The sequence below is a fragment of the Paucibacter soli genome (assembly GCF_037482845.1).
Taxonomy (GTDB): Bacteria; Pseudomonadota; Gammaproteobacteria; order Burkholderiales; family Burkholderiaceae_C; genus Paucibacter_B; species Paucibacter_B soli.
This window is the reverse complement of record NZ_JBBHJW010000012.1, coordinates 54647-111098: the sequence shown is the minus strand read 5'-3', so window position 1 is coordinate 111098 and position 56452 is coordinate 54647. Positions and strand designations below refer to the sequence as shown.

Sequence of the window (56452 nt, the reverse complement as noted above, 5' to 3'; positions counted from 1 at the left end):
ATCCAGGTGCGGCGTTCGGGCGTGCATGGCCGCGGCGTCTACGCGCTGGCGCATATCGAGGCCGGCGAGACCCTGATCGAATACACCGGCGAACGCATCAGCTGGGACGAGGCGATGGACCGCCACCCCCATGACCCTAGCGACCCGAACCATACCTTTTATTTCCAGCTCGATACCGGCGAGGTGATCGACGCCCTCTACGGTGGCAACAGCTCGCGCTGGATCAACCACAGCTGCGAACCCAATTGCGAGGCGGATGAGATCAACGGCCGCGTCTTCATCAAGGCGCTGCGCGACCTCTGCCCCGGCGAGGAGCTGTTCTACGACTACGGCCTGGTGATAGACGAGCGCTACACCCCCAAGCTGAAAAAAGAATACGCCTGCCGTTGCGGCTCGGTCGATTGCCGTGGCACCATGCTGGCGCCCAAACGCTAGATAGATAGACAGACAAACAAACGAGGACCGCACGCGTGCCCAACTCCGCGCTTACGCACCCGCATTGGGGGGTTGAAGCCCTCTGGCAAGACCTGGAACCGCTGCTGCCGGGCCTGTCCATCGAGGTGCTGGCGCGGGTGGACTCCACCAATACCGCCCTGCTGGAGCGCGTGCGCAGCGAGGGTCGCCATCCCGGCGAGCCCGCTGGCTATGGCCGGCGTGCCCACGACATGCACCCCTGCCTGCTGGTGGCCGAACACCAGACCCATGGCCGCGGCCGCATGGGCCGCAGCTGGCATGCCCAGCCTGGCGCCTCGCTGACCTTCTCGCTGGCCGTGCCCATGGACCTGGCGGACTGGTCGGGCCTCTCGCTGGTGGTGGGTTGCGCCATCGCCCAGGGCCTGGAGCCGCAGCCGGCCGGCGCCATACCGCGCCTGCAGCTCAAGTGGCCCAACGACATCTGGCTGGACGGGCGCAAGCTCGGCGGGATCCTGATCGAGACCGTGCCGGCCGGCAGCCAGCGCATGGCCATCATCGGTATCGGCCTCAACGTCACCCAGCAAGACCTGACCCCGCAGGCCGGCCAGTTCAGCGCCGGTTTTGCCAGCCTGGACGAATTCGAAGCCGGCCTGGATGCCCCGGCCGTGCTGGCGCGCGTGGCGCGCCCCCTGGTGCTGGCGCTGCAGCGCTTTGCCGAGGCCGGTTTCGCGCCCTGGCAGGCCGAGTACGCCCGCCGCGACCTCTTGCGCGGCCGCGCGGTGGTGGCCGGCAGCCTGGAGGGCGTGGCCCAGGGCGTGAATGCCAAGGGCGAGCTGCTGGTGCAGACGGCCGAGGGCCTGCAGCCGGTGGGTGGTGGCGAGGTCAGCGTGCGCTTGGGCGACTGATTGACAACGACGATGCTCAGAGCCCTGCTGGTCCTGCTGCTTGCCGCCAATCTGGCCTTCTACGCCTGGACCCAGGGTTGGCTGGATGGCGTCACGGGCCTGCGCGCCCAGGGCGATCGCGAGCCCGAGCGCCTGCAGCAGCAGCAACACCCAGAGCGCCTCAGCCTGGTTTCGCCGCAAAACGCCAAGGCCTTGTTGCAGCAGGCGCGTGCCTGCCTGGAGCTGGGTCCGGTGGAGGGCAGCGAGGCCCTGCGCGGCCTGCAGGCCCAGCTCGACAAGGCCGGCGTGGCCCCCGCCGAGTGGCAGGACATCGCCAGCGAGGTGGCGGGCGTCTGGGCCGTGGCCACCATCAAATTCCCCAACAAGGAATTCCAGGCGCGCAAGGAAGAGACCTACAAGCGCCTGAAGATAAGCTACGAGTACCTCAGCGGCCCGGCCGACGAGATGCCCAGCATGGTGCTCTCGCGCCATGCCAGCGAAAAGGCCGCCGCCGACCAGGTGGAAGCGCTCGCGCAACGCGCGCTCAAGGGTCTGCGCGTGCTGCCCCTGCAAGCCCCCAAGACCCTGCACCTGCTGCGCTTTGCCCAGGCCGACGGCGGCCTGCAGGCGCGGCTGGCCGCGCTCAAGAACGGCGGCAACCTCAGATCCTGCGCCCCCGAGGTGGCCGCGGCCGCGGCTGCGGCTGCAGCCAGCGCTGCCGCTGCGCAGGCGCCCGCGAGTGCTGCCTCGCGCTGACCCTTAGCGACGCGCCCGCCGCAGCAGCGGCACGCAGGCCAGCAAGGCCAATAGCCAGGCACCCTGCATGGCGCCGCCACCGCCGCTGGACACCACCGGTGCTGGCGCCACCGTGACGCCGAGCGTGCCGGCGTAGACAAAACCCAGGTCGTCGGTGAGCGTCAGCTTGACGCTGAAGCTGCCGGCCGCGCTGGGCGTGACGCTGGCGCTCATGCCGCTCTGGCTGGCAAAACCGCTGACGATGCCGCCGCCGTCGACGATGCTCCACACCGAGCTCGCCACCGTGCGCCCGCTGGCCAGGCCCAGCGCGCTGGCGCTGAGCGTGAGCGTCTGGCCGGCCACGGCGGCGGCGCCGGCGCTGATCTGCACCGAGGCGTTGTTGGCGGCCGCCACGGCCTCGACGGCGGCGCCGGCGTCCAGCATGCCAGCACCGCAGGTGGCGGTGCTGCAGTAGCACTCGAGCTGTTCGGTGCTGGTGGGTGCCGCACATTGAGGCACGGTCGCGCTGCTGGGCCTGGCCGGGAAGGGCCGGCTGGTGCTCTTGAGCACATTCACCAGTTCGGCCACGCTGAGGCTGGGCCGTGTCGACAAGAGCAGGGCCGCCGTGCCCGATACCAGCGGCGCCGAGAAGCTCGTGCCCACATTGGCATTGCTGTCCGTGTAGCTGCTGGCCAGCGGCCCCTGCGTGCCCGAGTTGCTGGTGGTGACGAGCGAGTAGAGGCAGGCGCCGGTCTCGTTGACGCAGTTGCCGCCTGGCGCGCTCAAACCCACCTCGGGCCCCATGGCCGAGAAGCCGACCTTGGTGCCGACATGGCGCAGCGCCCCCACCGCCAGCACGCCGGGGCAGTTGGCCGGGATGCCCACCGCCTGGCCGGCGTTGTTGCCGGCGGCGGCGATCACCAGCGCCCCCTTGGCGCCCACCTCGGCGATGGTCTCGCGATAGAGCTGGCCGGTGGGGTCGCTGGCGGCGCAGGAGCCATCGCTGCCCAGGCTCATGTTCAACACGCGTGCCACATGGCTGTTGACCGGCAGGCCGGGCACGGAGACGCCGGCGGCCCAACGCATGCCGGCCATGATGTCGGAGTCGTAGCCACCGCAGCGGCCCAGCACCCGCACCGGCAGGATCTTGCTGCCCCAGCTGACACCGGCGATGCCGATGCCGTTGTCGCTGGCCGCGCCGATCAGGCCGGACACCCGCGTGCCATGCCAGGAGCTGCTGCTCACATCGCTGCTGCTGCAGATGTCCTTCAGCGGGCCGTCCACATCGGCCTGGGAGACGCCATCGCCGGGGTCGCTGGCATCGCTGTCGCGCATACCGCCGTCGTTGGCAACCAGGGGCTCGCTGATCAGGTCATAGCCGGGCAGCAGCTTGGACGCCAGATCGGGGTGTTCGTAGCGCACGCCGGTGTCCAGCACCGCCACCACGGCGCTGCCGGTATTGCTGTTCCAGGCCTTCACCGCATTGATGCTGGAGATCACCGTGCTGTCCGGGGCGCGCAGATACCACTGGCCCGCCGCGATGGCACCGTTGCCCTCGGCAAACAGGGGATCGTTGGGCAGGGCGGTGGCGCGGCGGCGCCGGTCCACCGCCACCAGTTCCACCTCGGCATCGGCCGCCAGGCGCTTGGCCAGCGCGGCCGCATCGATGCCGGCCGCCACATAGACATGGGTGCGCGTGTCCAGGCTGCGGCCCACATGGGTGAGCGCGAGGCCGCTGCGCAGGCCCAGCGCCGTGCCGCGCGTCTGCGCCACCTGGATGGTCTGGCTGGGCAGCGCGTCGGCGGCCAGGATCTTGGCGCGCACGCTCTGGGCGCCGGGCTTGAAACGCACGATCACGCGGGCCTGGCTGCTTGCGCTCACGCTCGCGGCACTGGCGGCCATGCTCGCCTGCATGGGCAAGGTGCTCAGGACAGCCAGCATGGCGCCAGCGGCAAGGTTTCGGCGAACAGTCTTCACGGCGTATCTCCAGACCCATGGCGGTCGCGCCCAGTGTAGGCGTCGCGTCGATTTCGAAAGCCGTAAAGAAGCGCAAAAGTCTGCGCGGCCGACAGCCCAGCGAAGTAGCTCAGGACGGCGCGTCGGCGGTGGCGGCAGGTTCGAGCGAGAGCACGCCACAAGGGACCAGCACCACGGTCTGGCTGCCCAGCAGATCCTCGAACTGACCGGGCCTGAGCTTGAGCGTCAAGGTTTCCAGCCACGACAGGAATTCGAGCCGGTTGGGATCGGGAGCGCCGATCTCGCCCACCGCATTCGGCAGCGCAGGCCGACCCAGGCGCCAGGCCACCCGGAAGGGGCAGGCCATGGTGCCGAAATCGAAGTGAACCCGCTCCTTCTCTATCCCTTCCATGGCGGACAAAAAGCCCACCAGCGGCAGCTCGTCCTTGAACACCGAATGGCGCCGACCGACCGGTGCGAACTTGAACTGCTGCTGCATCGCCACCGGCTCGGCCGATGCCGACATGCAGGGAAGCCGGTAGCGGCTCACATAGTCCAGCACGATGTTGCGTGCGGCGCGATTTACGCTCTCGGACTCGTACACGACGCTCAGCTCGGGCGCTTGGTCCGCGGCCGTGAAACGCGCCTGCACCACCACGCTGCCGGCGTTGCGGTCGAACCAGTAGCGCGGAAACTCCGGATGCTCGGGCGGTGTGCGCAGGCATTCCAGCGCACCCGTGGCCTCGCGCCGCACATGGCGCAGGTAGGTCCATTGAATGCCCGACTGCGGTTTGAAAGAGAACTCCTGCACCACGCTCAGCGTCGCTTGACCTTCGGCCATGCAGGGCAGACGGTAGCCGTCCAGGTAGCGCTCCACCTCGTCCACCATGGCCGGTGTGGCACCGCGCGCCAGGATCTCCACCTTGGGCGGGCGCGTCGGCGAATCAAAGTCGAGTTTCACGCGTACAAAACCGGTGTGGCCACGCCGCTCGTCGTTGCGCGGCAGCCGCGGCGGCTCGGCCTTGCGCGTCAGGCATTGCAGGGTCTGCGCCACCGCCGGGTCCTGCACCACCGATTGCGCCTGGGCCGTGCCCATGGTCAAACACAGCAAGCCCAGGGCCAGCGGCGTGAATCGCCACGTTGTTCTCATCTCACTCCCTCCACATCGCCAACCTGTCGCGGCCGGTCTAGGAACGGAGTATCGCCGCCCGGCGCACGCCACAGCATGGCGTTAGCCCGTAGACGAAAAAAGGCCCCGCAAGCGGGGCCCTTCGGATGCTGTGCGATCGAATTACTTCGAGATGACGCGCACCATCTCGAGCACCTTGTTCGAGTAGCCCCACTCGTTGTCGTACCAGGACACCAGCTTGACGAAGGTACCGTCCAGCGCGATGCCGGCGTCGGCGTCGAAGATGGAGGTGCGTGCGTCACCGCGGAAGTCGGTGGCCACCACCTTGTCTTCGGTGTAACCCAGCACGCCCTTCAGGGCGCCCTGGCTCTGTGCCTTCATTTCGGCGCAGATCTCGGCATAGGTGGCGGGGCTGTTCAGTTCCACCGTCAGGTCCACCACCGACACGTCGGAGGTGGGCACGCGGAAGCTCATGCCGGTGAGCTTCTTGTTCAGCTCGGGGATCACCACGCCCACGGCCTTGGCGGCGCCGGTGCTCGAGGGGATGATGTTTTCCAGGATGCCGCGGCCGCCGCGCCAGTCCTTGTTGCTCGGGCCGTCCACGGTCTTTTGCGTCGCGGTGGCGGCGTGCACGGTGGTCATCAGGCCGCGCTTGATGCCCCACTTGTCGTTCAGCACCTTGGCCACCGGGGCCAGGCAGTTGGTGGTGCAGCTGGCGTTGGAGATGATGGCCTGGCCGGCGTAGCTCTTGTCGTTCACGCCGAACACGAACATCGGGGTGTCGTCCTTGGAGGGGGCCGACATCACCACCTTCTTGGCGCCCGCGGCCAGGTGCTTCTCGGCACCGGCCTTGTCCAGGAACAGGCCGGTGGCCTCGATCACGATGTCGGCACCGACCTCGTTCCACTTCAGGTTGGCCGGGTCGCGCTCCTGCGTCAGGCGAATCTGCTTGCCGTTCACCACCAGGGTGTTGCCCTCGACCGCGACCTCGCCGTCGAACTTGCCGTGCACGCTGTCGTACTTGAGCATATAGGCCAGGTAGTCGGGTTCCAGCAGGTCGTTGATGCCCACCACCTCGATTTCCTTGAAGTTGGCGATGGCAGCGCGGAACACCATGCGGCCGATGCGGCCGAAGCCGTTGATACCGATCTTGATCGTCACGTGAGTCTCCTTGAGAGAAAAGAAAACAACAAAAAACGTCGAACCTATGCAAAAGGGGTGCCGTTGGCACCCCCGTCAGATCACTTGCTCTTCTTCTTGCCCTTCAGCTTGGCCACGCCGAGCGCCACCTTGACGGTGTCCACCACGTTTTCCGCGGTGAAGCCGAAGTGCTTGAACAGCACCGGGGCCGGCGCCGATTCGCCGTAAGTGTCAATGCCCACCACGGCGGCGCAGCCATATTTCCACCAGCCGTCGGTGGCGCCCATTTCCACCGCGATGCGCGGCAGGCCGGCGGGCAGCACGGCCTTCTTGTAGTCGAGGTCCTGGCGGTCGAACACATTCGTCGAGGGCATCGACACCACGCGCACGCCGATGCCGTCCAGCGCCAGCATTTCCTGCGCGCGTAGCGCCAACTGCACCTCGGAGCCGGTGGCGATGATGACCGCCTTGGCCTTCTTGTTCTTGATGCCCACATCGCTGGGCTCGGCCAGCACATAGCCGCCCTTGGCGATGTCGTCCACCGCGGTCTTGGGCGCATAGGGCAGGTTCTGGCGCGACAGCGCCAGCACGCTGGGGCGCTGGGCATTGCCGATCGCCATGGTCCAGGCCACCACGGTCTCGGTGGTGTCGGCGGGGCGCCAGACGTCCAGGCCCGGGATCAGGCGCAGCGAGGCCACATGCTCGATCGACTGGTGGGTCGGGCCGTCTTCGCCCAGGCCGATGGAGTCGTGCGTGAACACATGGATGACGCGCTGCTTCATCAGCGCGGCCATGCGGATCGCATTGCGGCTGTAGTCGCTGAAGGTCAGGAAGGTGCCGCCGTAGGGGATGTAGCCGCCATGCAGGGCCACGCCATTCATGATGGCGGCCATGCCGAATTCGCGCACGCCGTAGTTGATGTGGCGGCCGCCGTTGCTGGCCCCATCGGCCTCCAGGCGGAAGGCCGGGGTGCTCTTGGTGTTGGTGAGGTTGGAGCCGGTCAGGTCGGCCGAGCCGCCCAGCAGCTCGGGCACGGCGGCGGTGAAGGCCTCCAGCGCCAGCTGGCTGGCCTTGCGGCTGGCCACGGTCTCGGCCTTGCCATGGGCGGCGATCACCGCGTCCACTGCGGTCTGCGCGAAGTTGGCGGGCAGCACGCCGGCCATGCGGCGCTGGAACTCGGCGGCCAGCTCGGGGTAGGCCGTGGCGTAGGCGTCGAAGCGCTCGTCCCAGGCGGCTTCCAGCGCGGCGCCGGCGGCCTTGGCGTCCCAGTCGGCATACACCTCTTGGGGGATCACGAAGGGCTCATGCGCCCAGCCCAGCGCCTCGCGGGTGAGCTTGATCTCGTCGCCACCCAGGGCCTCGCCATGCGCCTTGGCGGTGCCGGCGCGGTTCGGGCTGCCCTTGCCAATGGTGGTCTTGGCGATGATCAGCGTCGGCATGTCCGTGCTCATCTTGGCCATGGCGATGGCGGTGTCGACCGACTCCACATCGTGGCCGTCCACCGGGCCGATCACGTTCCAGCCATAGGCCTCGAAACGCTGGGCGGTGTTGTCGATGAACCAGGGCGCGACCTGGCCGTCGATCGAGATGCCGTTGTCGTCGTAGATCGCGATCAGCTTGTTGAGCTTCCAGGCGCCGGCCAGGGCGCAGGCCTCGTGGCTGATACCCTCCATCAGGCAGCCGTCGCCCAGGAAGGCGTAGGTGTGGTGGCCGACGATGTCGTGGCCCTCACGGTTGAATTCCTTGGCCAGCATCTTCTCGGCCAGGGCCAGGCCCACGGCATTGCTGATGCCCTGGCCCAGCGGGCCGGTGGTGGTCTCCACGCCGGGGGTGACGCCCACCTCGGGGTGGCCCGGGGTCTTGCTGTGCAGCTGGCGGAAGGCCTTGAGCTCCTCGATCGGCAGCGCGTAGCCGGTGAGGTGCAAGAGCGCATAGATCAGCATCGAGCCATGGCCGTTGGAGAGCACGAAGCGGTCGCGCTCGGCCCATTGCGGGTTGGCCGGGTTGTGGCGCAGATGACGGTTCCACAGTGCCACCGCGATCTCGGCCATGCCCATGGGGGCGCCCGGGTGGCCGGAATTGGCCTGCTGCACGGCGTCCATGGCCAATGCGCGAATGGCGTTGGCCATCAGGGTGGTGTTGCGGGCAGCGGTATCGGCCATGGTGTGCGGGATGGAGTTCTGGAAAACCCGGCATTTTACTTGCGTCCGCGGCGCCGCCAATCTTGATCCAGAGCAATGCGTCACGGCCGGCTTGGCTTCAACCTCCGGCATAGAACGGAGACAAGACCATGCAAGCCCTGACCCTCACCGTGATACGCGACGAGCACCGCGCCCTCGCCGCGATGCTGCGCTCGATCCCGCTGCTGCTGGCCGAGCACCGCCGCCACGGCAGCCTGCCCGACTTCCACGCGCTGCGCGCGATGCTGTTCTATGTGGACGAATTCCCCGAGCGCCTGCACCACCCCAAGGAAAGCGAGCTGCTGTTCCCGAAGCTGCGCGCGCGTGCGCCGGAGATTCGCGATACCTTGGACCAGCTCGAAGAGGACCATGGCCGCGGCGAGCGCGCCATCCGTGAGCTGGAGCATGCGCTCCTGGCCTTCGAGATGATGGGCGAGGCGCGCCGCGATGCCTTCGAGGCCATGGCACAGCGCTATGTGGCGGCCTATCTGAAGCATATGGAGATCGAGGAGCGCGAGATCCTGCCGCTGGCGGTGAAGATGCTCAGCCCCGCCGACTGGGCCGACCTGGACGAGGCCTTTGCAAAGAACCAGGACCCGCTCACCGGTCATGCCGCCGCCGAGGAATACCAGGCCCTGTTCCAGAAGGTGCTGGCCGCGGTGCCGGCGCCCATCGGCCTCGGGCCGGCGCTCTAGCAAGCCGCTTCTCACTACACTCCCGGCCCATGCGAGCCATCATCCTCGCGGCCGGGCGCGGCGAGCGCATGCGGCCGCTCACCGACCACCAACCCAAGCCACTGCTGCAGGTCGGCGGCAAGCCGCTGATCGTCTGGCATATCGAGGCCCTGGCGGCCGCTGGCGTGCGCGACATCGTCATCAACATCGCCTGGCTGGCCGAGCAGTTCCCGGCCCAGCTGGGCGACGGCGGCCGCTGGGGCCTGCGCCTGCATTACAGCAACGAGGCGCGCGACCATGGCGGCGCGCTGGAGACCGCTGGCGGCATTGCCAAGGCCCTGCCGCTGCTGTGCGCCGACGGCGACGATGGCTTCTGGGTCGTCTCGGCCGATGTGCACCTGCCGGACTTCCGCGCCTCGGCGGCGCGTGCCGAGGCCTTTGCCCGCAGCGACATGCTGGCGCATTTATGGCTGGTGCCGAATCGGCCGCACAAGCCCGACGGCGACTTCGGCATCGACGCCCAGGGACTGGCCACCAGCGCAGCCAGCGGCGCGAGCGGGCCGCGCTACACCTGGTCCTGCGTGGGGCTGTTCAGGCGCGCCCTGTTCGAGGGCGTGAGCGTTGGCCAGCATGCCGCGCTGCGCCCCTGCCTGGAGAAGGGCATCGCGGCGCGCCGCATCAGTGCCGAGCTCTACACCCAGGCCTGGGAGGACGTGGGCACGCCCGAGCGGCTGGCGTCGCTGAATGCGGCGACTACGGACTTGCCCGGGGCGGCAAAGCGCTGAGCCGGGTTCAGAATCGGGCGCAGCATCCAACGCTGCAGCCACCATGACGCCCACCCCCGTAGACGCAAGCGCCGGACCGGCCTGGTGGCTGGCGCTGGGCCTCATGATGGCGCTGGCCGGCGTCACCCTGGCCTGGTGGCGCGCCAGGCGCGCACGCGCGCAATGCGAGGCGCGCGCCCACAGCGCCCGGGCCGAGCGCGCCGAGCTGATCGAGGGCATAGAGGCGCTCAGCGAGGCCTACGCGATGTTCGACGCCGACGACCGTCTGCTGATACACAACCAGGCCTTCGCCCGCCTCTATCCCAGGACCGCGCCGCAATGGCGGCCCGGACTGCGCTACGAGGAGCTGCTGCGCAGCATCATCGCCGCCGGCGAGGTGGTGCCTGCGCTGGGCCAGGAGGAAGCCTGGCTGGCCCAGCGCATGCAGATGCATCGCGAACCGGGCGAGCCCTGGCTGCAGGAGCTGCCCGGCAATCGCTGGGTGCGCATCTACGAGCGCAAGACGGCGTCGGGCGGCACCATAGGCATACGTGCCGACGTCACCGAGCTGGTGCGCACCCAACAGGCCCTGCAGACCAGCCAGGCGCAGCTGCAGGCCATCATCAGCACCGCGGGAGCCGCCATCATCACCATCGACACCGAGGGTCGCATGCGCAGCGCCAATCCGGCCGCGCTGCGCCTGTTCGGCTACGAGCTCGACGAGCTGCTGGGCCAGGACGTTGCGATGCTGATGGATGAGCCCGAGCGCAGCGCGCACGGCCATTACCTGGCGCGTTATCTGCGCGGCCAGGGGGGCGCGCTGATGGGGCGCCTGCGCGAATTCAATGCCCTGCATCGCGATGGCACGCCGCTGACGGTGCAGCTCTCGGTCTCGGAGGTTGGCAGCGAGGCCGAACGCCTGTTCGTCGGCGTGATCAGCGACCTCACCGAGCGCAAGCGCTTCGAGACCGAACTCCAGCATGCCAACGAGCAGCTGCTGCGCCTGTCGACCACCGACGCGCTCACCGAGCTGGCGAACCGCCGCCTCCTGATGCAGCGCCTGGAGGACGAATGGCGGCGCGGCCTGCGCACCGGCGCGCCGCTCTCGCTGCTGCTCGTCGATGTGGACTATTTCAAGCTCTACAACGACCACTATGGCCACCAGGCCGGCGACGCGGCCCTGGTGGCGGTGGCCTCGGTGCTGCGCAACAGCGCGAACCGGCCGGCCGATCTGGTGGCGCGTTATGGCGGCGAGGAGTTCGTGCTGCTGCTGGCGCAGACCGACGCCGAGGGCGCGCAGGCGGTGGCCACGCGCTGCCGCGAGCTGCTGGCCGGTCTGGCGCTGGCGCATGAGCTCTCGCCGCTGGGCACCGGCCGCGTGACGCTTTCGATCGGCATGGTCAGCGGCGTGCCCTACCGCGGCAGCTCGGCCTCGCAATGGCTGGCCCATGCCGACCTGGCGCTCTACCAGGCCAAGTCGCAGGGGCGCGACCGCGCCGTCACGGCCCAGGTGTTCGTCGAGGGTTGATCATCAGCCGGTCGCGTGCGGACCCGAGCCGGCCGTCTGCAGCGTCCCGCTGGCCAGCCATTCGGCCAGCGGACGCTGGCGCCAGGCGCGCAGCTCATCTTCCGACGCGGCACTGGCGCTCACCACGCCCAGCCAGCCGTTGCGGCCGGCGCGCTTGACGGCATAGAGCGCCGCATCTGCCACATCGACCACGCTGGACCAGTCAAGCACGCGTGCATGCTCGGGGGCGAGTGGAAAGCAGGCAAAACCCACCGAGCAGGTCTTGTGCAGCAGGCTGCCGTCGTCCAGCACGAAGGGGTGGTCGGCCACCATGGCGCGGGCGCGCTCGGCCAGTTCGGCGGCATGGCTGCGCGCGGTGGCGCGCGCCACGATCAGGAACTCCTCGCCGCCCCAGCGCACCAGGTAGTCGGCATCGCGGAACACCCCCTGCAGGCGGCCGCGCATCTGCTGCAGCACTGCGTCGCCGGCGGAATGGCCGTGCTGGTCGTTGATCTGCTTGAAGTGGTCCAGATCGACCAGGAAGAACAACAGATCGGCGTCGTCCGGCAGCGGCGCGCCATGCTGCTGGTGGCCCTCGTGGCGACGGATCGCCAGCGCCACATCGGCCTCGATGTGCTGGGCCAGGAAACGCCGGTTGCGCAGGCCGGTGAGCGGATCGGTGAGGCTGGACTCCTGCATTGCCAGTGAGAGCTGCTCCAGCGCCAAGGTACGCTCGCGCACCTTGGCCTCCAGCGCCAACTGCTGGCGCTGCAGAAAAGCGGTGCGCCATTGCACCAGGGCCATGACCAGGCTGCCCAGCAGCAGCAGGCCCAGCACGCGTGCCCACCAGGTCTGCCACCAGGCGGGCCGTACATGCACGCGCAGGCTCAGCTCCTGCGCGCTCCAGGCGCCCACGCGATTGCTGCCGCGCACCCTGAGCAGGTAGTCGCCGGGGCTCAAATTGCCATAGCTGGCGACGCGGAAGCTGGCGTCGGTGTCGACCCAACCGTCGTCCAGGCCCTGCAGCTGGTAGCGGTAGCGGTTGCGCGCCGGGTTGCTGTAGTCCAGCGCCGCAAACTCCAGGCTGAAGCCGCGCTCGCCGGGCGCCAGGGTCAGGCCTTGCGCCAGCGTGGCCAGCGGGCGGCGTTCGCCGTCCACGCGCAAGTCGGTGGCCACCAAGGGCGGCGCATAGGCCCAGCGTTTGAAGCGCCCGGGCTCTACCACCAGCAGGCCCTTGCTGCCGCCAAAGAGCAGCCGCCCATCGGCAAGCTGGGTGTAGGCGCGGAACCAGCCGGTGCCGAAATCCGCGCCATCGGCGGGGCTGAGCTCGTAATAGCTGCCGTCGGCCGGATCGAAGACGGCGCGATGGGTCCAGATGCGGCCCTGGGCGTCGGCCAGCAGATTGGCACCGAAGGCGCGCCCGCCAAAGCCATGGCGCTCGGCCACGCGCTCGAAGCTGGCGAGCCGGCCGTCCCAGGCCTGCATGCGGTGCAGGCCCGCGGCGCTGTCGACCCAGAGCCGCTGCTGCGCGTCGAGCAGCAGGCCCAGCACCGCCCGGCTGGCCAGCCCCGCTTCGGGCCTGGCGGCGATTGGCTGCAATTCGCGTGCCCCCGCCGCCACCCGATAGAGCCCGCTTTCCATGCCCACCCAGAGGCCGGCATCGGGCATTTCCACCAGCGCGTTGACATTGCCGTTGAGCGCCAGGCCGCCGGCCAGGGTAATGCGATCGAGCCGGCGTGAACGCGGATCGAGCCGGTACAGGCCGTCTTGCGTGCCCACCCAGATCGCGCCATCACGGCCGGCACGCAAGCAGCGCACCAGGCCCTTGCCAACGCTGTACACCGCCAGCATGGCGCGGCGTGGACTGAACTCGTAGACGGTGCTATCCACACCCGCCCAGATCGTGCCGTCCGGCGCCTGTGCCAGGCCGCCCACGCGCCCGTCCTGAATATGCCCGGACAGGCCGGGCTGCGGCCGGATCGCGGCAATCACACGCAGCTGCTCATCCAGCACCGCCACGCCACGCTCGTTGCTGCCGACCCAGATCTCGCCCTCGCGGGTCTGCAGCAGGCTGCGCACATCGGCGTCGCCAAAGGCGCTCGCCGGGTCGGCATCGGCGCGCCGCACCCAGAGCCCGCTCGCCGCCGGGTTGTGGCGCTGCAAGCCGCCGCCATAGCTGCCCACCCAGATCCAGCCGGCAGCGTCGCGCAGCAGCGCGCGCACATCGTTGGCTGCCAGGCCCCAGGGGCGCGCATCGTCGTGGCGCAGCCGTTTGAGCAGGGCGCCGTCCTGTACCGCGCGCAGCTCCAGGCCGGCGGCGCTGGCGACCCAGACCTCGGCGTCGTTGACTGCCGTCAGCGCATGGATCGAACCAAACTTGGCGGGGCCCGCGGGCGCGCGCGCCAGCCAGCGGCCGGCGCCGCTGACCGGATCGACGATGACCAGATCGCCCTGCTGGGTGCCGACCCAGAGGCGACCGTCGGGCGCCTCGGCCAGCATCGAGACGACCTTGCCCGCCAGCTGCTGCGGCTGCGCCGCATCCGAGAACACCGGCTCGAAACGCGCGCCCCCCGGACGCAAGCGCGCCAGCCCGTTCCAGGTGCCGACCCAGAGCTGGCCGCGCCGGTCCAGCAGCAGGCTCTGGACGCGATCATCGGGGATGGCGCCGCTGCTGCGTCTGAAATGCTGGAACGCCGCCCGGGCGGGATCGAGGCGATCCAGTCCGCCGCCTATGGTGCCGACCCAGATGCTGCCGTCGCGGTCCTGTGCCAGCGCACGCACGGTGCCGGGGGCCAGGGAGCCGGGGTTGGCGGCATCGCTGCGGTAGAAAACCCAGCGCTCGGTCGCGGGGTCGTAGAGGCCGAGGCCGTCGCTCTCGGTGCCCACCCAAAGCCGGCCATCGTGCGCCGCCAGGATGGCGCGCACGAAGCTGGTGCCGAGGAGGCGCTCGGCGTCGCCCTGAATCGCGACGCGTTTGAACTGGTAACCGTCGTAGCGCAGCAAGCCCACGCTGGTGCCCACCCAGATAAAGCCGCTGCCATCCTGGCTGAGCGTGGACACCACACCGTCCGCAATCGCACCCGCATCGACGACCGGCTCGAAACGTGGCTCGGCCAGCTGGGCCTGCTGTGCGCAGGCCTGCGCGCAGCACAGCAGCCACCACAGGAACAACAGTCGCCCAAGCATGGGCCGATATTAGCCGCGCCGCGTGTGAAAAAACCGGTGAATCCTGCGGGGTCAGTGCTTGCCCGCGCGCGGGTCCGAACCAGCCACATGCAGGCCGCCGGTCGCCACCCAATCCGGCAGTGGCAGGGCGGCCTGTTCGCGCAGGGCCTGCGCCGAAGCCGCCTGCGCGCTCACCGCGCCCAGCCAGCCATCGCGCCCGCCGCGTTTCACCATATAGAGCGCCGCATCGGCGATCTTGACGGTGCTGTTCCAGTCCAGCGCCGCCGGCAACTCGGGCGCCAAGGGGAAGCAGGCGAAGCCGAGCGAGCAGCTCATGGTCAGCAAGGCGCCGTTGTCCAGCACAAAGGGCTGCTCGCCCACCGCGCTCCAGGCACGCCGGGCCAGCTCCGCCGCATGCTCGCGCGTCGTGCCGCGCGCCAGCACCAGAAACTCCTCGCCGCCCCAGCGCACGATGTAGTCGCTTTCGCGAAACACCTGCTGCAGGCGCGCGCGCATCTGCTGCAGCACCCGATCACCGGCATCATGCCCGTGCTGGTCGTTGACCCGCTTGAAATGATCCAGGTCGATCAGAAAGAAGACCAGGCAGGGCAGCTCGGCCTGTGCCGCCGGCGTCTGGTACTGGCGCAGCACCATGGCCAGTTCCGGCTCGATGTGCTGGGCCAGAAAACGCCGGTTGCGCAAACCGGTCAAGGGATCGGTCAGGCTGGATTCTTCGAGCTCGCGACTCAGCGCCTGCAGGCTGGCGGTGCGCTCGCTGACCTTGAGTTCCAGGCGCTGCTGGGTCAGGCGCAAACGGTGGGTGCGCCATTGCACCAGCGCCCAGATCAGCACCAGCAGCAGTACCAGGGCCAGGCCCCGAAACCACCAGCCCTGCCACCAGGCGGGTTCCACACGCAGCTCGATGGCGAGTTCGTGCGGGCTCCACACGCCGCTGCGGTTGGTGGCGCGCACCCGCAGCAAGTATTTGCCAGGGCCGAGATTGCTGTAGCTGGCGCTACGCATCTCGGCGCCGGTCTGTATCCATGCCGGATCGAAACCCTGCAGCTGGTAGGCGTAGCGCAGGCGCTCGGGCGCTTCATAGTCGAGTGCCGCGAATTCCAGGCTGAAGCTGCGCTGACCGGTGCCGAGCGTCAGCCCTTGCCGGGCCAGCGGGCCGGCATGCGTGACCTCGCCATTCACGCGCAGCTCGGTCACCCGCAAGGGCGGCGCATAGCTGGAGCTGTCAAAGCTCTCGGCCCGCACCACCTGCAGGCCCTTGCTGCCGCCAAACAGCAGCCGTCCGTCGGCGAGCTTGGCGTAGGAGAAGAACCAGCCCGTGCCCAGGGCCATGCCGTCGGCCGCGCTGAGCTCGACCAGGCGATCCTGCGCGGGGTCGTACACATGCATATGCGACCAGATGCGCCCGCGCGTGTCTTCCAGCAGATTGGCGCCAAAAGGTCTGCCGGTCGCGCCATGGCGTGCGCTGATGGGCTCGAAGCGGGCGCGCTGCCCATCCCATTGGCTCATGCGATGCAGGCCGCTGACGGCGGTGTCCACCCACAGGCGCTGCTGATGATCGAACAACAGGCCCAGCACCGTCGCGTTGCCCAGCTCGGCGCCCGGCTCGGCCGGCACCGCCGAGAGCTCGGCATGCGCATGCGGCGCGCGAAACAACCCGAACATGCTGCCCAGCCAGACCGCCCCGTCCGGGCCCTGGGCGATGGCGTGGATCTCGCCCGGCAGCGGCTGCCCCTGGGTATCGGTGACGCGCTGCAAGTCCCGGGCGGCGGGCGCCAGCCGGTAGGCGCCGTCGGTGGTGCCCGCCCACAACACCCCCTCGCGGGTGACGCTCAGGCGCCGCGTTGGGCCGCCCGCATGGGGCAGGCAGCGGCGCAGCCGGCGCGCCTCGTCCAGCTGACACAGCTCGCCCTGGCGGCCCAACCAGATCGTGCCGTCGGGCGCCTGCGCCATGGCCGTGGCGCCGCGCAGCGGCAGCACATCGACGGCGGCCCAGCGCTCGTCCAGCACCGCCACCGGCCCTGCGTGCGTGGCCGCCAGCAAGCTGCCATCGCGCAGCGGCAAAAGGCTGCGCAGATCGGCCTCGGCCAGCGGGCTGTCGGCCTCGGCATCGGCGGCGCGCAACCACAGGCTGTGATTGCCGGGCTGGTGGCGCTGCAGCCCGATCCCGAAGCCTCCCACCCACACGGCACCCGCCTGATCGAGCAGCAGGCTGGTCACTTCCTGACCGGCCAGACCCAGGGGCTTGCGCGCATCGTGCCGCAGGCGCTGCAGCATGGCGCCGTACTGCGGCTCGCGCCTGTCCACCCCGGTGCCATGCCCGACCCAGACCGTGCCATCCGGCAGCTGCACCAGACCGGAGATCGCGCCCGCCCCGGCATGGGCGAGCATGCTGCCCTGGCCGGACTCGGCGTCGACCAGGGCCAGCTCGCCCTCCTGGGTGCCGACCCAGATGCGGCCATCCCTGGCCTGCATCAGGGCCGTCACCTGCCGGCCCCGCAGACCGCCCGGCCCGCCGGCCAGCACGGGCTCGAAGGCGTCCTGCCCGGGCCGCCGGCGGCTCAAGCCCGACCAACTGCCCACCCAGAGCGTGCCCTGCCGGTCCACCAGCAGGGACGATATGCGCGGCTCGGCCAGTGCCTGCGCGATGAAGAAGCGCCCGGTCGCCGGATCGAAACGGTAGAGCCCGCCCAGGCTGCCGACCCAGAGCTCGCCGCTCGGGTCCTGCGCCAGCGCATGGATGCTGGGCAGAGCCGGCAGCTTGGCACCCGCCGGCGCGCGCCGCCCATCCATGCGATGGAGCTCAACGCGCTCCTGCTGGGGGTCCAGCTCGGCCAGGCCATCGGATTCGGTGCCCAGCCACAAGCGGCCATCGCGCGCCGGCAGCATGGCGCGAATCCAGCCCAGGTTGCGCGACGCCGGGTCCGGCCCCGCGCGCTCCTGCTTGCGAAAGCGATAGCCGTCGTAGCGAACCAGGCCGTCGCCGGTACCTATCCACAGAAAGCCGTCGCGGTCTTGCGCCATCGAGGCCACCACGCCGCGCGGTATCGCCGCGGCGCCCACTGTCTCGAAGCGCGGCTCCAGCTCGGGAGCCGGCCAGCTGCGCGCCATGGCCTGACCCGACAACTGCAGGCCCAGCAACAGCGCCGCCCACAGCAACACACTGCGTATCAAATGCATGCCGGCATGCTAGCCAGCGCCGGCCCGAGGCCGCCACATGGTATCTACTTGGCCAGCGGCTTGGTAACGGCGTCGATGCGCGCCAGCACCTCGGGCGTCAGCTTGGGCGCCAGCGCCAGCGCGCCCAGATTGTCCTGCAGCTGGGCCAGCTTGCTGGCGCCCAGGATCACGGTGGAGACATGTGGGTTGTGATTGGCCCAGGCGATCGCCAGCTGCGCCACATTGCCGCCCAGCTCGGCCGCCAGCTTCTCCAGCTCAGCCACCGCGGCGTTGCGGGCGGCGTCCTGCAGCTGCTCGCGCATCCAGGCCATGTTCTCGAGCGCGCCGCGGCTGCCCTCGGGAATGCCGGCCTTGTACTTGCCGGTCAAAAGGCCCGAGGCCAGCGGGCTCCAGGTGGTCAGGCCCAGGCCCAGGTCCTCGTAAAGGCGCGCGTACTCCTGTTCGACGCGCTGGCGGTGGAACAGGTGGTACTGCGGCTGCTCCATCACCGGCTTGTGCAGATGGTGGCGCTCGGCAATCTCCCAGGCGGCGCGGATCTCGGCGGCCGACCATTCGCTGGTGCCCCAGTAGAGCGCCTTGCCCTGGGTGATCATGTCGCTCATGGCGCGCACCGTCTCCTCGATCGGCGTGTGCGGATCGGGGCGGTGGCAGTAGACCAGGTCGATGAAGTCCAGGCCCAGGCGCGCCAGCGAGCCGTCGATCGCCTGCATCAGGTATTTGCGGTTGAGCGTGTCCTTGGCATTGACGGTATTGGCCTCGCGGCTGATGCCCCAGAAGAACTTGGTCGAGACGATGTAGGACAGGCGCGGCCATTTCAGCGCCTTGAAGGCCTCGCCCATCACCACCTCGCTCCTGCCCATGGCATAGACCTCGGCGTTGTCGAAGAAGTTCACGCCGGCATCGAAGGCGGCGGCCAGCATCTCGGTGGCAGCCTTGGTATCGACCTGGTTGTGGTAGGTGACCCAGGAGCCCAGCGAGAGCTCGGAGACTTTCAGGCCGCTGCGGCCCAGGCGACGGTATTGCATGTGATGGACTCCTATCGGGAAGGGCCCGAGCGTAGCGGACTCCGGCCGCTATAGTGAGCGGCGCACGGCAAAGCCCGCCGCCGTACCCAGCATTCATACGCTATGCGCACCATGCCCACCCCCAGCAGCACCACGCCCACCCGCATCAGCATTGCCGTGGTGGGCGCCGGGCCGGCCGGCCTTGCCCTGGCCCTGCTGGCGGCCCAGCTGCTGCCCGAGGCGGCCATCAGCCTGTTCGACGCCAGGCCGCTGGAGCGCGACATCTCGGGCGACCCGCGCACCCTGGCGCTCTCGCTGGGCAGCCTGCAGCTGCTGCAGCGCCTGGGCTGTTGGCAGGCAGGGCAGGCGTCCCACGCCCAGCCCATCCTGCAGGTGCAGGTGAGCCAGGCCCCGCCCACGCTCAGCCACCCCTGGCTGTTCGGCGCCGGCGGCCAGCCCGAGGTCAGGATCAGCGCGCGCGAGCAGGGCGTGGAACAGCTCGGCGCGGTGCTCGGCTATGGCCAACTGGTGGCACCGCTGCAAACGGCCTGGTTGCGCGCCTGCGAGCACGCACCGCAGCGCCTGTTTGCGCGCTTCGGCCAGGGCGTGAGCGCGCTCAAGCCGGTGGCGTCTGGCGTGGAGCTCGATGCCGGCGATGCCCATCTGGCCGAGCGTTTCAACCTCGCCGTGGTGGCCGAGGGCGGCGTGTTTGCCGAACAGGCGCGCAAGGCGGTGGCGCGCGATTACGAACAGAACGCCTGGGTCGGCACGGTGGCGCTGGACCCGAGCGCGCCGCTCGGCGTGGCCTACGAGCGCTTCACCCGCAACGGTCCCTTGGCCCTGCTGCCGCTGCCCGAGTTTGAGGGCCAGCGCCGCGCCGCGCTGGTGTGGTGCCTGCCGCAGGCCGAGGACGAGATCGGCGCGCTCAACGACGCGCAGCGCCTGGCCGTGCTCAACACCCTGCTGCCGCCCGGCCTGCCGCCGCTGCGCGGCATCATCGGCGCGCTGAAGTGCTTTCCGCTCGGCCTGAACGCCGAGCGCAGCCTGGTGGATGGGCGCCTGATCCGCATCGGCAATGCCGCCCAGACCCTGCACCCGGTGGCCGGCCAGGGGCTCAACCTGGGCCTGCGCGATGCCTTTGCGCTGGTGCAGGCACTGCGCAATGCCGACGGCGACATCGACGCGGCCCTGCGCCGCGTGGAATGGCAGCGTGCCCCGGACCGCTGGAGCATGATTGCCGCCACCGATTTCCTCGCGCGCAGCTTCGCCTGGCGCTGGCCCGGCCTGCCCGCCGCCCGGGGCCTCGCCCTGGCCGCCCTGCAGGCCGCCCCACCACTGAAGCGCGCCCTCGCCCGGCAAATGATGTTTGGAAGGCGCTGAGGCTGGACCGAGGAGGGTCCCTGCGGACCCTCCGACGCCAGCCGAAGGGCTTGGCGCGTCCTGCGCGACAAACGCGGTCGGCACGACTGAGGCTGGACCGCGAGGATGGTCCCTGTGCCCCAAGCAGGCACAATCCGCCCCTTGCCCCGGCCGGTCCGCCCATGGACCCGCCTGCTTTCATCCCCTTCTCTTCGTGGGCTCAGGAAGATCCGTCGAATGAACCCACCCATGCCAGCCGAAACCTTCGCCCCGCAGGACCACGCCGCCTTGCTTGCCACCGTGATCGGCGCGCTCAGCACGCGCAGCGTGCACCATTTCGCCGCCGAGGCGCGGCTGGACGGCGAGAGCCTGCAACAGGCGGTAGAGCGCTACGAGATCGATTACGCCTGGCATGTGCTCGGTTCGGCGCGCCTGCGCGAGGCCACCGTGGCCAGGCTGGAGCACAGGCTCCGGCAGCCGGCCAGCGCCGCGCAGCAGCGCTGCATTGCCGAGGTGCTGCACGCCGCCGCCAGCGCGCAGGATCCCGAGCTGCTGATGAGCTATGACAACGACGTGGCCGAGCAACTGGCCGCAGCGCTGGGCTGAGCGCGCTTACCGGCTCAATCGATCTTCAGCTGGCGGCTGCCCGTGCCCTGCTTCTTCGGCAGGCTGAGCGTCAGGATGCCGTTCTCGTACCTGGCGCTGGCATGGCCTTCGTCGACCTCGGTGCCGAGCTGGAAGCTGCGCGATACGGTGCCGAAATAGCGCTCTTCGCGCAGCGACTTCTCGTCGCGGCTGCGCGCGTCGAACTGCTTCACCTCGGCGCTGACGGTCACCATATTGCCGTCCACGGCCACCTTGATGTCGTTCTTGTTCACGCCGGGCAGTTCGGCATGCACGGTGAAGAGTTCGGGCGACTCCTTGACGTCGATCTTGATCTTGTCGGGCGAGGGCAGCGGGTCGCCGTGCAGGGGTCGGACGTAGAAGCCAGTGTTGATGTCGCGGAGCAGGTCATCGAACAGATGGCTGCGGGTGATCAGGGAGCTCATGATGTCCTCCTTCAACGAACGCTGAATATGCGTGGCAGCCGGATGGCTACATGAGAATTTTTGGCGCCGGGGCGCCCGGCATCAAGGCCTCAAACGCGGCTGTTTGAGCAGGCGCAACATGACTCAGGCCTGCGCTTGCAGGCCTTGCACATAGACCAGCCGGTCGCTCGCCGCATCGACCACATAGCTGAGCAGCTGGCGCCGGTTCTTGCTGCCCGTGCCGGACGGCAGCAGCGAGATATGCACCCAGCCCGAGTTGGGCCCTTGGCGCGGGTCGTAGCACTCGCAGATGATCTGGTCGTAGTCGGGCAGCTGGGTGCTCGCCCAGCGCGCCAGCTCCAGCGTGGCCATGCCGGCGATCTCGACATCGCAGGCGCGGCCCTCGCAGTGCTGGCTGGTCGAGATCCAGCTGGCCGGGCGGTCCTTCAGCAGGCGCTCGAGCGCCTGGCTGCGGTAGACGCTGTTGGGCGTGAAGCGGCCGAAGCGGTCGCGTATCGGCTGCAGCACCTCACGCGCCAGGTGCACGGCGCTGCGCAGGGTCGCGTCGTCGTGGATGGCGTTGTCGATGCCGCGGCGCGCCGCCAGCTCGGAGACGCTGAGTTCGTAGAGCCGGAAGTTGGGCGCGATCAGGTCCTCGGGATGCACCGTGGCGCAGCGAAGCTGGGCCAGCGCCGTCTTGCTGAGATCTTGTCCTGCCATGATGAGTAGGCCTCCCTGCGGTCAAACGGCGCGCCGCATCGTCTGCAGCGCTTCGTGCACGGCCAGGTCCCAGGGCGCGCGCCGCTCGCCGGTGAGTTCGATCAGAAAGTCCAGATGCTCCTGGATCGTGGCGGCCTCGCGCAGGCTGGCGCCGCGCGCCAGCGCGGCCTCGTAGTGCGCGGTGGCGGCCCGCGCCAGCGCCGCGCAGCGCTCGGCGTCGCGCGCCGCCAGCAGCAGCTGCACCACCGCCAGGTGGCCCAGCGCGCATTCGCCCCAGAAGCTGGGCGAGGCCTCCTGCTGGGCCCGCGCCGCGCTGGCCTGCTGCTCGCACTGGGTGTCGAGTGCGGCATGCCAGTCGCCGCGCGCATAGGCTGGATCAATGCTCTCCAGCAGCAGGCAGGCGACGGCCCAGTTGCAGAAGGCATAGGCGTCGGGCTTGGCGTCGAAGGCCTGGCGGTAGTAGGCGGCCATATTGAGCAGGGCCTCGCTGCGGGCGCGCTCGCTCTGCACCCAGGCCAGGCGCTGGCAGGCGCTGCCCATCAGCCTGAGACGCTCGGAAGTCGAGGCGCGCGCATTGATGACATCGAGCTCGCGCAGCGCCTGCTCGATGCGTGCGGCCAGCGCGTGGCGCTGCCCTGCCAGCTCTGGCGCCTGTGCGGTGCCCGCACGCTGCCGCAACGCCACCCATTCGAGTGCCGCCAGGCTAACGCGGTAGTTTGTTGCCTGTTCGGCCGCGCGCACCGGGCATTCGCCCTGCTCGGAGGCCAGCGCCTTGTCCAGCCAGACGAGCGCCTCCTCGAACAGCTTGGCCTCGCCATAGGCAAAGCCCAGCGCGGCGCAGACATCGGCGCGCGCCAGCCAGTCTTCTTCGCCCTGGCACTCGGGCTGCGCGCGCGTGGGCATGCGCTTGAGCAGGGCGTCGATGCGGGCGCGCAGCTGGGCCTGCAGGGCCGTCTCGTCGCAGTCCTTTTCCTTGGACTGCATGCGCGTGTCCTCGGCACGGTTGCGCAGTTCGATCACCAGCTCGGCGGCCGAGCACAGGGGCGGTTTGGCGGCGCGCTCGGCCTCGCCGTCCTCGCGCACCAGGCGGTAGCCCGGGTCGCCATAGCATTGGTAGGCGCCCCAGGTGTTGGCGCCGGGGTGGCGTTCCCAGGCGGCGCGGCGCGCTTCCAGCACCGCCTGGCCGAAGGTCTTGCCCACCAGCATGGCGCCGTAAAAGGTCTTGGCAAAGGTGAGGGCGGCGGCATCGTCCACCGCCCAGCCGGCGCAGATCACCGCGCGCACCCCCATGCGTATGAAGCCCACGCCCAGGTTGGCGGCCAGCAGGTTCTGCCCGCCCAGCGTGCCGCCGGTCTTGCCCAGCTTGCAGCAGTTGACGAACACCAGCTCGGGCACATAACGCATCTGCTCCACGTCGCCAGGGGTCAGAAATATCCCCTTGCCTATCACCATGCCCGAGCACTTCCTGCCCTGAAATTCGAACTCATGCTCGCCATGGCCGGCCAGGTGCAGCACGCGCAGCGGCTTGCTGTGCAGGCCGGTGAGGATGCTGGCGGCCTGCGCGTCGATGCTGGCCGTGACGTCGTAGCCGCTTTGCGCAAACAGCAGGCGCACCTGCTCGGCCTCCTGGCGCGCACCGGGCAGATCTGCAAAGCCGTCCCAGCCCTCCAGATCGGGGTTGCCGACCACGAACACGCTGTTCTGGAAGGCGTGGTTGGGCTGGGCGCGGAACTGCTCGGTCTTGAGCTGGCGCACCATGCCGCTGACCACCGCCGGCGGCCGGCCCAGATGGCTCCAGCGGTCTTCCAGCAGCTCCCAGGGGAAGCGCGCCGAGGCCTCGTCCAGCAGCAGCACCATGGCGCGCTGATCGGGTGCGCTCTCCTTTAAACGGTTGGGCAGCAGCATCTCGAACAGGGTCTTGGAGACCTCGCTGTTGTTGCCGGCGCTGCCGCAGGCCTGGGCGATGAAACCGTCGGCCAGGCGCAGCTGACCGAAGGCCAGGATGGCCTCGGCGCGCGCGCGGTCGCCGGTGACGACGAAACGCAGCCGGTCGGCCTTGCGATCCTCGGTGATCTCGATGCGCTGCCACCAGCTCTGGTCGGCGTCGAAGCGGCTGCGCTGCAGCCCGCCTTCGCCCGGCTCGACCACCGCGCAGGGCCAGTTCAGCTTGGGGCCCAGATCGGCGCTCGCCAACAGCCGCGCCAGGTCCCTGGCGGCACCGATGGCGAGGTCCTGATAGAGCTCGACGAACTCCACCCCGTCGATCAGCACCTGCTGGTCCAGGCGCGCGTCCTCGAGCTTGCGGTTGGCGGCGAGCGCGCCGCGCAACACCGCTTCCATCGACTCCTGCGCGCTCAGGCTGGCGGCGCCGGTGCCCACCAGCAGGCTGCTGAGGCTGGCGCTGAGGCGGCCGTCGCGCTCGCGATCGCGTGGCGCACCCTGGCGCGCCAGCGCATCGCGTTGCAGCAGCTGCAGCGCATAGTCCAGCAGCAGGTCGCGCACGCCGGCCTCCAGCCGGCCGGGCGAGAGTTCGCCCACCTGGCCCAGCCCGACCACCAGCGCACCGCTGGGCGAGCGTGCGGCGATCTCGTTGAAGAACACCGCATGGCTGCCCGCGGCGCCCGGGTAGAGGCCCAGCTCGCGCTTGCGCGTGAGCGGGCCCAGCGCCTGGCGGCCGCGCAGGCGCTGGTCCAGCGAGGCCTCGGCGTTGACGATGGTGTCGTCCTGGTAATGGCCCACCAGCACCGGATGACGCGCATAGCGCAGGTCGCCATGGCGCAGGCTGACGCGCAGGCGCGCACTCTGCGGCAGCGCCCCGGCGGCGCGCCGGCGTGCGCGCGTGCCGCCAAAGCCCAGGCCGCGCAGCGCCGCGGCATCGGGCAGTTCGTCGAACACCGGCAGCTCGGGCAGTGTGAAAAAGCGTTCGGCCTCGGCGCCGGCGCCACGCGCGCGCGCCGGCGGCGTGCTGGGGAGCTGGTCGGTGGTGCCGCTCAGCAGCAGGTCCACATAGCCGCGGAAGATGCTGCGATCGTCGGCATTGCTGCAGAGCTGGTCGTGGCCGGTGTCGGGCGCGTAGAAGGTGCGCACATCCTTGAGCCGCCCCGAGGCCCAGGGCACGGTGCCGTCGCCCTCGCTGCTGGCAATCCAGCGCAGCTTCTTGCGGCCAAAGCCCCAGGCCTCGTCCTCGATCTCATGGCCGACCACGGTGGCGCTCTGGCAGCCCGCCACATAAATCATGTGCTCGGGGTCGATGGCGGCGTCGCGCAGCAGCTTCCAGGTGGCGGCAGCCTGGCGCAGCACGCCGTCCTCGATCGGCGTCCAGCTGGCGTTGAGCTCCTTCCTGAGCGCCTTCCAGGTGGCGGCCTGGGCCCAGGGGTTGGGCTCCTGGTCCCAGGGCAGCAGCTCGGCCAGGCCAGGGAAGCGCCGCACGATGTCGATCACGCCGTCGGCGCCGCGCGTCAGGTCCAGCAGGATCAGCTTGGCCTGGGTGGGGTTGTGGCCGGTGAGCCAGCGCACCGCCTCGTGCGAGCCGCGGTTGGGCGTGCCCAGCATCAGCAGGCGGCTGGCCGGCAGCGCGCACAGGCGGCGCCAGGCCGCGGCGCCGGCGCCGCCATCGGCAATCATGGCGCGCGCCACCAGGCCGCCCATCGAATGCGCGACGATGTGCACCGGCTGATGGCTGCGCTCGGCATCGGGCAGCACCGCCTCGAGCTTGGCGGCGAGGCGCTGCGCGGCCTCGCGCACCGAGAGCCGCCAGTCATAGGGCAGGATCTCGACGCGGTGGCTGCGCGTCAGATGCTCCAGCAAGGGGCCGTAGAAATCGCCCAGCAGGTCCACCGCCTCGACATCGCCGGCCTCGATGCCGATCTCGCCCAGGCCGCCCTTCAGCAGCGGCCAGTATTCGAGCCAGATCGGATCGCCGCGGGACTTGAGCGCGCTGCCCATGGTGCCGGGCACGACGATGGCGATGGGCCGCGGCGTGCTGGCCGCACGGCTGGCGCTGACCGCCTTCCACCAGCTCGGCGCCGCGGGCTTTTCCGTAGTCTCGGCGATGGGCAGGAAGCCGGCATCGCTGCCGTCCTGGCGCGCCAGCGCGGCGGCCAGCCAGTCGATCGAGAGCTTGTTGCGGAAGTAGTTGAAATGCGAGACCTGCTCGCCCTGGTCGCGGCGATAGCGTGCGCCGCCCGCGGGCCGCGCGATGCCGCCCAGCATCGACGAGGTGTTGACCACCAGGTCGTGGTCGGCGGCGTAGAACCAGTCGAGCGCCAGCAGCTTGAGCTGGCCCAGCAGACCCCGGCCCTCGATGTCGCCGGCGATCACGCTGAGGTCGGCGCTGGTCGTGAGCCCGGGTGTGTGCAGCAGGCGGGTCAGCGCCGAGCCCGGCATCATCGCCTCCAGGCCGGGCAGGGTACGCGGGTCGGTGCGTTCCTTCACCACCGCCAGAAGGAAGTCCATCGCATCGCCGAACAGGCCGCCGGGCACGACCCGGCCCAGCACCGCGTCGAGGACGCTCAACCAGCGGTCCAGGCGCCCGGAGGCCAGCGTGGTGCCGCGCGCCGGGCAGGCCACGCGTGCAAAGCGCAGCACGCGGATGCGGCGCTCGTCCAGCAGCGCCAGCAGCTCGGCCAGCAGCCGGCTGTCCTCCTGGTAGCCGCCGCTGCGCAGCTGGGCGGCCTCGCCAAGCAGGGCGCCCAGCCCCAGTTGCTCGGCGGCGGTGCCGTCCTGCGCGAACAGGCGGTCCAGCAGGGCGCTGTTGAGCGGGTCGTCGGCGCGCGCGCGCTGGCCCAGGGTCAGCAGCTCGCCCACCAGGCCACCGCGCGAATGCGAGACCAGATGCAGCTGCGCCCCGACCGGCAGCTGCTTGACCAGCTCGAGCGCATTGCGTATCGGGCTCTCGCTGAGGGTGCGGTGCTCCCAGGCATAGACCTCCTGGCCGTAGCGCTGCGCGATCTGCTGGCGCAGCGCCGCGGCGGCGTGGCCGCTCTCGTCGGCCGCGGCGGTGGTGGAGGTGGCGGCCAGCGCCGCATAGCTGCCGGCAAAGCTGGACATGGTGCCGTGCAGGAACAGCAGCACCGGTTGGTCGCTCCTGATGCTGCTGCTGCCATCGGCCAGCGCGCTCATGGCCAGCTGCGGTGCCAGCGCGACGCGGTAGAGCCCGGGCTCGTTGCCGAGCTGCCTGCGCTCGAAGGCCAGGCCGATGCTGCGTGCGCTGGCGCCGGCCAGGTCGATGCCGATGAAGTCCAGCGCCTTGATGCCCAGGCTCAGCAGGCCGCGCTCGCCGCTGGGCTGGATGTCGTCGCGGCAGGCGCCGATGCGGGCGCTGGCGTCAAGCTCCCAGGCCGCGCCGCCATCGCCACGCTGGGCGCTCTTGCGGCCGCGCTCGCGCAGCAGGTCGTCGGCGCGCAGCCACATCACCAGGCCGTTCTCGTATTCGACCCGCACCACCTCGTCGCTCTGCACGTTCAGGGTGCTGGCCGCCAGCCCGGCATCGCGCGAGGCGCTGAGCGGCCGCACGCGGCGCGGCGTGCCGCTGATGCGGACCTGGCTGGTGAGCAGGGTGGTGGGGGTCAGGCCCTCGCTGGCCACGCGCAGGGCGATGGTGGCGGGGGCCGGGGTGGGGATGCTGGCCATGGCGTGGTCCTTGTCGGGCGGGACGGTTCCTTCTAGGCGTCCAAGGCAGCATGGGGGCAAAACCTGACCCGGACAAGCATGCACGCCCTACGCCTTAGGGATGGGCGCCGGCGCCCGGCCGTCACCTGCAAGAGCGACGCGCGGCACTTGCTTGCTGCCGGCCGGCTCGCACAATGCGCGCTTGATCCACGTCAGGCGCCCCTGTCCAGGTGCCGCGCGGGTTCAGGAGGTGTTCTTCCATGCGCCCAGCCATGATGAGCTTCAGCGTGCTTGCACTCTTGACCCTGGCCGCCCAGGCCCAGCCCGCGCTGGAGCGCGGCAAATACCTGATGGAGGGCATCGTCGCCTGTGGCAACTGCCACCTCGCGCGCGGGCCGCAGGGTCAGCCGCTGTTCGACAAAGGTCTCTCGGGCGGCATGCCCTTCGACGAGCCGGTGTTCATGGCCTATGCCGCCAACATCACACCCGACAAGGCCACCGGCATCGGCGGCTGGACCGACGCCCAGCTCGCCAAGGCGATACGCGAGGGCGTGCGCCCGGACGGCCGCCTGATCGGCCCGCCGATGCCGATCGAGTTCTACCGCCATCTCTCGGATGCCGACCTCGCCGCGCTGATTGCCTATCTGCGCGCGCAGCCGGCGGTGCGCAATGCGGTGCCCAAGTCCAGCTACAAGATGGCGCTGCCGCCCAGCTACGGCCCGCCGCTGCAAAGCGTGCAGGCGCCGCCGGCGAGCGACAGGCTCAGGGTCGGCGAATACCTGGCCAATATCGGCCATTGCATGGACTGCCACACCGCGCGCGACGAGCGCGGCATGCCGCTGCCCGGCAGGGTCGGCGCAGGTGGCATGGAGTTCAAGGGGCCCTGGGGCATCAGCGTGGCGCGCAACCTGACCTCGCATGAGAGCGGCCTCAAGAGCTGGAGCGATGCGCAGATCGGCAGGGCGATACGCGAGGGCCTGGACCGCCAGGGCCAGCCCTACAAGCCGCCGATGGCGTTCCCCTTCTACAAGAACATCAACGACGCCGACCTGGCGGCGCTGATCGCCTATCTGCGCACGCTGCCGCCGGTGGCAACGGCAGCGAAGTGATCCTTATGCCTTCCTGATGCGCTTGGCGCGACAAACGCGTACCGGGCCAGCTTGTTCACAAGGCCCGGCGACGTGAACAACGCATCAGGAGGATTTCACATGTTCATCAACGAATGGCTGGGCTCCGGCCCGCTTTACTACGCCCTGCTTGGCCTGGCCGGCCTGGGCGCGCTGGCGCTGCTGGCCTATGCCCTGGGCATGGTGCGCTACATCCCCAACCAACGCATCGGCGTGGTGGAAAAACTCTGGAGCCTGCGCGGCTCGGTGCAGGCCGGCCTCTTGGCCATGCAGGGCGAGGCCGGCTTCCAGCCGGCGCTGCGCCGCGGCGGCTTCCACTTCTTCCCGCCGCTGCAATACCGGGTGCACATCCACCCCATGGTGTCGGTGACCCAGGGGAAGCTGGGCTATGTGTTTGCGCGCGACGGCATCGACCTGCCGGCCGGCCAGACCCTGGCCAGCAATGCGCAGGTGAGCGACTTTCTCGATGTGCGCGGCTTTCTCGCCGGCGGCGGCCAGAAGGGCCCGCAGCGCAAGATCCTGCGCGAGGGCACCCACATCATCAACCCGGCACTGTTCGTGGTGATGACCGAGGAGGGCACTTATGCGCTCAATATGGACGCGCAGGAATGCGCCTATTACGAGCGCATGCGAGAGCTGCTGGACGAGCGCGACGGCTTCAGCCCGGTGGTGATCAAGGAAAGCCGCGGCGCGCATGAGAGCGACCAGCTCGCCATCGTCACCGTGCAGGACGGCCCGGCGCTGGCGCGCGACGAGCTGCTCGCGCCCGATGTGGGCGACGCGCACCACAGCTTCCAGGAGCCCGAGCGCTTCTTGCTGGCCGGCGGCCGGCGCGGCCGCCAGGAGCGCGTGCTGGTGGAGGGCACCTACTACATCAACCGCCTGTTCGCGACGGTAGAGTTCATCGCCAAGACCATCATCCCGGTGGGTTTCGTGGGCGTGGTGGTGTCCTATACCGGCCGCAAGGGCGAGGACATGTCGGGCAGCGAGTACAGCCATGGCGAGCTGGTGGAGGGCGGCTGCCGTGGCGTCTGGCGCGACCCGCTGATGCCCGGCAAATACGCCTTCAACACCTATGCCGGCAAGATCGAGCTGGTGCCCACCACCAACTTCGTGCTGATGTGGCAATCGGGCGAAAGCGGCTCCAGCTTCGACTCGAACCTGCGCGAGATCACGCTCATCACCAAGGATGCCTTCGAGCCGCAGCTGCCGCTCTCTGTGGTGGTGCATATCGACTACCGCAAGGCGCCCATGGTGGTGCAGCGCTTCGGCAATGTGAAGCAGCTGGTCGAGCAGACCCTGGACCCGATGGTGTCGAGCTACTTCAAGAACGTGTCGCAGACGCGCACCTTCATCGAGCTGATCCAGTCGCGCAGCGAGCTGCAGGCGAATGCCTCCAAGGACATGCGCGAGCGCTTCCTGGCCTATTCGCTGGAGTTCCAGGAGGTCTTGATCGGCACGCCCAAGCCGCAGGCGGGCGACCACAAGATCGAGAGCATCATGGCGCAGCTGCGCGACCGCCAGATCGCGCGCGAACAGGTCGAGACCTTTGCGCAAAAGGAGATCGCCGCCAACAAGCAGCGCGAGCTCAACGAGGCCGAGCAGCGCGCCCAGAAGCAGGCCGAGCTGACCGCCTCGCTGGTGGACATCTCGATCAAGGAGAACCATGGCGCGGCCAATGTCAAGGCCGCGGAAAAGAAGCGTCAGGAGATCGAGGCGCTGGCGCAGGCCGATCGCTTCCGCCAGGAGGCCGAGGGCCAGGGCCGCGCGGCCGCGATCCGCAGCGTGGGCGAGGCCGAAGGCGCGGCCATCCAGGCCAAGTCGGATGCCTTGCAGGGCGAGGGCGCCGACAAGCAGCTGATGCAGACGGTGATGCTGCGCCTGGCCGAGGCCTTCGAGACCGCCAAGGTACCGCTGGTGCCGCAGATCCAGCTGGGTGGTGGCGCCGACGCGAATGCCTTCTCGACTCTGCTGGGCCTGATGGGCGCGCTCAAGGCGCGCGAGCTTGGCCGCGAGTGAGGTCGGCGCTCAGCGCGTGACGATGTCGCGGTGCAGCGGCGCCAGCAGGGCCAGCAGGCGGTTCTGCGTGGCGAAGGGAATGCCGGTGGCGTCCATGGCCGCCTGCAGCTCCTCCACCAGGGTGTTGAAGTGCGCGCGCGTGATGCCCATGTCCGCGTGCACGGCCTGCATGTCGCCGCCCTCGTAGCTGCAGGGGCCGCCGCTGAGGGCGCAGAACTGCGCGCTGAGCTGCTCTTGCAGATTCTCGGGGCTGGCATTTGCGAAGAAATGCTGGATGCGCGGGTTCTTGAACAGGCGCGGCACGAAGTCGGCGTTCAGTCGCGCGATGCCGGCCTGGCCGCCCAGGGCCCGGTAGAGCTCGTCCCTGGGGGCCTGGGCGCTGGCCTGCAGGCAGGCCAGGGCCAGGGCGGCGATGCTGAGGAGCTGCTTCATGGGGGTCAGAAGGCGAGTTGGGCCGAGAGGTAGGCGCCGGTCTGACGGCGCGGCACGATGCCGGGCACGATGCGGCCCAGATCCACATAGGCGGCGGTGACCGAGAGCTGCTTGTTGGGCGCCCAGGCCAGGAACAGGTCCCACCAATCGTCCTCGCGCAGCGCCGCGCCCAGGGCGGAAGGGTTGAGCTTGTCGGGCTTGACGCGGACCTCGGCGCCCAGCGCCAGCTGCCGACTGAGCAGGTAGGCCACCGAGAGCTCGGGGCAGAGGCTGTAGCGGCTGCTGGCGCTACCGCCAAAGCCCAGCAGGCCACCCTGGTTGGCCTTGCTGGCGCGCAGGGTCAGGTTGACGAGCGTGCTGTGCGCCAGCAGGAGCTTGGTGGCGCTGGCATAGAAGTCCAGCCCATGGGTCTGGGCGCCCAGGCCCTTGAGCGTGGCTTCCAGGCCGCCGGCGTCCAGGCGCTTGGCCTGCAGGCCGATGGCGATCTGCGGCAGCAGCCGGTCGCTGTCCAGCACCGCATCGCCGGCCAGGCGCAGCTTGGCGCCGGCAATCGTCTGCCGCAGATGCAGGCCCGGCAGGCCTAACGCGGTGCCGGTGGGGCCGGTGCTGAAATCCTGGCGCGCCAGCGAGAACTCGGCGCGGTCATGCAGGCTCACCAGCACGCCGAAGCTGCTGAGGCCGTAGTCCTGGCTGCGCACGCGCGTGAGGTAGGCGCTGCCGCCCAGCTCGCCGGGGCCGGCATAGCTGCCGGTCACCGCCCAGGGCGTGAGCCCGCCGCCGGCCGCGCCTTCGATGCTGGAGACGCCGCCGGTCAGCAAGAGCTTGCCCTGGGCGGTGCACAGCAGGGGCAGGGCCAGCAGGGCGCTGGCACAGAGGGTGGCGGCAGACTTGGGCAAGGCGGGGCTCCGCAGTGGTCGAGATGAAGGCAGTACGCCGCAGTCGCGGTGTTGGATCACCAGCTGCCGATATTGGGCATGCTGGTCCAGGGCTCGGCCGGCGCCAGCGCGGGGCCGGCCTGCAGCAGCTCGATGGAGATGCCGTCGGGCGAGCGCACAAAGGCCATGCGGCCATCGCGCGGCGGCCGCACGATGCTCACGCCATGCTCCATCAGGCGCCGGCAGCTGGCGTAGATATCGTCCACCGCATAGGCGATATGGCCGAAGTTGCGCGCGCCGCCGTAGTCTTCGCTGTCCCAGTTGTAGGTCAGTTCGACCTGCGCATCGTGGTCGCCGGGGGCGGCCAGGTAGACCAGGGTGAAACGGCCGGCCGCGTGTTCGCTGCGGCGCACTTCTTCAAGGCCCAGCGCGTCGCGGTAGAAGGCCAGGCTCTGGTCCAGATCGGCCACGCGGACCATGGTGTGGAGGTATTTCATATCGTCTCGGGGCGCAATGAGCGCCCATTGTGCGGCCAAGCGGCCGAGCGGACGAGCGGACGAGCTTAGGGCGGGCCGGGCCAATTCCTGTATTGCTCGTCGATCGCCGTGATCGTGCCGTCGCGGTGCATCACCGCCAGCAACACATTGAGGCGGTCGATCAGCTGTTCGTCCAGCTGCGGATTGCAGGCCAGATAAAGCTCCGAGCGATAGAAGTTCAGCAAGGGCACGATCTTGCCCTGGTAGCCGCCCTGGCTGATCAGCACATGGCCGTCGTAGCGGCCCGAAACCCAGAGGTCGATGCGGCCGAGCATCAGCTTGCGCGGATTGATCGCATCGGCCACCGCGGTCTCGACCTTGAATTCGCGCGCGCGCAGATAGCTCTCGCGCACATCACCGTTGTAGGCGCCAATGGTGTACGGGCGGGCATCCTCGAGCTTGCCGAGCTGGATGCCGCTATCGCTGCGGCCGAACAGCACCCACTCGTTGAACGCGATCGGGCCGACCCACTTAAACAGCGATTCGCGCTCGGGCGTGCGGGTGGTCGAGTACACGCAGGTGTGATCGCGCCGCAAGGCATCCTCGTAGGCGCGGCGCCAGGGCATCAGCTCGATCTTGTAGGCCAGCTTGGCCATGTGCATCAGCGCCCTGATCTTGGCAGTGGCGCTGCCGGTGATCTGGCCGTCCACCAGCATATTGAAGGGCGGCGAATCCTCGGTGTTGATCTGCAGCGGCGGCGCGGCCAGGCAGAGGCTGCTCAGGCAACTCGCCAACAACATCCACAGCTTGCTCATCATGGCACCCCCGCGATGTTCAGCGCCTCATGCCTAGGGTAGCGTGGCGGGTGATCCGCAGCAAGACAGCCGCCGGCCCTAGACTGTGCGCCAGGTTCAGAACGCAGCAAGAGCAGCACATGAAGATTTGCATCGTCGGCGCGGGCGCCATCGGGGGCTGGTTTGCGGCCCATCTCGGATACCGGCTGGGCGCGGAGGTGGAGCTCAGCGCGCTGGCGCGCGGCGCCACCCTGGCGGCCCTGCGCACGCATGGCCTGCGCATGGACAGCGGTGGCCAGCTCATCACGGTGCCGATACGCGCCAGCGATCTGCCCGCCGACCTGGGCCCGCAGGATCTGGTGGTGGTGGCCGTGAAGGGCCCGGCGCTGGCCGCTGTGGCGCCGCTGGTGCGCGCCCTGATGGGGCCCGAGACGCGCGTGTTGGTGGCGATGAACGGCGTGCCCTGGTGGTTCTTCAAGGGCCTTGCCGGCCCCTGCCATGGCCTGCAGCTGGAGTCGGTGGACCCGGGCGGCCTGATCGCTCAGGCGATTCCGGCCGAGCGGGTGATAGGCAGTGTGGTGCATGCCAGTTGTTCGGTGCCCGAGCCCGGCCTGGTGAGGCATGTGATGGGCATGGGCCTGATCATCGGCGACCCCGCCGGTGGCCGGCCTGGCTACATCACGGCCCTGGCCGAGCTGCTCACGCGCGCCGGTTTCAACGCCACCGTCTCCGAGCGCATCCAGCAGGACATCTGGTACAAGCTCTGGGGCAATATGACCATGAACCCGATCTCGGCGCTGACCGGCGCCACCTGCGATCGCATCCTGGACGATGAGCTGGTGCGCGGTTTCGTCACTGCGGTGATGCGCGAAGCCGCCGCGATCGGCGAGCGCATCGGCTGCGCGGTGGGCCAGACGCCCGAGCAGCGCCACGAGGTGACGCGCAAGCTGGGGGCCTTCAAGACCTCGATGCTGCAGGACGTGGAGGCCGGCCGCACGCTGGAGCTCAATGCCCTGGTGGCCTCGGTGCGCGAGATCGCCCAGCATTGCGGCATCGCCACGCCGTTTACCGATGCGATGCTGGGCCTGACGCGCCTGATGGCGCAGACGCGCGGGCTGCTGTAGGCCCGCGCGTTCAGCCCAAGGGGCGCACCCCAATCCAGGCGCCATGCGCCCAGAAGGCAAAGCCGGCCCAGGCGGCGCAGCCGACCAGCAGGGTCAGTGCCGTGCCCGCGGCCGAGGCCGCGATGGGCGCGGGCGGATTGGCGCGGTCGCGCTGGCGCGCGGCGCGGAAGCTCAAGGCTGCCCAGACCAGGAAGCTACCGAACAGCAGCACATCGGCCAGGCTGTTGTTGGCCAGCAGATGTGCCAGCGCCCAGGTCTTGACGCCCAGCACCATGGGGTGGCGCAGCCTGGCCTTCAGATGGTTGCGCGGCACATAGGCCGCCGCCAGCAGCACGAAGGCGAGCAGGGTCAGCAGGGCGGCCAGATGCGCCATGCCGGGGAGCTTGGCCCACAGCGGCTGCGATGCCAGGCGGGCCTGGCCATAGCCCCAGATCAGCAGCGCGAAGCCGGCAATCGAGACCAGGCTGTAGAGGCCCTTGTAAGGTTGCTCGCCGAGGCGCGCGCGCGTGCGGCTGCGCCAGTCTTCGGCCACGATGCGCAGCGAATGCACGCCCAGGAACAGCAGCAGGCCCAGGATCAGATAGCTCATGTTTGAATCTCCTTGCAGGGGGCGTTTGTACGCGAACTCGGCGACCTGCGTCCTGCGGGCTTTCGTGAATGATGTATTCTGCAAATATATCTAATCGAGGAGCAAGACATGACCCTGGGTGTGGGCGGCAAGAGCGCCGAAGAGGCCTTGATGGGCCTGGGCAATATGTTCAACGGCGCCCAGCCGATTGCGCTGGCGGAATACCGCGAGCGTGTGGCCAGGGCGCAGGCGCGCATGCGCGAACTCGGCTGGGCGGCCATCTATGTGCATGCCGGCAGCAATCTGCGCTACTTCACCGGCACCATCTGGTATCCCAGCGAGCGCCTGGTGGGCGCCATCATCCCGGCCGAGGGCGAGCCGCAATACCTGGCGCCGGCCTTCGAGGAAGGTACGCTGCGCGAGTACATGCAGGTGTCCGGCGGCCTGCATCTATGGCATGAGCATGAGAGCCCCTATGCGCTGCTGGTCGAGCGCCTGCAGGCGCTCGGCATACCCGCCGGGGCCAAGGTCGGCCTGAGCGAGGACTGCCCCTTCTTCGTGGTGGACGGTCTGCAGCAGCAGGGCTCGGGCCATCAATGGCTGAACGCCAAGCCGGTGACGGCGCATGGCCGCATGCGCAAGAGCGCGAACGAGCTGGCGCTGATGCAGCGCGCACATGACATGACCATGGCGGTGCAGCGCGCGGCCGCCAGCATGCTGCGCCCCGGCATCAGCACCGTGGAGGTGGAGGCCTTCATCGCCCAGGCGCACCGTCGCGTCGGCGCGAGCGGCTCCTACTTCTGCATCGTGTTGTTCGGTGCGGCCAGCGCCTTCCCGCATGGCGTGAAGGAGCCGCAGCAGCTGCAGGACGGCGATATGGTGCTGATCGACACCGGCTGCCTGGTGCATGGCTATATGTCCGACATCACGCGCAGCTATGTGTTCGGCGCGCCGAGCGCACGCCAGCGCGAGATCTGGAATCTGGAGCAGGCGGCGCAGGCGGCGGCCTTCGCGGCGGCACAGCTGGGCACGCCCTGCGGCGAGGTGGACCGCGCCGCGCGTCGCGTGCTGCAGGCCGCCGGCCTGGGGCCCGGCTATGCCCTACCCGGCCTGCCGCACCGCACCGGCCATGGCTGCGGCCTGGACATCCACGAGTGGCCCTATCTGGTGGACAACGACCAGACGCTGCTTGAGCCCGGCATGTGCTTCAGCAACGAGCCGATGATCGTCTGCCCGGGCGAGTTTGGCGTGCGCCACGAGGACCATGTCTATATGACGGCCGAGGGACCGCGCTGGTTCAGCCAGCCGGCGCATTCGGTGGACGATCCCTTCGGTTTGGCTTAGGTCCGGCTCAGGCCTGAGCCGTGGTGCCGAGCGCGGGTGCCAGCCGCGCCTCGCGCACATCGCCCTCCAGCGCGTTCAGCAGCGCAAAGCCCAGCCATAGCAGCAGCGGGAGCAGCAGCCCCCACAACAGCATCGCCTTGATGGCACGCCAGAAGGCCGGGCGGGGTGCGACGGTGATGGCGCTCATGAGATGCGGCCCAGTTCAGAGCGGCGCGAGCGCACGCTCAAGAATCCAGAGCAGGGCGGGGTACACCAAGCCCCAGACGGCGGCCACCAGGACCATGGCCTTCATCGCCGTCAGGAACCGGTGGCCGTGGCCCATCATCAGCTGCTGTTGCCTCATGGTGCACTCCTTTGCGAGATATGCACTCAACGAGCAAGCGGCGTGCCAGGCCGACAAGCGGCACAGTTTGTTGCAAGCGTCCGTGGCGGGGCTTGCGGGGCCGAACATGGACAATCAGGGCATGAACACGCCATCCACCGATCTTCTCAACGCCCTGGGCGTTCCCTCCTCGGCCCATAGCGGCGGCACGCTGAAGGTGCGCTCGCCCATCGACGGTGCTGCGCTCGGCGCGGTCCACGAAGCCAGCGCGGAAGACATGCGCGCCGCCGTGGCGCGCGCGCATGCGGCCTTCCTGCAATGGCGCAATGTGCCGGCACCCAAGCGCGGCGAGCTGCTGCGCCTGTTCGGCGCCGAGCTGCGCGCCCACAAGGCCGAGCTGGCCCGGCTGGTTTCGCTGGAGGCCGGCAAGGTCACCAGCGAAGGCGAGGGCGAGGTGCAGGAGATGATTGACATCTGCGACTTCGCCGTCGGCCTGTCGCGCCAGCTGCATGGCCTGACCATCGCCAGCGAGCGCCCCGGCCATCGCATGATGGAGCAGTACCTGCCGCTGGGCGTGGTGGGCATCATCTCGGCCTTCAACTTCCCGGTGGCGGTGTGGGCCTGGAACGCGGCGCTGGCGCTGGTTTGCGGCGATACCTGCATCTGGAAGCCGTCCGAGAAGACGCCGCTGACGGCGCTCGCGACGCAGGCGCTGTTCGAGCGCGCGCTCGCAAGGTACGAGGGCGCGCCCGCGCACCTCTCGCAGCTGCTGAACGGCGGGGCGGCGCTGGGCGAGGCGATGGTGGACCACCCGCAAGTGGCGCTGGTCTCGGCCACCGGCTCGACCCGCATGGGCCGCGCCGTGGGGCCGCGCGTGGCCGCGCGCTTCGGCCGCTGCCTGCTCGAGCTGGGCGGCAACAACGCCATCATCGTGACCCCCAGCGCCGACCTGGACCTGGCGGTGCGCGGCATCCTGTTCGGCGCCTATGGCACGGCCGGCCAGCGCTGCACCAGCACGCGCCGCGTGATCGCGCACAGCAGCATCCATGATGAGTTGGTGAGCCGGCTCGACAAGGCGCGCGCCCAGCTCAAGATCGGCTCGCCCGTGGAGGCCGGCAACTTGATCGGCCCGCTGATCGACCAGGCGGCCTTCGACGCGATGCAACAAGCCCTGGCCGCGGCACGCGCGCAGGGCGGATCGGTGAGCGGTGGCGAGCGTGTCTTGGCCGAGCGCTACCCCGAGGCCTGGTACGCCGTGCCGGCCCTGGTGCGCATGCCGGCGCAGACCGAGATCGTCAGGCACGAGACCTTTGCGCCCATCCTCTACACCCTGAGGTACGAGGGGGGCCTGGACGAGGCGATTGCGCTGCAGAACGAGGTGCCGCAAGGCCTGTCCTCGGCGATCTTCACCAACGATGTGCGCGAGGCCGAGGCCTTCATGTCGGCCAGTGGCTCGGACTGCGGCATTGCCAACGTCAATATCGGCACCTCGGGCGCCGAGATCGGCGGCGCCTTCGGTGGCGAGAAGGAAACCGGCGGCGGCCGCGAGTCGGGCTCCGACGCCTGGAAGGCCTATATGCGCCGCAGCACCAACACGGTCAACTACTCGCGCGAGCTGCCGCTGGCGCAGGGCGTGAAGTTCGACGTTTAGGCGCTCATCGCGACTCAAGCGCCGCCAGGCGCCGCACGCCCTCCTGCGCCTGCATGCTGGCTTGTGTAAAGGCCAGGCGCAGATGACGCTGGTAGCCTGGGCCCGTCGTCATCGCCGTGCCCGGGGTCAAGCGGACCCTGGCCGCCGCGGCGGCCTCCACCCAGGCCTCGGCGTCGCGCCCGTGCGCGGGCAGCTGCACCCACAGGAACAGGCCGCCCTCGGGCATCTGCACGCGCCAGTGCGGCAGCTGTTCGCGCAGCGCGGCGATCAGCTGCCGGGCCTGTGTCTGCAGCTGCGCTCGGCGTGGCGCCAGCAGGCTGTCGTAGCGGTCCAGCAGCTCGCAGGCCAGCGCGCTGCTGAGCGCGCTGCAGGCGATGTCGGCATTGGCCTTGGCGCGGCGCAGCACCTCGATGATGGGCGCGGGGGCGCGCAGCCAGCCGATGCGCAGGCCGGCCCAGAGCGTCTTCGAGAGGCTGCCGATGTGCACGATGGGGGCGCCGCGCGGCGCCGGCATGGGCCTGGCGTCCGCCTCGAAATGCAGCTCGGCCAGCGAGTCGTCCACCAGCAGCAGGCCGCTGCCGCGCGCGGCGCTGCGCGCCAGGCGTTCCACCGCGCTGCGGCTCCAGCTCATGCCGCTGGGGTTGTGCAGGGCCGGGCACACATAGGCGAGCTTGTGGCGGCCGCTGTCCAGCGCCGCGGTGAAGGCCGCCGCATGGCCCGCGCGCGGCTGCACCGGCAGCTCATCGAGCACCGCGCCGCAGCTGCGGAACACATCGATGGCACCGAAGTAGTTGGGCGCTTCCAGCAGCACGCGCTCACCGGGCGCCAGGTACTGCTGTGCGAGCAGGCTGATGGCCTGCTGCGCGCCCGCGCACACCAGCACCTGTTCGGGTGCGGTGGCCAGGCCCTGGCTTGTGTAGCGCGCGGCGATGCGTTCGCGCAGCGCCAGCATGCCCTCGGGTTGGTAGGCGCTTTCGCGCAGCACCAGGCTGGCGCTGGCGGGGCTGGGCTGCAGCCAGGCCAGCTCGGGCACGGCGGTGGCGAGGCCGAAGTCCACCCAGGCCGCGCCGTCCGCGCCGCCCGCACGGCGCAGCGCCGGATTGCCCAGGCGCACATGGCGCTTGCCCGCCGCCACATGGCCGGGCGGGCCGGCGCTGACGGTGGTGCCCTGGCCCTGGCGCGCGCTCACCCAGCCGGCCTCGGCCAGGCGCGCGTAGGCGGCCACCACGGTGCTGCGGCTTAAGGCCAGGCATTCGGCCAGGCGGCGCTCGGGCGGCAGGCGGTCGCCGGGCAGCAGCTCGCCGCGCAGGATCAGGCCTTGCAGCGCGGTGGCGAGTGCGGCGTAGCGCGGCGACTGCAGCAGCGCGGCTTGCAGGGCGGGGTGCTGTGGCCAGTCCATGATGCTTGAATTGGATTGCTTGAATCGGTCCAATCGACTCTAGCATGGGGGCAGGAGGTGCCCATGCACGAACTGTTGAAACGCGATTTGATGGCGCTACCCGAGCTGCTGACGCAGGCACGCGAGACCGCGCTGATCAGCCTGCTGGGCCTGGGCGCGCAGCCGGCCGCGGTGTGCCCGCGGCCGCCGCAGGCGCAGCTGCTGCGCAGCGCCGAGCCGGGCGCCGCGGCGGCGCTGCGCCTGTTTGAGCGGCATTGGCTGCCGCGCCTGGCGGCCAGCGCCGGGCCACGCTATCTGGGCTTTGTGACCGGCGGGGCCACGCCGGCCAGCCTGGTGGGCGATTGGCTCACCGCGGCGCTGGACCAGAACCCAACGGCCGGCTGGGATTCCGATGCGCCCGAGCTGGAGCGCCAGACGGTGCGCGAGCTGGCAGACTGGTTCGGCTTGGGGGCGGCGCATGAGGGCGCGTTTGTCTCGGGCGCCACCATGTCCAACTTCGTCGGCCTGGCGCTGGCGCGCGAATGGCTGGGCGAGCAGCAGGGCCTGCACGTCAGCGAGGCCGGCGTGGCGGCACTCGGGCCGGTGACGCTGCTCTCCGGCGCGCCGCATTCCAGCATCCACAAGGCGCTCGCTATGCTGGGCCTGGGCCGCCAGGCGCTGCAATTGGTGGCGACGCAGGCGGGGCGCGATGCCGTCGACGTGGCGGCGCTGGAGCGGGCGCTGCTGGCCCAGCAGGGGCGGCCGGTGATCGTGGTGGCGAATGCCGGCACCGTCAACAGTGGGGACTTCGACGATCTGCAGGCGATCGCCGCGCTGCGCCAGCGCTACCCCTTCTGGCTGCATGTGGACGCCGCTTTTGGCGCTTTCGCCACCTTGGACCCACGGGTGGCGGCCCAGGTGGGGGGGCTGGACGCCGCCGATTCGGTCTGCGTGGACTGCCACAAATGGATGAACGTGCCCTACGACAGCGCGCTGCAGTTCACCCGGCATCGTGAATTGCAGCTGCGCGTGTTCCAGAACGCGGCGGCCTATCTGGGCGACCCCGGTGAGCGGCCGGACTTCGTGCACCTCACGCCCGAGAACTCGCGCCGCTGGCGCGCGCTCGCGGCCTGGTTTGCGGTGCAGGCCTATGGACGCGAAGGCCATGCCGAGATCGTGTCGCGCAATATCGACGGTGCGCGCCGCCTGGGCGAGCTGGTCGAGCAAGACCTGACCCTCACGCTGCTGGCGCCGGTGCGCCTCAACATCGTCTGCTTCGCCGTGCAAGGCTTGGAGGACCGCGCCAGCGTGCAGGCCCTGCTGGAGCGCCTGCGCGATACCGGCGAGGCCTTCCTCACGCCCACCCTGTTCCAGGGCCGCTGGGCCGTGCGCGCGGCCTTCAGCAACTGGCGCACCAGCCTGGACGATGTGGACCGCGTGTTCGCGGCCTTGAAGAAAGTTTCTTGAAATTGCAAATTTACATGCTATAGTCCGGCCTCTTCGTTGAACAACAAGCGCCAAGCGAGTTTGACGAGGAAAACTGAAAGCCCAGGTGGCGGAATTGGTAGACGCACTAGTTTCAGGTACTAGCGGGTAACTCCGTGGAGGTTCGAGTCCTCTCCTGGGCACCAAATTGAAAAAGGCCAGCACACAAGTGCTGGCCTTTGTCATTTCTGCGGCCCAGGAAGCAAAGTCCCTGCGGACTTTGCGTGAGGACTCGAAAGGCGCCCGCATGCTTGCGGCGCCGGGGTCGCAGGACCTGACCGAGTCCTCTTCCGGGCTTCGCCGCTCAGCGGTTCTCAAGCCCGTATTTGCGCCAGACCTCGGCCAGCGCGCCGCTGGCCGCCATGCGGCCGAGCAGGGCGTCGATCTCCTCGGCGCTGGGGCGGCTGCCCTTCTTCACCAGGGCGGTGTGCGCATAGGCCTGGTCCATGCGGTCCGAGACCAGCAGGTGTCCCTTCAGCGCCGGCATGGCCTGCAGATAGTGCTGCAGATAGGAGCGGGTGATGATGGCGACCTCGCCGCGCTCCAGTTGCAGCATGCGCAGGCTGGCTTCGTTGTCGTCGCTGAAGGTGATGCGGTAGCGCTTCCTGAGTTCGGCGGCATCCGCGTTGAAATTGGCGAAGCCATAGTGATAGCCGGTCACGGCGATCAGGCTGCGCTGGCTCAGATCGTCGAAGAAGCGCTGGTCGCGTCCGGGCTTGTTCAGCGCCACATAGACCTCGCCATCGCCCTGCAGATAGACCTTGCTGGCCTCCACCTGCTGGCGGTCCCAGCCCCACTCGATGTTCTCGAACAGGATCATGCTGAAGGCGCCGCGCGCGAGGTCGGCATAGCGGCGCTTGGACGAGGTGGGAATGAAGCGGAAGCGATAGTCCTGCTGGAAGCGGTTCATCGCCGCGAGCAGGTCATACGTCACGCCGGAACCCTTGTCGACGAAGGGCGGGAAGGCATAGCCACCCACCCAGACCGTCTGGGGTTCGGGCTCGGCCAGGGCCGTCGGCGCGCCGAGCAGCAGGCAGGCCAGCAGCGCGAGCCGGCGGGCGAAGGTGGTGACGGTGCAAGCCATGGTTCGCCTGGCCCTAGCCGATGCTGTTTTCCAGCAGGCGCTCCAGCGCCGGCGCGGCCATCGGACGCGCGAACCAGTAGCCCTGGCCCAGATCGCAGCCGGCCTCCAGCAGCAGATCGCGCTGCGCGGCCGTCTCCACGCCCTCGGCCACCACCCTCATGCCCAGCTCATGGGCCATGGTGATGATGGCCTTGCACAGGGCCAGATCCTTGGAGCCCGGCTGCAGATGGCTGACGAAGCTGCGATCGATCTTGAGCTCGTCGAGCTCGTAGCGCTGCAGATACGAAAGCGATGAATAGCCGGTGCCGAAATCGTCCAGCGCAATGCTGATGCCGGCGCGGCGCAGATGCGCCAACTGCTCGCCCGCCGGGCTGTGGCGCTCGAGCAGCAGGCCCTCGGTGATCTCGACGGCGAGCGCCGAGCCGGGCAGGCCCATCGCTTCCAGCTGCGCGACCCACAGCGAGTGCACGCCGGTCTCGGCGCGGAACTGCAGCGGCGACTTGTTGATGCTGAGCTGGAATTGCGGCGCCAGCGCACGCCGCCAGGCCTGTACCTGCGCCGCGCCCTCGCGGAACACCCATTCGCCGATCTCGACGATCTGGCCGCTGTTCTCGGCCAGCGCAATGAATTCGCCGGGTGTGATCAGGCCCAGCTGCGGATGCTGCCAGCGCAGCAGGGCCTCGGCCTTGACGATGCGGCCGCTGGCCAGCTCGACGATGGGCTGGTAAACCAGCCTGAACTCGCCGCGTTCGACCGCGCCGCGCAGGTCGTTGGTGAGGCGCACGCGCATGCGTACCTGCGCCTGCAGCTCGGGCGTGAAGTAGTGATAGCGGTTGCGACCGCTGTCCTTGGCCACGTAGAGCGCCTGGTCGGCATGCTTGAAGAGCGCTTCGATCTCGCGGCCATGCTCGGGGAAGAGTGCAATGCCCACGCTGGCCGAAACGAAGGCTCGTTCATCATCCAGGAGGTAGACGGTGGCCATGGCTGCGATCAGGGACTCGACCACCGCGTTGACCTCCGCGCGCCCTGCCACATCGGGCATCAGCACGGTGAACTCGTCGCCGCCCATGCGCGCCACCGTGTCCTGGGGGCGCAGCACGGCGCGGATGCGCTGCGCCGCCTGCAGCAGCAGCGCGTCGCCCTTGCCATGGCCCAGCGTGTCGTTGACCTCCTTGAAATGGTCCAGATCGAGGAACAGCACCGCCAGCTGCTGGCCCGCCCCGCCGCACAGCTCAAGCTGGCGTTCCAGGCGCTCGCGCAGCATGCGGCGATTCGGCAGGCCGGTGAGGGCGTCCAGGTGCGCCTGCTGCCAGATCAGCGCCTCGCTTTCCTTGCGGTGCGTGATGTCGGTATGCGTGCCCACCATGCGCAGCGGCCGGCCCTCCTCGTCGCGGGCAATCACCATGCCGCGCGTCAGAATCCATTTCCAGCTGCCGTCCTTGCAGCGCACCCGGTGCTCGTTCACATAGCTGGGCGTCAGGCCTTCGAAATGCGCCTGCCGGTCCAGCTCCATCTGGGCGATGTCGTCGGGGTGGGTGCGCGCGTCGAAGGCCTCGGGGCTTTCCTCGATCTCGGCTTGGGTGAAGCCATACATGGCCAGGTAGCCAGGCGAGAAGGTTTCGCGCCCCTCCTGCACCCACCAGTCCCAGACGCCATCGCCGGTGGCTTCGAGCGCCAGTTTCCAGATCTCGTCGGCTTCGCGCAGCGCGGCCTCGGCGGGCGTGCTGCGCGAGGCCAGGTCCGGCTGCGGCTTGGGGGCGGGGCTCATCCTGGGCAATGGTAGGCGGCTGTTGCGGGCGACCTACTGTAGCCAGCTTGGGCGCCCCGCGCGCCATTTCCGGTCATTTCGCGCGGCCTGAGCGTGCCGAATGTCGTGATTCGGCACGCCCGGGGCGCGCAAGCCCCGGGGCTTACCAGATGCGGATGCGCTCGCCTGCGGGCTTGAACATCTTGTCGCCCTCCTTGGTGCCGAAGGCCTCATGGAAGCCGTCGTGGTTGACGGCGGCGCCATTGGCACGGAACTCGGGCGGCGAATGCGGATCGGTGGTGAGCAGCTGCAGCGAGCGCTCCTCGCGCACCTTCTCGCGCCAGGCCTGCGACCAGCCCATGAAGAAGCGCTGCTGGCCGCTGTAGCCGTCTATGGTCGCGGCGGGCTTGCCGCCCAGCGAGCGCAGATAGGCCTTGTAGGCGATCTGCAGGCCCGAGAGGTCGGCGATGTTCTCGCCCAGGGTCAGCTTGCCGTTGAGCTTCTTGCCGGCGATCGGCTCGTAGGCCGCGTATTGGTCCACCAGCCTGGCGCCCACCGCCTCGAAGGCCTTGCGGTCGGCCTCGGTCCACCAGTTGCGCAGCACGCCGTCGCCGTCGAACTGGCTGCCCTGGTCGTCGAAACCATGGCTGATCTCATGGCCTATCACCGCACCGATGGCGCCGTAGTTCACCGCATCGTCGGCGCCCATGTCGAAGAAGGGCGGCTGCAGGATGGCGGCCGGGAACACGATCTCGTTGAGCGTGGGGTTGTAGTAGGCGTTCACGGTCTGCGGCGTCATGCCCCATTCGGCGCGGTCCACCTTCTTGCCGGCCTTGGCGGCCACGCGCTCCCACTCGAAACGGCCCGAGCGCAGCGCATTGCCCAGCGCGTCGCCGGCGCGCACATCGAGCTTGCTGTAATCGCGCCAGGCGTCCGGGTAGCCGATCTTCACCATGTACTTGCCCAGCTTGTCCTGGGCCTGCGCCTTGGTGGCGGGGGTCATCCAGGCGAGGCCGTCGATCGACTCCTTGTAGGAGGCCAGCAGATTGCCCACCAGCTCCTGCATGCGTGCCTTGTAGGCGGGCGGAAAATGCTTGGCCACATAGAGCTGGCCCACCGCCTCGCCGAGCGCGCCATTGAGGTCGGCGATGGCCTTCTGCCAGCGCGGCTTCTCCTCGGTGGCGCCGGTCAGCGCGGTGCCGCGGAAGGCGAAGCGCGCCTCGCGCAGCGGCTTGGGCAGCAGGTCGGCGGTGGTGTCCAGCAGGTGCAGCTTGAAGTAGAGCTTCCAGTCGGCCAGCGGCAGCTCGCCATAGAGCTTGGCGATCGCGCTGACGGCGCTGGGCTGCGAGATCGAGAGGCGGTCCTGCCCGGCCAGGCGGGCGGCGGCCATGAAGCCGGCCCAGTCGAAGCCCGGCGCCGCCTTGGCCAGCTCGGCGGGCGTCATCGGGTTGTAGATCTTCACCATATTGCGGTTCTCGACCTTGTCCCAATGCGCCTCGGCAATGCGCTGCTCCAGCGCCATCACGCGGCCCGCGGCCTCGGCGGGCTTGGCCTCGCCAGCCTGCGTGGCCAGCAGGGTCAGGTATTGCGCGTAGGCGGCGCGCGCCTTGCCCATGCGCTCGTCGTCCTTCTTCAGGTAGTAGTCGCGGTCCGGCAGACCCAGGCCGCCCTGCCAGGTGAGGGCGCGATTCACGGTGGGCTCCTTGAAGTCGCCCATCACCCACAGCTGCACCGGCGTTTCCAGCCGGCCCTGCATGCGGCCCTGCCAGGCGGCCAGCTCCTTGAGCGACTTGATCGCATCGATCTCGGCCAGCAGCGGCTTGATCGGCGCCAGCCCGGCCTTGTCGATCGCCTCGGTATTCATGAAGCTGGCGTAGAAGGCGCCGACCTTCTGCGCCACGCTGCCGCGCGGGTGCTGCTGCGTGGCCAGCTCGTCGACGATGGCGCGCACGCGCTTGTCGCTGAGGTCGCGCAGCTGGATGAAGGCGCCATACTCGGACTTGTCGGCCGGGATCTCGGTGGCCTTCATCCAGCCGCCATTGGCGGCGCGGAACAAATCGTCCTGGGCGCGCATGGCGGGGTCGAAACCGGGCATGTCGAGGCCGGAACTCAAAGGGGCAGCAAAGGCCGCGCCGGCCAGCTGCAGCAGCAGGGCCAGGGTCGTGAGCTTGAGGGATTGATGCTTCATCATGGTGCAGCTTGTTGGGTGCAAAGCCGGGAGGCTAGCGGCCAGGGGCCCACACGCTGAAAGTTTGGGCCTGGGGCTTTCCCCGATGGTCGGTGCTGGCGCCTTGGCCCCCGGATCGGGGGTGGCCGGCTGGCGTCAAGTACCTATCATCGCCGGCTCGCACTCAGCCCCTGGCTGTCGCCGCTGCGCGGCTTTCTTTCCGATCACCAAACCCTTGAATGCATCTGATGAAGAGTTTTAAGTTTGCGCTGGCCTCCCTGGCCATGAGCCTCGCCGGCGCCGCCCTGGCCCTGCCCGTTCCGGTGGCGACCTGGAATTTCGCCAACACCCTGAACGCCGACGGCGCGGCGCCCGCGCTGGTGGCCATCGACCCCCTGGGCCTGAATGCCTTCGTGACCGACACCGTGTTCGGCAACAGCCAGATCGTCTATCAGTTCAATGGCAACCGCAGGCCCAGCGAGCAGGCCGGGCTGTCGCTCAACACCACCGGCCTGCTGACGCACGGCAATGCCTATACGGTGGACATGACCTTCAAGTTCAATGCCGACAACGGCAGCTGGAAGGAAATCTTCGGCGTCTCCAACCGCACGAGCGACAACTCGCTCTACATCGAGCCGGGCAACCACCTGCAGGTCTACCCGGTGGGTGGCGGCCCCAACACCTTCACCTTTGGTGAATACCACCGCGTGTCCCTGACCAACAACGGCGCCGGCCACCTGGTGGCCTATATGGACGGCGTGTTCCAGTTCGATCTGGTCAGCGATGTGCTGGACTTCAACACCTATGGCGGCGCCAATCCTGAGCGCCTGATCCACTTCTTTGCCGACAACGTGGTGGGTGGCGGCCAGGGCGAGTTCGCCAGCGGCAGCGTGGCCCAGATCCGCTTGTTCGACAAGGAACTGACCCGTGATGATGTGCGTAACAAGGTGCCCGAGCCCGCCAGCTACCTGCTGGTGGGGCTGGCGCTGGCTGGCATGGGCGTGGTGCGGCGCGCGCGCAAGTAAACGGACGGCCTTGCCCGACTGGGGCGCTGCCACATGGGGGCAGGTCTTGACTGAAGGGTAAAGATTGACCCTGCTTGTCCTGCCAAAGCGCCCGATCTCCCTAAGCCGGAAGTCCGGTGCAAGGTTGCGCAGGACAAGCGCGGAGTGACAGGGGGCTGCCCCGTTCAGCCCTGGCCCGCCCCCAACTCTCGTTGCAGCTTCTTCGTCAGCTTGCTGAACACCAGCGCATGCGAGCGGCTCACCAGCGCCAGCAGGTCGGCCAAGGGCAGGGCCTTGGGGTCTTGCAGCTGCACCCAGCGGTAGCGTGCCGCATAGGGCGCGGGGCGCAGCCCGGGCAGGCCGCTGAGTTCGAGGAAGCGGTGCTCGTCCACCTTGAACGAGCAGCCGGTCCAGAGGCCCGGCTCGGGCCCACCGCACAGAAACATTTTTCCACCCACGCTGGCCACCCAGCTGTTGCCCCATTTGATGTCAACGGTGGCGCCGGGCAGTGAGGCCGCGTGGGCCTGGAGTGCTTTGAACTTGTTCATCGCGGCAAGCATAGGCTCACCTGCAGGCCGCCGCCCGCGCGGTTTGCCAGCGCGATGCGCCCGCCATGGGCCTCGGCGATCTCGCGCGCCAGCGCCAGGCCCAGGCCGGTGCCGCTGCGCTTGGTGGAGTAGAAGGGCAGGAGCGCCTGCGCCAGCACCGCCTCGCTCATGCCGGGGCCGCGGTCGGCCACGCAAAGGCGCCAGGCGGCGCCCTGGGCCTGGATGGACAGGCACACCTGATCGCCATCGCCGCCGGCCTCATGGGCGTTCTTGACCAGGTTGATGAGGGCCTGCTCGATCTGCGCGGCGTCAAAGCGTGCCGCCGCGACGGGCAGACTGCCCTCGACGCGAAAGCGGCAGTGCGCGCCCAGCGACTCGACAAAGCCGGCCCATTCCACCACCTCGATGCGTGGCGCGGGCAGCTTGGCAAAACTGGCATAGCCGGCCAGAAAACTGTGCAGATGGCGCGCGCGCTCGCCGATGCTGGCGAACACGCCGGGAATGCGCTGCAGATCGCCGCGCCGCGCCAGCTCGGCGCCGCTGTGCGCCAGCGAGGAGATCGGCGCCAGCGAGTTGTTGAGCTCATGGCTGATGACGCGGATCACGCGCTTCCAGCTCGCCACCTCCTGGCGCGAGAGCTCGCGCGTCATGCGCCGCAACAGGATCAGCCGGTGCGGCAGGCCCTGCAGGCTGAGCAGGCGCTGCGAGACATGGAAGCTTTCCTCGCCGTCCTTTTCATTGATGGTGAAGAGCTGGTCGCGGCCACTGTGCAGCGCTTCGGCCAGGCCGGCGGGGGCCTCGGCCAGCAGCAGCTCCAGGATGCGCCCCTGCAGGCTGCGGCCCTCGCCCAGCATTTGGCGCGCGGCGATATTGGCGTAGGCGATCTGATCCTTGCCATCCACCAGCAGCAGCGCCACCGGGGTGTTCTGCACCACGCTGTCGAGCAGCAGCTCGCGCTGTGCCAGCTGCTGGCGCTGTTCGCGCAGGGCCAGGCCCAGCTCCTTGTGCAGGCGCGTCAGCTGGGCCAGCTCGCCGCGCCCCTGGGCGGCGAGCGAGCCGCTGAAGTCGCCGTCGCGGTAGCTCAGCACCGCACCTTCCAATGCGCGCAAGAGGCGCTTGAGCGGCGCCAGAGCGCCCGCAGCCGCGATCAGGCAGAGCGGCAGCATGACGCCCAGGGTCAGCAGCAGCGCGGGCCAGCCGGTGGGCAAGGGTTCGGCCCCCGCCCAGGCCAGCAGCTGCGGCAGCGGCCAGCTCACCAGGGCGGCGTGCAAGAGCCAGCCCAGCAGGGCGCTGAACCACAGCAGCAGGACGAGGCGCCAGTGCAGGCTCATCGTCAGTCGCCCGGCAGGCCGTAGCGGTCCATGCGGCGGTACAGCGCCTGGCGCGACAGGCCCAGGCCCTGCGCCGCGCGCGCCACCACGCCGCCGGCCGCGGCCAGTGCGGCCTCCACGGCCTCGCGGCTGGGTTCGTCCAGGCTGCGCGCGGCCACCGGCTGGGCCGGTGCCAGCGCCAGGTCGGCGGGCTGGATCTGCCCGCCCTGGCACAGCAGGGCGGCGCGTGCCACCGCGTTCTTGAGCTCGCGCACATTGCCCGGCCAGGCATGCGCCAGCAGGGCCTCGCGTGCGGCCTCGCTGAGTCGCGGCTGCGCGCCGCTCTGGCGCCCATGCTCGGCTAGGAAGTGCTCGGCCAGCGGCAGCACATCCTCGCGCCGCTCGGACAGCGGCGCCAGCCGCAGATCGATCACATTGAGGCGGTAGTAGAGGTCTTCGCGGAAGCTGCCCGCCGCCACCATGGCCTTCAGGTCGGCATTGGTGGCAGAGAGCACGCGCACCTTGGTCTCGCGCGTGCGATTGGAGCCCAGGCGCTCGAAGCGGCCGGTCTCCAGCACCCGCAAGAGCTTGACCTGGCCGGCCAGCGGCAGGTTGCCGATCTCGTCCAGGAACAGGGTGCCGCCGTCGGCCGCCTCGAAGCGGCCCTCGCGCGCCTTGTTGGCGCCGGTATAGGCGCCACTCTCGGCGCCGAACAGCTCGGCCTCGATCAGCTCGCCCGGCAGCGCGCCGCAGTTCAGCGCGACAAAGGGGCCGCCGGCTACCGCCGAGTTGGCGTGCACGATGGCGGCGATGCGTTCCTTGCCGCTGCCGTTCGGCCCGCTGATCAGCACCGGCAGCGGCGCGCGCGCCACCTGGCAGGCCATCTCCAGCGTGGCCAGCATGGCGTCCGAGGCGAACACCAGATCGTCCAGGCGAAAACGCTGTCGCAGCGCGGCCAGGCGCTGGCGGCGCGCCTGGTGGCTGCGCTGCAGCTCGCGCGTCGATTCCGCCAACTCCAGCAGGTTTTCCAGCGTCGCCAGCAACTTCACATCGTCCCAAGGCTTGGCCAGGTAGTCGGCCGCGCCTGCCTTCACCAGCGCCACCGCCTGCTCCAGCTGGGTCCAGGCGGTCAGCAGGATCACCGGCAGGTCGGGGTGCAGGGCGCGGATGCGCTGGAACAGCGCGCGGCCCTCGGCGCCCGAGGTGGTGTCGGCGCTGAAGTTCATGTCCTGTATCACCAGGTCCACCGGTTCGGTGGCCAGCAGGGCCAGGCCTTGCTCGGGCTCGCTCGCGTACAGCGCGCGGATGTCGTTGAGCGAGAGCAGCAGCGAGAGCGCCTCGCCCACGCCGGGGTTGTCGTCGATGATGAGTACGGTGCGCATGGCGGGGGCAGCATACGTCAGGCGCGCAGCGCCGCCACCGGCGGCAGCGCCGCCGCGCGGCGCGCCGGCGCCAGCACCGCCAGCTGGCCGAGCGCCCACAGCACCAGCGCGCCCACCGGCAGATAGCTCCAGGGCAGGCGCGGCATCTCATAGCTGTGCATCAGCAAGAGGCTGATGCCGTAGGCGGCCGACATGCCCAGCACGATGCCGACGCTGGAGAGCAGGAAGTTCTCGGCCTGGAAATAGCGCAAGATCTGACCCCGGGTGGCGCCGAGGGCGCGCCGCGTGCCAATCATGCGGGTGCGCTGCTGCACCCAGAAGCTGGCCAGGCCGACGATGCCGAAGGCGGTCACCACCATCAGTGCCAGGCACACAGCCGCCAGCAGCAGCACCATATTGCGGTCGCTTGCGTAATAGGCGGCGCGCAGCTCGCTGAGCGTCTTTTGCTCGCGCAAGATGCGGCCCGGGCCGGTCCTGTCGAGCGCGGCGATGCCGGCCTTGAGCACGCGATCGCGGTCGGCCGCGGCGCAGCGCAGCAGATAGGCGCCGCCGCGGAAACTCTGGCGCACCGGCATCACCATGCTGTAGCGGTTCATCTCCTCGTTGCCGCCCGGATGCGGGCTGATCAGGCGCTCCACCACGCCGACGATGCGGGTCGGGCCGCTGCCCAGGCCGTAGACCTGCTGACCGATCGGGTCGAGCCCCGGGAACAGGCGCTCGGCCAGCGCGCGGTTGATCACCAGTGCCGCCAGCTTGCTGTCCGGGTCGGCGCTGAAGGCGCCGTCGTCAAGGTATTCACCGGCCTCGAAGTCGCGCCCCGCGACCAGCTTCAGCCCCAGCGTCTGCAGCCATTGCTCGCTGCCGTTGTAGGCGGCCGCGCTCACGCCCGGCGCGTTCTCGTCCTGCACCAGGCGCAGCGAGCTCATCGACAGCTGGCCGCCATAAGGCACCTGGTTGATGACGCTGACATGCTGGACGCCGGGCACGCCGCGCAGGGCCTGCAGGTCCTCGCGCGTCTGCGCCTCGGGGTTCTGGCTGGGGCCGATGCCGGTGGTCGAAATCGCCACCAGCTCCTGATCGGCCATGCCGCTGAGCTCGTCGATGCGCTCCAGCCGCTGCATGATGAGGAACAGCGCATTGCAGACGATGGCGCAGGTGAGCGCGACCTGCAACACGATCAGGCCGGCGGCGGTCTTGTGACGCTTGAGCGTCGCGAGTATGGGCAGCAAATCCATGGTGAGGCTCCTCATTGGGTCTTCAGTTGCAGGGCGGGCTGGACCTGGGCGGCCCGCCAGGCCGGCAGCAGGCCCGCGAGCAGGCTGGCCAGCAGGGCCAGCCCCAGGGTGGTGGCCAGCATCGCGACATCCATCTGCACCAGCTTGGCGTATTCGCTGCTGCCCTGGCGCACCGCCCAGATACCCAGCCCGGTCAAGGCCAGGCCCAGCAGGCCGCCCACCAGGCCCAGGCTGCCCGCCTCGACGAGGAACTGCATGAAGATGGCGCGTTTGGGGGCGCCCAGCGCGCGGCGCACGCCGATTTCGCCCGAGCGCCGCAGCGCCTTGGCGAGCTGCAGGCCCACCGTGTTGGTGAGGCAGACGGCCAGGAAGCCGAAGGCCAGCCAGAGTTGCAGGCTGACGTCGCTGGGCAGCACCTGCTGCACCTTCAGCCACTCCATCACCGGGCGCATGCGCACATTGGTGGGGCGCTCAAAGCGGCCGGCGCTGCGCTGCTGGTCGGAATACTGCTTCAGATAGTCCAGGTAGGCGCTGGCCTTGGCGGGCGTGTCCAGCTGCGCCCAGTACTGCACCCAGGCGCAGGGCGCGCCGAGACCGCGCACCTCGGGAGCGGCCACGCTGGCCCAGCAGTTGAAGTTGCCCCAGGAGCTGAACTTCAGCGTGATGGCGGTGCTGAAGGGCACGAACACCTCGGCGGTGCTGGCATAGCTGCCCAGGCTGATGTCGAAGTAATGCGGCACCGGGCGCCAGTGGTCCAGCACGCCGATGATGCGCAAGTCCTTGTCGCGCAGGCGCAGTGTCCTGCCGCGGCTGTCGACGCCGCCGAACAGGCGTTCGTTGAGCTCGCGCGAGATCACCACCACGCGCGCCTCGCTGTCGTCATCGGCCTTGCTCCAGCCGCTGCCGTACAGGAACGGCACCTCGAACATCGCGAAGAAGTCGGCGCTGGCGTAGCGCGCCCTCGCCGTGAACGGGCGCTCGCCGGATTGCTCCGGGGTCAGCGCCACGCCGCCGCCGGTCATCATCACCTGCTTGTCGGCGCGCGCCTCGCGCAGCAGCGCCTCGGCGTCGAAGCGGGTCAGCTGGTAAGTCGGTTCGCCGCCGGGCTGGAAGCCGTTGCCCAGGCGCTGCGCGTCGAGCTGGATGTTGTAGAGCTGCTGGCTCTTGCTCGGGATGGGGTCGCGCGAGAGCACGACGTACACGGTCAAGGTGGTCATGCATGCGGCCACGCCGATGGCAATGGTCAGCAGCATCAGGATGGTGAGGCCGCGGCTGCTCTTGAAGCTGCGCAGCGCCAGTTCGAAGTAATGGCCGAGCATCAGGATTCCCCTTTGGATTGCAGCAGCTGGTTGACGGTGGCGAGCGTGGCTTCGCCGAGCTGGCCGGCCGCCTGCTGCAGCAGCAGGGTGGCCAGCACATAGCGGTGGCGCGCCTGCTCATGCGCGCCCTGGGCGGCCGTCTGGCTCTGGATCGCCAGCAGCAGATCGGTCATGCCGCGCGTGCCCAGGGCCTGGCCGGCGCGGGTGGAGGCGAGCGCCTGGTTGGCGGCCTGCACCGCCGCCTCGGTGCTTTGCAGCAGCGCCATGCTGGCGCGCACCGCCTGGTACTGGCCTTCGGTCTCGCGCACCAGGGCGCGGCGCGCCGCCTCCAGCTGCTCGCGTGCCGCGTCGCGCTGATAGACCGCCTGGCGCTTGGCCGACTCGGTCGCGCCCCCCGCGAACAGCGGGATGTTGAGCTGCAGGCCCACCTGGGTGAGCTGACGCCCGGCGTCCGCGGGCACGAGCGCCGAGCCCTGGCGCCGCATGCTGTCCACGCCGAGGCTGATAGTGGGCAGATGCGCCGCGCCGGCGGCCTTGATGCGCTGCTCGCTGGATTGCAGGGTCAGGTCTTGCGCGCGCAGCGCCGGGTTGGCCTGCAGCGCGCGCGCCACCCAGGCCTCGCGCGCCTGTGGATCTGGCGCCTGCGCCTGCAGATCGGCGGCCAGCGCCTGCAGCGTGCCGGGCTGCTGGCCGGTGATTTCGGCCAGGGCCTGGCGCGCATCGGCGAGGCTTTCCTGGGCCTGGATGCTGGCGCCGCGCGAGAGCTGGTGATAGGTGCGCGCCTGCTCCACATCGACGGCGGCGCTGAGTCCGGCCTTGAAGCGCTTCTGCGCCTGCTGCACCTGCTGGGCCAAGGCGGCCTCGTTGGCCTCGGCATTCCTGAGCGCGGCCTGCGCGGACAGCACGCCGAAATAGGCGCTGGCCACGCGCGCGCACAGGGCCTGCTCGGCCGCCTGCACACGCGCTTCCTCGGCCGAGACCAGGCTGCGCTCGGCGCTCCACTGCTCGAGCTTGCCGAGGTCGAGCAGCACCTGCTTGAGGCTGCTGGCGCTGCGTTGCTCGCGCCCGCCATCGCCCTGGTAGCGGATCTCGCTGTGGCTGAGGCTCCATTGCGGCAGCAGCGCCGCAGCGGCCTGGGCGGCGAGCTCGCGCTGCACGCCGCGCCGAGCCACGGCGCCGGCCAGCAGCGGGTCGGCGGTGCGCGCCTGCGCATAGACCTGCAGCAGGTCTTCGGCGCCGGCCGGCCCTGGCAGCGCGCAGGCCGCCAGCAGCGCCAGCAGCAGGGGCTTGATTGGCTTGAGGGGCATCACGCGAACACCGTGGCCCTGGGGGCGCTAAAGTCGGCCGCCAGGCCCAGCTCGGCGGCGATGTCCACCACCTGGCCGTCGATCACATGCACATTGCGCTGCGCGCGCGCGGCCAGCTGCGGGTCGTGCGTGACCATCACGATGGTAGCGCCGTCGCGGTGCAGCTCCTCCAGCAGGTCCATCACGCTGCGCGCCATCGAGCTGTCGAGGTTGCCGGTGGGCTCGTCGGCCAGCAGCAGACGCGGCTCGCCGGCCAGGGCGCGGGCAATGGCCACACGCTGCTGCTGCCCGCCCGAGAGCTCGGCCGGGTAATGCTTCTCGCGCGCCGACAGGCCCACGCGCGCCAGCGCCTCGCGGGCGCGGCGGCGGCGTTCCTCGCCCTTCATGCCGCGATAGCGCAGCGGCACCTCGATGTTGTCGAGCACGTTGAGGTCGGGGATCAGGTTGTAGGCCTGGAAGATGAAGCCGATCTTCTGGTTGCGTAGGCGCGAGCGCTGGTCGTCGTTCATCGCGCTGACGTCCACGCCGTCCAGCTCATAGCGGCCGCCGCTGAAGGCTTCCAGCAGGCCGGCGATGGTCAGGAAGGTGGTCTTGCCCGAGCCCGAGGGGCCGGTGACGGCGACGAACTCGCCTTCGTTCACCTCCAGGTTGAAGTCGCGCAAGGCATAGGTCTCGACCATCTCGGTGCGATAGACCTTGGAGAGGTTCTTCATCTTCAGCATGGCGTTGTTTCTCTCGCTGTTCATTGACTGATGTTGACGCGCTCGGCGCCCTTGAAGGCCTCGGCGCCGGAGATCACGATGCGTTCGCCGGCCACCAGGCCTTCGAGCACCTCGACCTTGGCCAGGCTCTGTGCGCCCAGGCGGATGGCGCGCTTGACGGCCTGGCCGCCCTGCACGACGTAGGCAAAGCGGCCGCCGCCCTCCTCGATGAAGCTGCCGCGCGCCACGCTCAGCACGCGCTCGCGCTGGTCCAGCAGCACGCGCACCGACAGGCGCTGGTTCTGGCGCAGTTGTTCGGGGCGCGGGCCCTCGAAGCGCAGCCGCGCCGCCACCTCGTTATTCACCACCTCGGGCGAGATCGAACTGACCACGCCCTTCCATTTCTGGCTGCCGCTGCTGATCTCGCCGCCCATGCCGGGCGTGAGTTCGCGCGCAAAGCTCTCGGCCACCTGCATCTGCACCTCCAGGGCGCTGAGGTCAATGACCGACAGCAGCTTGGCGTCCTTGGCCACGCTGCTGCGCTCGGTGACGAAGAGCTGGCCTACCTGGCCGTCCACCGGCGAGCGCACCTGCAGCTCCTCCACCTGACGCTCCAGCTCCCTGACCTGCAGCAGCTGGCGCTCATGCGCCTGGCGCTTGGCCTGCAGCTCGAACTTGAGGGCGTCGTCCTTCAGGCCCAGCAGGCCCTGCGCCTGCTTGAGCGCAACCTGGGCGCGCGCCAGCGCATCGCGCGCCAGGTCCACCTGCATGCCGGCGGTGGCGCCGGCCTCGAAGGCCTGGGTCTGGCGCTTCAAGTCGTTCTGCGCGGTCTGGAAGGCGATCTGGTTGGTTTCCAGCAGGCTCTGCGCCTGGGCGATCTGCTGGCGCGCATCGGCCTCGGCGCGCAGCAGCTCGCTCTTGAGGGCGTCGGCGTTGCTGCGCTCCTGCGCCAGGCGCGCGGTCAGCTCCGGGCTGGCAATGCGGGCCAGCACCTGCTCGCGTTTGACGGCGTCGCCGGCCTGCACCAGCAGGCTCACGGCGCCGGCATTGCCGGCAAACAGCGTGGGGCTGACGGCCGCCACCACCTTGCCGTCGCCGGCCACATCGCGCGTGAGCGGCCCCAGCTCCACGCTGGCCAGCGAGAGGCGGGCGGCGCTGATCGACTGATCGGCGGAGAACTGGCGCTTCAGGCCGGGGGCGGCCCAGGCCACCAGGCCCACACAGCTTATGGCGGCGGCCGCGATGGCGATACGGCGGCCGCGGCGCGGGCCCTGGGGCAGGAGCTGGTCTTGGGCGGAGGTGTCTCGGATCATTAGGGCTTGGCCATGGGTTTGGGCAGTAGCCCTGTCAACGCAAGCCGCGTGCCAGCCAGGGCGTCCTGGCTGGACCGATATGAATCAGGCACTTGGCCGCGCCTGGCGGGCGCTCCGGCTGTCCGCGGACAGTGGCGCCGGACAGGCCGGACAGGCCGGACAGGACGGGCGGACGGACGCTGCGGCTCAGCGCAGTTCGCGCAGGTCCCGCAGCGCGCCGCCGCGCTCGCTGCGCAGCACCGGGCAGTTGACGACGATGCGGCTGCGCCGCAG

General features: G+C 69.5%; 45 protein-coding genes and 1 tRNA gene (2 of these 46 cut by a window edge). 16 read left to right on the top strand and 30 right to left on the bottom strand.

Annotated elements, in window-relative coordinates; all coding sequences use genetic code 11:
- The 3 genes in view from WG898_RS22370 to WG898_RS22360 are tightly spaced (at most 35 nt apart) and all read left to right on the top strand, a layout consistent with a single transcriptional unit that may run on beyond the window.
- Nucleotides 1-435: the 3' portion of an SET domain-containing protein gene (locus tag WG898_RS22370; RefSeq protein WP_339605000.1), read on the top strand. 69 nt of this gene lie to the left of the window's left edge; 435 of the gene's 504 nt are visible here — the last part of the coding sequence; its start codon lies beyond the left edge, outside the window; its stop codon occupies nt 433-435.
- A 35-nt stretch (nt 436-470) separates the two neighbouring features.
- Nucleotides 471-1319 carry a biotin--[acetyl-CoA-carboxylase] ligase gene (locus WG898_RS22365; RefSeq protein WP_339604999.1) on the top strand — a complete coding sequence of 283 codons (849 nt, stop codon included), beginning with the start codon at nt 471-473 and terminating at the stop codon, nt 1317-1319.
- A gap of 12 nt (nt 1320-1331) precedes the next feature.
- Nucleotides 1332-2054: a hypothetical protein gene (locus WG898_RS22360; RefSeq protein WP_339604998.1), complete on the top strand. Its 723-nt coding sequence runs from the start codon at nt 1332-1334 to the stop codon at nt 2052-2054.
- A 3-nt stretch (nt 2055-2057) separates the two neighbouring features.
- Here the strand turns inward: WG898_RS22360 and WG898_RS22355 are convergent, their stop codons facing one another.
- The 4 genes from WG898_RS22355 to tkt form a co-directional block, all read right to left on the bottom strand.
- The gene (locus WG898_RS22355; protein ID WP_339604997.1) at nt 2058-3974 is read right to left on the bottom strand and encodes a S8 family serine peptidase; all 1917 of its coding nucleotides are present in this window, start codon (nt 3972-3974) and stop codon (nt 2058-2060) included.
- 145 nt (nt 3975-4119) lie between these two features.
- Entirely contained in the window at nt 4120-5139 is a 1020-nt protein-coding gene (locus tag WG898_RS22350; protein ID WP_339604996.1) for a hypothetical protein, read from the bottom strand.
- A 141-nt stretch (nt 5140-5280) separates the two neighbouring features.
- A complete protein-coding gene (gene gap, locus WG898_RS22345; RefSeq protein WP_339604995.1) occupies nt 5281-6279 on the bottom strand; it encodes a type I glyceraldehyde-3-phosphate dehydrogenase in 999 nt (332 codons plus the stop codon).
- Between the two features lie 80 nt (nt 6280-6359).
- Nucleotides 6360-8420, bottom strand: a complete 2061-nt coding sequence (gene tkt, locus WG898_RS22340) for a transketolase (RefSeq protein ID WP_339604994.1) — start codon at nt 8418-8420, stop codon at nt 6360-6362.
- 128 nt (nt 8421-8548) lie between these two features.
- Between tkt and WG898_RS22335 the strand changes: the two genes are divergently transcribed.
- The 3 genes from WG898_RS22335 to WG898_RS22325 are packed head-to-tail and all read left to right on the top strand — an operon-like array spanning nt 8549 to nt 11404.
- On the top strand, nt 8549-9133 hold the full coding sequence (locus WG898_RS22335; RefSeq protein ID WP_339604993.1) for a hemerythrin domain-containing protein: 585 nt from the start codon (nt 8549-8551) through the stop codon (nt 9131-9133).
- 29 nt (nt 9134-9162) lie between these two features.
- Nucleotides 9163-9897, top strand: a complete 735-nt coding sequence (gene murU / locus WG898_RS22330; RefSeq protein ID WP_339604992.1) for an N-acetylmuramate alpha-1-phosphate uridylyltransferase MurU — start codon at nt 9163-9165, stop codon at nt 9895-9897.
- Between the two features lie 43 nt (nt 9898-9940).
- Nucleotides 9941-11404, top strand: a complete 1464-nt coding sequence (locus WG898_RS22325; protein WP_339604991.1) for a GGDEF domain-containing protein — start codon at nt 9941-9943, stop codon at nt 11402-11404.
- A 3-nt stretch (nt 11405-11407) separates the two neighbouring features.
- Here the strand turns inward: WG898_RS22325 and WG898_RS22320 are convergent, their stop codons facing one another.
- Genes WG898_RS22320 through WG898_RS22310 form a run of 3 tightly spaced genes read right to left on the bottom strand, consistent with a single transcriptional unit; the run spans nt 11408 to nt 18771 of the window.
- Nucleotides 11408-14569: a ligand-binding sensor domain-containing protein gene (locus tag WG898_RS22320; protein WP_339604990.1), complete on the bottom strand. Its 3162-nt coding sequence runs from the start codon at nt 14567-14569 to the stop codon at nt 11408-11410.
- 51 nt (nt 14570-14620) lie between these two features.
- On the bottom strand, nt 14621-17746 hold the full coding sequence (locus WG898_RS22315; RefSeq protein ID WP_339604989.1) for a two-component regulator propeller domain-containing protein: 3126 nt from the start codon (nt 17744-17746) through the stop codon (nt 14621-14623).
- A gap of 44 nt (nt 17747-17790) precedes the next feature.
- On the bottom strand, nt 17791-18771 hold the full coding sequence (locus WG898_RS22310; protein ID WP_339604988.1) for a potassium channel beta subunit family protein: 981 nt from the start codon (nt 18769-18771) through the stop codon (nt 17791-17793).
- A 102-nt stretch (nt 18772-18873) separates the two neighbouring features.
- Here WG898_RS22310 and WG898_RS22305 point away from each other — a divergent pair, with 102 nt between their 5' ends.
- Entirely contained in the window at nt 18874-20130 is a 1257-nt protein-coding gene (locus WG898_RS22305) for an FAD-dependent monooxygenase (RefSeq protein WP_339604987.1), read from the top strand.
- A 228-nt stretch (nt 20131-20358) separates the two neighbouring features.
- Nucleotides 20359-20715: a hypothetical protein gene (locus WG898_RS22300; protein ID WP_339604986.1), complete on the top strand. Its 357-nt coding sequence runs from the start codon at nt 20359-20361 to the stop codon at nt 20713-20715.
- Nucleotides 20716-20729: 14 nt separating this feature from the next.
- Here the strand turns inward: WG898_RS22300 and WG898_RS22295 are convergent, their stop codons facing one another.
- The 3 genes from WG898_RS22295 to WG898_RS22285 form a co-directional block, all read right to left on the bottom strand.
- Nucleotides 20730-21158 (bottom strand): Hsp20/alpha crystallin family protein, encoded by a 429-nt coding sequence (locus WG898_RS22295; RefSeq protein ID WP_339604985.1) that lies wholly within the window; start codon nt 21156-21158, stop codon nt 20730-20732.
- A 123-nt stretch (nt 21159-21281) separates the two neighbouring features.
- Nucleotides 21282-21857 carry a D-Ala-D-Ala carboxypeptidase family metallohydrolase gene (locus WG898_RS22290; RefSeq protein ID WP_339604984.1) on the bottom strand — a complete coding sequence of 192 codons (576 nt, stop codon included), beginning with the start codon at nt 21855-21857 and terminating at the stop codon, nt 21282-21284.
- Between the two features lie 21 nt (nt 21858-21878).
- A complete protein-coding gene (locus tag WG898_RS22285) occupies nt 21879-27488 on the bottom strand; it encodes a DUF7379 domain-containing protein (protein ID WP_339604983.1) in 5610 nt (1869 codons plus the stop codon).
- Nucleotides 27489-27727: 239 nt separating this feature from the next.
- On the opposite strand from WG898_RS22285, the gene WG898_RS22280 reads away from it, so the two are divergent.
- Nucleotides 27728-28576 (top strand): c-type cytochrome, encoded by an 849-nt coding sequence (locus tag WG898_RS22280; RefSeq protein WP_339604982.1) that lies wholly within the window; start codon nt 27728-27730, stop codon nt 28574-28576.
- 99 nt (nt 28577-28675) lie between these two features.
- Entirely contained in the window at nt 28676-30613 is a 1938-nt protein-coding gene (locus tag WG898_RS22275; protein ID WP_339604981.1) for an SPFH domain-containing protein, read from the top strand.
- A gap of 9 nt (nt 30614-30622) precedes the next feature.
- On the opposite strand, the gene WG898_RS22270 is transcribed toward WG898_RS22275, so the two are convergent.
- The 4 genes from WG898_RS22270 to WG898_RS22255 form a co-directional block, all read right to left on the bottom strand.
- Nucleotides 30623-31045 (bottom strand): group I truncated hemoglobin, encoded by a 423-nt coding sequence (locus WG898_RS22270; RefSeq protein ID WP_339604980.1) that lies wholly within the window; start codon nt 31043-31045, stop codon nt 30623-30625.
- A gap of 5 nt (nt 31046-31050) precedes the next feature.
- Nucleotides 31051-31941 (bottom strand): DUF3034 family protein, encoded by an 891-nt coding sequence (locus WG898_RS22265; RefSeq protein WP_444718986.1) that lies wholly within the window; start codon nt 31939-31941, stop codon nt 31051-31053.
- Nucleotides 31942-31997: 56 nt separating this feature from the next.
- A complete protein-coding gene (locus WG898_RS22260) occupies nt 31998-32417 on the bottom strand; it encodes a VOC family protein (RefSeq protein WP_339604979.1) in 420 nt (139 codons plus the stop codon).
- Nucleotides 32418-32482: 65 nt separating this feature from the next.
- Complete coding sequence (locus tag WG898_RS22255) at nt 32483-33214, bottom strand: substrate-binding periplasmic protein (protein ID WP_339604978.1); 732 nt, start codon at nt 33212-33214, stop codon at nt 32483-32485.
- 116 nt (nt 33215-33330) lie between these two features.
- Here WG898_RS22255 and WG898_RS22250 point away from each other — a divergent pair, with 116 nt between their 5' ends.
- Nucleotides 33331-34314: a 2-dehydropantoate 2-reductase gene (locus tag WG898_RS22250; protein WP_339604977.1), complete on the top strand. Its 984-nt coding sequence runs from the start codon at nt 33331-33333 to the stop codon at nt 34312-34314.
- Between the two features lie 10 nt (nt 34315-34324).
- Here the strand turns inward: WG898_RS22250 and WG898_RS22245 are convergent, their stop codons facing one another.
- On the bottom strand, nt 34325-34903 hold the full coding sequence (locus WG898_RS22245; protein WP_339604976.1) for an NnrU family protein: 579 nt from the start codon (nt 34901-34903) through the stop codon (nt 34325-34327).
- A gap of 108 nt (nt 34904-35011) precedes the next feature.
- Between WG898_RS22245 and WG898_RS22240 the strand changes: the two genes are divergently transcribed.
- Nucleotides 35012-36226, top strand: coding sequence for a M24 family metallopeptidase (locus WG898_RS22240; protein ID WP_339604975.1), 1215 nt, complete (start codon nt 35012-35014; stop codon nt 36224-36226).
- Nucleotides 36227-36233: 7 nt separating this feature from the next.
- Here WG898_RS22240 and WG898_RS22235 read toward each other — a convergent pair whose 3' ends face one another.
- Together WG898_RS22235 and WG898_RS22230 are read right to left on the bottom strand one after the other, a co-directional pair.
- Nucleotides 36234-36413 carry a hypothetical protein gene (locus WG898_RS22235; RefSeq protein ID WP_339604974.1) on the bottom strand — a complete coding sequence of 60 codons (180 nt, stop codon included), beginning with the start codon at nt 36411-36413 and terminating at the stop codon, nt 36234-36236.
- 15 nt (nt 36414-36428) lie between these two features.
- Nucleotides 36429-36569, bottom strand: a complete 141-nt coding sequence (locus WG898_RS22230) for a hypothetical protein (protein WP_339604973.1) — start codon at nt 36567-36569, stop codon at nt 36429-36431.
- A gap of 121 nt (nt 36570-36690) precedes the next feature.
- Between WG898_RS22230 and amaB the strand changes: the two genes are divergently transcribed.
- Nucleotides 36691-38199: an L-piperidine-6-carboxylate dehydrogenase gene (gene amaB / locus WG898_RS22225; RefSeq protein ID WP_339604972.1), complete on the top strand. Its 1509-nt coding sequence runs from the start codon at nt 36691-36693 to the stop codon at nt 38197-38199.
- A gap of 4 nt (nt 38200-38203) precedes the next feature.
- On the opposite strand, the gene WG898_RS22220 is transcribed toward amaB, so the two are convergent.
- Nucleotides 38204-39598: an aminotransferase-like domain-containing protein gene (locus WG898_RS22220; RefSeq protein WP_339604971.1), complete on the bottom strand. Its 1395-nt coding sequence runs from the start codon at nt 39596-39598 to the stop codon at nt 38204-38206.
- 63 nt (nt 39599-39661) lie between these two features.
- On the opposite strand from WG898_RS22220, the gene WG898_RS22215 reads away from it, so the two are divergent.
- Nucleotides 39662-41044 carry a pyridoxal phosphate-dependent decarboxylase family protein gene (locus tag WG898_RS22215; RefSeq protein WP_339604970.1) on the top strand — a complete coding sequence of 461 codons (1383 nt, stop codon included), beginning with the start codon at nt 39662-39664 and terminating at the stop codon, nt 41042-41044.
- 79 nt (nt 41045-41123) lie between these two features.
- A tRNA-Leu gene (locus WG898_RS22210) sits at nt 41124-41208 on the top strand.
- Nucleotides 41209-41366: 158 nt separating this feature from the next.
- On the opposite strand, the gene WG898_RS22205 is transcribed toward WG898_RS22210, so the two are convergent.
- The 3 genes from WG898_RS22205 to WG898_RS22195 form a co-directional block, all read right to left on the bottom strand.
- On the bottom strand, nt 41367-42146 hold the full coding sequence (locus tag WG898_RS22205; RefSeq protein WP_339604969.1) for a substrate-binding periplasmic protein: 780 nt from the start codon (nt 42144-42146) through the stop codon (nt 41367-41369).
- A gap of 13 nt (nt 42147-42159) precedes the next feature.
- The gene (locus WG898_RS22200; protein WP_339604968.1) at nt 42160-43914 is read right to left on the bottom strand and encodes a putative bifunctional diguanylate cyclase/phosphodiesterase; all 1755 of its coding nucleotides are present in this window, start codon (nt 43912-43914) and stop codon (nt 42160-42162) included.
- A 142-nt stretch (nt 43915-44056) separates the two neighbouring features.
- On the bottom strand, nt 44057-46084 hold the full coding sequence (locus WG898_RS22195) for a M13 family metallopeptidase (protein WP_339604967.1): 2028 nt from the start codon (nt 46082-46084) through the stop codon (nt 44057-44059).
- Between the two features lie 224 nt (nt 46085-46308).
- Between WG898_RS22195 and WG898_RS22190 the strand changes: the two genes are divergently transcribed.
- Nucleotides 46309-47085, top strand: coding sequence for a PEP-CTERM sorting domain-containing protein (locus tag WG898_RS22190; RefSeq protein WP_339604966.1), 777 nt, complete (start codon nt 46309-46311; stop codon nt 47083-47085).
- Between the two features lie 164 nt (nt 47086-47249).
- Here the strand turns inward: WG898_RS22190 and WG898_RS22185 are convergent, their stop codons facing one another.
- From WG898_RS22185 to WG898_RS22145, 9 genes are all read right to left on the bottom strand, one after another.
- Nucleotides 47250-47612 carry an MmcQ/YjbR family DNA-binding protein gene (locus tag WG898_RS22185; protein ID WP_339604965.1) on the bottom strand — a complete coding sequence of 121 codons (363 nt, stop codon included), beginning with the start codon at nt 47610-47612 and terminating at the stop codon, nt 47250-47252.
- Complete coding sequence (locus tag WG898_RS22180) at nt 47609-48943, bottom strand: sensor histidine kinase (protein ID WP_339604964.1); 1335 nt, start codon at nt 48941-48943, stop codon at nt 47609-47611. Before WG898_RS22180 ends, WG898_RS22185 begins: the two co-directional genes overlap by 4 nt.
- A 2-nt stretch (nt 48944-48945) precedes the next feature.
- Entirely contained in the window at nt 48946-50304 is a 1359-nt protein-coding gene (locus WG898_RS22175) for a sigma-54-dependent transcriptional regulator (RefSeq protein ID WP_339604963.1), read from the bottom strand.
- 17 nt (nt 50305-50321) lie between these two features.
- The gene (locus tag WG898_RS22170; RefSeq protein WP_339604962.1) at nt 50322-51539 is read right to left on the bottom strand and encodes an ABC transporter permease; all 1218 of its coding nucleotides are present in this window, start codon (nt 51537-51539) and stop codon (nt 50322-50324) included.
- 11 nt (nt 51540-51550) lie between these two features.
- Nucleotides 51551-52858: an ABC transporter permease gene (locus tag WG898_RS22165; protein WP_339604961.1), complete on the bottom strand. Its 1308-nt coding sequence runs from the start codon at nt 52856-52858 to the stop codon at nt 51551-51553.
- The gene (locus WG898_RS22160; RefSeq protein WP_339604960.1) at nt 52858-54165 is read right to left on the bottom strand and encodes a TolC family outer membrane protein; all 1308 of its coding nucleotides are present in this window, start codon (nt 54163-54165) and stop codon (nt 52858-52860) included. Before WG898_RS22160 ends, WG898_RS22165 begins: the two co-directional genes overlap by 1 nt.
- Nucleotides 54165-54887, bottom strand: a complete 723-nt coding sequence (locus tag WG898_RS22155) for an ABC transporter ATP-binding protein (RefSeq protein ID WP_339605093.1) — start codon at nt 54885-54887, stop codon at nt 54165-54167. Before WG898_RS22155 ends, WG898_RS22160 begins: the two co-directional genes overlap by 1 nt.
- 20 nt (nt 54888-54907) lie before the next feature.
- Entirely contained in the window at nt 54908-56179 is a 1272-nt protein-coding gene (locus WG898_RS22150) for an efflux RND transporter periplasmic adaptor subunit (protein ID WP_339604959.1), read from the bottom strand.
- Between the two features lie 186 nt (nt 56180-56365).
- Nucleotides 56366-56452 carry the 3' portion of a DUF7482 domain-containing protein gene (locus WG898_RS22145; RefSeq protein WP_339604958.1) on the bottom strand. Its footprint extends 441 nt past the window's final position, so 87 of the gene's 528 nt are visible here — the last part of the coding sequence; its start codon lies beyond the right edge, outside the window; it ends in the stop codon at nt 56366-56368.

Bases quoted from the DNA above. Each gene is read 5' to 3' on its own strand.
- WG898_RS22175 (WP_339604963.1), bottom strand. From the start codon at position 50,304: ATGCGCACCGTACTCATCATCGACGACAACCCCGGCGTGGGCGAGGCG.
- WG898_RS22295 (WP_339604985.1), bottom strand. From the start codon at position 21,158: ATGAGCTCCCTGATCACCCGCAGCCATCTGTTCGATGACCTGCTCCGC.
- WG898_RS22310 (WP_339604988.1), bottom strand. From the start codon at position 18,771: ATGCAATACCGTCGCCTGGGCCGCAGCGGCCTGAAAGTCTCCGAGCTC.
- WG898_RS22200 (WP_339604968.1), bottom strand. From the start codon at position 43,914: ATGAGCCCCGCCCCCAAGCCGCAGCCGGACCTGGCCTCGCGCAGCACG.
- WG898_RS22255 (WP_339604978.1), bottom strand. From the start codon at position 33,214: ATGATGAGCAAGCTGTGGATGTTGTTGGCGAGTTGCCTGAGCAGCCTC.
- WG898_RS22325 (WP_339604991.1), top strand. From the start codon at position 9,941: ATGACGCCCACCCCCGTAGACGCAAGCGCCGGACCGGCCTGGTGGCTG.
- WG898_RS22235 (WP_339604974.1), bottom strand. From the start codon at position 36,413: ATGAGCGCCATCACCGTCGCACCCCGCCCGGCCTTCTGGCGTGCCATC.
- WG898_RS22250 (WP_339604977.1), top strand. From the start codon at position 33,331: ATGAAGATTTGCATCGTCGGCGCGGGCGCCATCGGGGGCTGGTTTGCG.
- WG898_RS22355 (WP_339604997.1), bottom strand. From the start codon at position 3,974: ATGCTGGCTGTCCTGAGCACCTTGCCCATGCAGGCGAGCATGGCCGCC.
- tkt (WP_339604994.1), bottom strand. From the start codon at position 8,420: ATGGCCGATACCGCTGCCCGCAACACCACCCTGATGGCCAACGCCATT.
- WG898_RS22260 (WP_339604979.1), bottom strand. From the start codon at position 32,417: ATGAAATACCTCCACACCATGGTCCGCGTGGCCGATCTGGACCAGAGC.
- WG898_RS22360 (WP_339604998.1), top strand. From the start codon at position 1,332: ATGCTCAGAGCCCTGCTGGTCCTGCTGCTTGCCGCCAATCTGGCCTTC.
- WG898_RS22220 (WP_339604971.1), bottom strand. From the start codon at position 39,598: ATGGACTGGCCACAGCACCCCGCCCTGCAAGCCGCGCTGCTGCAGTCG.
- WG898_RS22335 (WP_339604993.1), top strand. From the start codon at position 8,549: ATGCAAGCCCTGACCCTCACCGTGATACGCGACGAGCACCGCGCCCTC.
- WG898_RS22290 (WP_339604984.1), bottom strand. From the start codon at position 21,857: ATGGCAGGACAAGATCTCAGCAAGACGGCGCTGGCCCAGCTTCGCTGC.
- WG898_RS22215 (WP_339604970.1), top strand. From the start codon at position 39,662: ATGCACGAACTGTTGAAACGCGATTTGATGGCGCTACCCGAGCTGCTG.
- WG898_RS22160 (WP_339604960.1), bottom strand. From the start codon at position 54,165: ATGCCCCTCAAGCCAATCAAGCCCCTGCTGCTGGCGCTGCTGGCGGCC.
- WG898_RS22280 (WP_339604982.1), top strand. From the start codon at position 27,728: ATGCGCCCAGCCATGATGAGCTTCAGCGTGCTTGCACTCTTGACCCTG.
- WG898_RS22315 (WP_339604989.1), bottom strand. From the start codon at position 17,746: ATGCATTTGATACGCAGTGTGTTGCTGTGGGCGGCGCTGTTGCTGGGC.
- WG898_RS22185 (WP_339604965.1), bottom strand. From the start codon at position 47,612: ATGAACAAGTTCAAAGCACTCCAGGCCCACGCGGCCTCACTGCCCGGC.
- WG898_RS22305 (WP_339604987.1), top strand. From the start codon at position 18,874: ATGCGCACCATGCCCACCCCCAGCAGCACCACGCCCACCCGCATCAGC.
- murU (WP_339604992.1), top strand. From the start codon at position 9,163: ATGCGAGCCATCATCCTCGCGGCCGGGCGCGGCGAGCGCATGCGGCCG.
- WG898_RS22190 (WP_339604966.1), top strand. From the start codon at position 46,309: ATGAAGAGTTTTAAGTTTGCGCTGGCCTCCCTGGCCATGAGCCTCGCC.
- WG898_RS22285 (WP_339604983.1), bottom strand. From the start codon at position 27,488: ATGGCCAGCATCCCCACCCCGGCCCCCGCCACCATCGCCCTGCGCGTG.
- WG898_RS22300 (WP_339604986.1), top strand. From the start codon at position 20,359: ATGCCAGCCGAAACCTTCGCCCCGCAGGACCACGCCGCCTTGCTTGCC.
- WG898_RS22170 (WP_339604962.1), bottom strand. From the start codon at position 51,539: ATGGATTTGCTGCCCATACTCGCGACGCTCAAGCGTCACAAGACCGCC.
- WG898_RS22150 (WP_339604959.1), bottom strand. From the start codon at position 56,179: ATGATCCGAGACACCTCCGCCCAAGACCAGCTCCTGCCCCAGGGCCCG.
- amaB (WP_339604972.1), top strand. From the start codon at position 36,691: ATGAACACGCCATCCACCGATCTTCTCAACGCCCTGGGCGTTCCCTCC.
- WG898_RS22350 (WP_339604996.1), bottom strand. From the start codon at position 5,139: ATGAGAACAACGTGGCGATTCACGCCGCTGGCCCTGGGCTTGCTGTGT.
- WG898_RS22270 (WP_339604980.1), bottom strand. From the start codon at position 31,045: ATGAAGCAGCTCCTCAGCATCGCCGCCCTGGCCCTGGCCTGCCTGCAG.
- WG898_RS22155 (WP_339605093.1), bottom strand. From the start codon at position 54,887: ATGCTGAAGATGAAGAACCTCTCCAAGGTCTATCGCACCGAGATGGTC.
- WG898_RS22230 (WP_339604973.1), bottom strand. From the start codon at position 36,569: ATGAGGCAACAGCAGCTGATGATGGGCCACGGCCACCGGTTCCTGACG.
- WG898_RS22245 (WP_339604976.1), bottom strand. From the start codon at position 34,903: ATGAGCTATCTGATCCTGGGCCTGCTGCTGTTCCTGGGCGTGCATTCG.
- WG898_RS22165 (WP_339604961.1), bottom strand. From the start codon at position 52,858: ATGCTCGGCCATTACTTCGAACTGGCGCTGCGCAGCTTCAAGAGCAGC.
- WG898_RS22195 (WP_339604967.1), bottom strand. From the start codon at position 46,084: ATGATGAAGCATCAATCCCTCAAGCTCACGACCCTGGCCCTGCTGCTG.
- WG898_RS22205 (WP_339604969.1), bottom strand. From the start codon at position 42,146: ATGGCTTGCACCGTCACCACCTTCGCCCGCCGGCTCGCGCTGCTGGCC.
- WG898_RS22320 (WP_339604990.1), bottom strand. From the start codon at position 14,569: ATGCTTGGGCGACTGTTGTTCCTGTGGTGGCTGCTGTGCTGCGCGCAG.
- WG898_RS22240 (WP_339604975.1), top strand. From the start codon at position 35,012: ATGACCCTGGGTGTGGGCGGCAAGAGCGCCGAAGAGGCCTTGATGGGC.
- WG898_RS22275 (WP_339604981.1), top strand. From the start codon at position 28,676: ATGTTCATCAACGAATGGCTGGGCTCCGGCCCGCTTTACTACGCCCTG.
- WG898_RS22180 (WP_339604964.1), bottom strand. From the start codon at position 48,943: ATGAGCCTGCACTGGCGCCTCGTCCTGCTGCTGTGGTTCAGCGCCCTG.